General features: G+C 57.3%; 40 protein-coding genes and 1 pseudogene (1 of these 41 only partly in view). 19 read left to right on the top strand and 22 right to left on the bottom strand.

The genetic code is table 11. From position 1 onward, the window contains the following. From HCN58_RS28940 to HCN58_RS28930, 3 genes and pseudogenes are all read left to right on the top strand, one after another. Positions 1 to 689: pseudogene (locus tag HCN58_RS28940) on the top strand (hypothetical protein); the annotation flags it as partial. Positions 690 to 816: 127 nt separating this feature from the next. Then, positions 817 to 1,500 carry an acetyltransferase gene (locus HCN58_RS28935; protein WP_171582753.1) on the top strand — a complete coding sequence of 228 codons (684 nt, stop codon included), beginning with the start codon at positions 817 to 819 and terminating at the stop codon, positions 1,498 to 1,500. Between the two features lie 8 nt (positions 1,501 to 1,508). After that, positions 1,509 to 2,426 carry a glycoside hydrolase family protein gene (locus HCN58_RS28930; protein WP_171582752.1) on the top strand — a complete coding sequence of 306 codons (918 nt, stop codon included), beginning with the start codon at positions 1,509 to 1,511 and terminating at the stop codon, positions 2,424 to 2,426. Here HCN58_RS28930 and HCN58_RS28925 read toward each other — a convergent pair. The 6 genes from HCN58_RS28925 to HCN58_RS28900 form a co-directional block, all read right to left on the bottom strand. Then, positions 2,423 to 3,091 (bottom strand): class I SAM-dependent methyltransferase, encoded by a 669-nt coding sequence (locus HCN58_RS28925; RefSeq protein WP_171582751.1) that lies wholly within the window; start codon positions 3,089 to 3,091, stop codon positions 2,423 to 2,425. The two genes, HCN58_RS28930 and HCN58_RS28925, sit on opposite strands and share 4 nt — an antisense overlap. Beyond that, positions 3,088 to 4,089, bottom strand: coding sequence for a glycosyltransferase family 2 protein (locus HCN58_RS28920; protein ID WP_210266188.1), 1,002 nt, complete (start codon positions 4,087 to 4,089; stop codon positions 3,088 to 3,090). Before HCN58_RS28920 ends, HCN58_RS28925 begins: the two co-directional genes overlap by 4 nt. A 412-nt stretch (positions 4,090 to 4,501) precedes the next feature. Further along, positions 4,502 to 5,239, bottom strand: a complete 738-nt coding sequence (locus HCN58_RS28915) for a WbqC family protein (protein ID WP_171582750.1) — start codon at positions 5,237 to 5,239, stop codon at positions 4,502 to 4,504. Positions 5,240 to 5,261: 22 nt separating this feature from the next. Further along, positions 5,262 to 5,654 carry an autotransporter domain-containing protein gene (locus HCN58_RS28910; RefSeq protein ID WP_171582749.1) on the bottom strand — a complete coding sequence of 131 codons (393 nt, stop codon included), beginning with the start codon at positions 5,652 to 5,654 and terminating at the stop codon, positions 5,262 to 5,264. Next, positions 5,617 to 6,066 (bottom strand): autotransporter domain-containing protein, encoded by a 450-nt coding sequence (locus tag HCN58_RS28905; RefSeq protein WP_171582748.1) that lies wholly within the window; start codon positions 6,064 to 6,066, stop codon positions 5,617 to 5,619. The genes HCN58_RS28910 and HCN58_RS28905 overlap by 38 nt, the downstream gene beginning before the upstream one ends. Before the next feature lie 658 nt (positions 6,067 to 6,724). Beyond that, complete coding sequence (locus HCN58_RS28900) at positions 6,725 to 6,991, bottom strand: hypothetical protein (protein ID WP_210266187.1); 267 nt, start codon at positions 6,989 to 6,991, stop codon at positions 6,725 to 6,727. 1,193 nt (positions 6,992 to 8,184) lie between these two features. On the opposite strand from HCN58_RS28900, the gene HCN58_RS28895 reads away from it, so the two are divergent. Next, positions 8,185 to 10,005, top strand: a complete 1,821-nt coding sequence (locus HCN58_RS28895) for a hypothetical protein (protein WP_171582746.1) — start codon at positions 8,185 to 8,187, stop codon at positions 10,003 to 10,005. 233 nt (positions 10,006 to 10,238) lie between these two features. Here HCN58_RS28895 and rffA read toward each other — a convergent pair whose 3' ends face one another. From rffA to rfbB, 3 genes are read right to left on the bottom strand one after another with little or no spacing between them, the layout of a single operon-like run. Further along, the gene (rffA, locus tag HCN58_RS28890) at positions 10,239 to 11,402 is read right to left on the bottom strand and encodes a dTDP-4-amino-4,6-dideoxygalactose transaminase (RefSeq protein WP_171582745.1); all 1,164 of its coding nucleotides are present in this window, start codon (positions 11,400 to 11,402) and stop codon (positions 10,239 to 10,241) included. Positions 11,403 to 11,416: 14 nt separating this feature from the next. Further along, a complete protein-coding gene (gene rfbA, locus HCN58_RS28885; protein WP_171582744.1) occupies positions 11,417 to 12,310 on the bottom strand; it encodes a glucose-1-phosphate thymidylyltransferase RfbA in 894 nt (297 codons plus the stop codon). Next, complete coding sequence (gene rfbB / locus HCN58_RS28880) at positions 12,310 to 13,380, bottom strand: dTDP-glucose 4,6-dehydratase (RefSeq protein WP_171582743.1); 1,071 nt, start codon at positions 13,378 to 13,380, stop codon at positions 12,310 to 12,312. The genes rfbA and rfbB overlap by 1 nt, the downstream gene beginning before the upstream one ends. Before the next feature lie 390 nt (positions 13,381 to 13,770). Here rfbB and HCN58_RS28875 point away from each other — a divergent pair, with 390 nt between their 5' ends. Continuing rightward, entirely contained in the window at positions 13,771 to 15,066 is a 1,296-nt protein-coding gene (locus HCN58_RS28875) for a hypothetical protein (protein WP_171582742.1), read from the top strand. Positions 15,067 to 15,432: 366 nt separating this feature from the next. Further along, the gene (locus tag HCN58_RS28870) at positions 15,433 to 15,909 is read left to right on the top strand and encodes an NAD-dependent epimerase/dehydratase family protein (RefSeq protein WP_171582774.1); all 477 of its coding nucleotides are present in this window, start codon (positions 15,433 to 15,435) and stop codon (positions 15,907 to 15,909) included. On the opposite strand, the gene HCN58_RS28865 is transcribed toward HCN58_RS28870, so the two are convergent. Together HCN58_RS28865 and HCN58_RS28860 are read right to left on the bottom strand one after the other, a co-directional pair. Beyond that, positions 15,874 to 17,217 carry an O-antigen ligase family protein gene (locus tag HCN58_RS28865; protein ID WP_171582741.1) on the bottom strand — a complete coding sequence of 448 codons (1,344 nt, stop codon included), beginning with the start codon at positions 17,215 to 17,217 and terminating at the stop codon, positions 15,874 to 15,876. The genes HCN58_RS28870 and HCN58_RS28865 overlap by 36 nt on opposite strands. Beyond that, positions 17,214 to 18,617 carry a hypothetical protein gene (locus HCN58_RS28860; RefSeq protein ID WP_171582740.1) on the bottom strand — a complete coding sequence of 468 codons (1,404 nt, stop codon included), beginning with the start codon at positions 18,615 to 18,617 and terminating at the stop codon, positions 17,214 to 17,216. Before HCN58_RS28860 ends, HCN58_RS28865 begins: the two co-directional genes overlap by 4 nt. A gap of 686 nt (positions 18,618 to 19,303) precedes the next feature. On the opposite strand from HCN58_RS28860, the gene HCN58_RS28855 reads away from it, so the two are divergent. Both HCN58_RS28855 and HCN58_RS28850 read left to right on the top strand, forming a co-directional pair. After that, a complete protein-coding gene (locus HCN58_RS28855) occupies positions 19,304 to 20,365 on the top strand; it encodes a Gfo/Idh/MocA family protein (RefSeq protein WP_171582739.1) in 1,062 nt (353 codons plus the stop codon). Beyond that, positions 20,362 to 20,829 carry an acyltransferase gene (locus tag HCN58_RS28850; RefSeq protein WP_171582738.1) on the top strand — a complete coding sequence of 156 codons (468 nt, stop codon included), beginning with the start codon at positions 20,362 to 20,364 and terminating at the stop codon, positions 20,827 to 20,829. The genes HCN58_RS28855 and HCN58_RS28850 overlap by 4 nt, the downstream gene beginning before the upstream one ends. Here the strand turns inward: HCN58_RS28850 and HCN58_RS37220 are convergent. Beyond that, a complete protein-coding gene (locus HCN58_RS37220) occupies positions 20,787 to 20,999 on the bottom strand; it encodes a hypothetical protein (RefSeq protein WP_311966892.1) in 213 nt (70 codons plus the stop codon). The genes HCN58_RS28850 and HCN58_RS37220 overlap by 43 nt on opposite strands. Here HCN58_RS37220 and HCN58_RS28845 point away from each other — a divergent pair. The 8 genes from HCN58_RS28845 to HCN58_RS37215 are packed head-to-tail and all read left to right on the top strand — an operon-like array spanning position 20,895 to position 30,013. Then, complete coding sequence (locus HCN58_RS28845; RefSeq protein WP_311966891.1) at positions 20,895 to 21,938, top strand: DegT/DnrJ/EryC1/StrS family aminotransferase; 1,044 nt, start codon at positions 20,895 to 20,897, stop codon at positions 21,936 to 21,938. The two genes, HCN58_RS37220 and HCN58_RS28845, sit on opposite strands and share 105 nt — an antisense overlap. A gap of 39 nt (positions 21,939 to 21,977) precedes the next feature. Next, the gene (locus HCN58_RS28840; protein ID WP_171582736.1) at positions 21,978 to 23,531 is read left to right on the top strand and encodes a lipopolysaccharide biosynthesis protein; all 1,554 of its coding nucleotides are present in this window, start codon (positions 21,978 to 21,980) and stop codon (positions 23,529 to 23,531) included. 2 nt (positions 23,532 to 23,533) lie between these two features. Continuing rightward, the gene (gene asnB / locus HCN58_RS28835) at positions 23,534 to 25,369 is read left to right on the top strand and encodes an asparagine synthase (glutamine-hydrolyzing) (RefSeq protein WP_171582735.1); all 1,836 of its coding nucleotides are present in this window, start codon (positions 23,534 to 23,536) and stop codon (positions 25,367 to 25,369) included. Between the two features lies 1 nt (position 25,370). After that, positions 25,371 to 25,961: an acyltransferase gene (locus tag HCN58_RS28830; protein WP_171582734.1), complete on the top strand. Its 591-nt coding sequence runs from the start codon at positions 25,371 to 25,373 to the stop codon at positions 25,959 to 25,961. Between the two features lie 4 nt (positions 25,962 to 25,965). Further along, positions 25,966 to 27,033 carry a glycosyltransferase family protein gene (locus HCN58_RS28825; protein WP_171582733.1) on the top strand — a complete coding sequence of 356 codons (1,068 nt, stop codon included), beginning with the start codon at positions 25,966 to 25,968 and terminating at the stop codon, positions 27,031 to 27,033. Between the two features lie 24 nt (positions 27,034 to 27,057). After that, positions 27,058 to 27,912 (top strand): class I SAM-dependent methyltransferase, encoded by an 855-nt coding sequence (locus HCN58_RS28820; protein ID WP_171582732.1) that lies wholly within the window; start codon positions 27,058 to 27,060, stop codon positions 27,910 to 27,912. Beyond that, a complete protein-coding gene (locus tag HCN58_RS28815; protein WP_171582731.1) occupies positions 27,909 to 28,838 on the top strand; it encodes an NAD-dependent epimerase/dehydratase family protein in 930 nt (309 codons plus the stop codon). The genes HCN58_RS28820 and HCN58_RS28815 overlap by 4 nt, the downstream gene beginning before the upstream one ends. After that, positions 28,835 to 30,013, top strand: coding sequence for a glycosyltransferase family 4 protein (locus HCN58_RS37215; RefSeq protein WP_171582730.1), 1,179 nt, complete (start codon positions 28,835 to 28,837; stop codon positions 30,011 to 30,013). Before HCN58_RS28815 ends, HCN58_RS37215 begins: the two co-directional genes overlap by 4 nt. A 32-nt stretch (positions 30,014 to 30,045) precedes the next feature. Here HCN58_RS37215 and HCN58_RS28805 read toward each other — a convergent pair whose 3' ends face one another. From HCN58_RS28805 to HCN58_RS28775, 7 genes are all read right to left on the bottom strand, one after another. Beyond that, positions 30,046 to 30,981, bottom strand: a complete 936-nt coding sequence (locus HCN58_RS28805) for an NAD-dependent epimerase/dehydratase family protein (protein ID WP_171582729.1) — start codon at positions 30,979 to 30,981, stop codon at positions 30,046 to 30,048. A 210-nt stretch (positions 30,982 to 31,191) separates the two neighbouring features. Further along, entirely contained in the window at positions 31,192 to 32,151 is a 960-nt protein-coding gene (gene fcl, locus HCN58_RS28800; protein WP_283814633.1) for a GDP-L-fucose synthase, read from the bottom strand. Continuing rightward, on the bottom strand, positions 32,132 to 33,217 hold the full coding sequence (gmd, locus tag HCN58_RS28795; RefSeq protein WP_171582728.1) for a GDP-mannose 4,6-dehydratase: 1,086 nt from the start codon (positions 33,215 to 33,217) through the stop codon (positions 32,132 to 32,134). Before gmd ends, fcl begins: the two co-directional genes overlap by 20 nt. A gap of 128 nt (positions 33,218 to 33,345) precedes the next feature. Continuing rightward, on the bottom strand, positions 33,346 to 33,879 hold the full coding sequence (locus HCN58_RS28790; protein WP_171582727.1) for a D-glycero-alpha-D-manno-heptose-1,7-bisphosphate 7-phosphatase: 534 nt from the start codon (positions 33,877 to 33,879) through the stop codon (positions 33,346 to 33,348). Positions 33,880 to 35,239: 1,360 nt separating this feature from the next. After that, positions 35,240 to 35,716 (bottom strand): hypothetical protein, encoded by a 477-nt coding sequence (locus HCN58_RS28785; RefSeq protein ID WP_235983954.1) that lies wholly within the window; start codon positions 35,714 to 35,716, stop codon positions 35,240 to 35,242. A 76-nt stretch (positions 35,717 to 35,792) separates the two neighbouring features. Continuing rightward, positions 35,793 to 36,917 carry an ERF family protein gene (locus HCN58_RS28780; protein WP_171582725.1) on the bottom strand — a complete coding sequence of 375 codons (1,125 nt, stop codon included), beginning with the start codon at positions 36,915 to 36,917 and terminating at the stop codon, positions 35,793 to 35,795. After that, the gene (locus tag HCN58_RS28775; RefSeq protein WP_171582724.1) at positions 36,901 to 37,731 is read right to left on the bottom strand and encodes a YqaJ viral recombinase family protein; all 831 of its coding nucleotides are present in this window, start codon (positions 37,729 to 37,731) and stop codon (positions 36,901 to 36,903) included. Before HCN58_RS28775 ends, HCN58_RS28780 begins: the two co-directional genes overlap by 17 nt. A 51-nt stretch (positions 37,732 to 37,782) precedes the next feature. Between HCN58_RS28775 and HCN58_RS36200 the strand changes: the two genes are divergently transcribed. Continuing rightward, complete coding sequence (locus HCN58_RS36200) at positions 37,783 to 38,058, top strand: helix-turn-helix domain-containing protein (RefSeq protein ID WP_235983980.1); 276 nt, start codon at positions 37,783 to 37,785, stop codon at positions 38,056 to 38,058. A 147-nt stretch (positions 38,059 to 38,205) separates the two neighbouring features. On the opposite strand, the gene HCN58_RS28770 is transcribed toward HCN58_RS36200, so the two are convergent. Continuing rightward, positions 38,206 to 39,669: a hypothetical protein gene (locus HCN58_RS28770; RefSeq protein WP_171582723.1), complete on the bottom strand. Its 1,464-nt coding sequence runs from the start codon at positions 39,667 to 39,669 to the stop codon at positions 38,206 to 38,208. Next, positions 39,669 to 40,193 (bottom strand): hypothetical protein, encoded by a 525-nt coding sequence (locus HCN58_RS28765; RefSeq protein ID WP_171582722.1) that lies wholly within the window; start codon positions 40,191 to 40,193, stop codon positions 39,669 to 39,671. The genes HCN58_RS28770 and HCN58_RS28765 overlap by 1 nt, the downstream gene beginning before the upstream one ends. Before the next feature lie 209 nt (positions 40,194 to 40,402). Here HCN58_RS28765 and HCN58_RS28760 point away from each other — a divergent pair, with 209 nt between their 5' ends. Then, the gene (locus HCN58_RS28760) at positions 40,403 to 40,594 is read left to right on the top strand and encodes a recombinase family protein (RefSeq protein WP_171582721.1); all 192 of its coding nucleotides are present in this window, start codon (positions 40,403 to 40,405) and stop codon (positions 40,592 to 40,594) included. 184 nt (positions 40,595 to 40,778) lie between these two features. Here HCN58_RS28760 and HCN58_RS28755 read toward each other — a convergent pair whose 3' ends face one another. After that, the gene (locus tag HCN58_RS28755; RefSeq protein WP_171582720.1) at positions 40,779 to 41,111 is read right to left on the bottom strand and encodes a hypothetical protein; all 333 of its coding nucleotides are present in this window, start codon (positions 41,109 to 41,111) and stop codon (positions 40,779 to 40,781) included. 422 nt (positions 41,112 to 41,533) lie between these two features. Between HCN58_RS28755 and HCN58_RS28750 the strand changes: the two genes are divergently transcribed. Next, on the top strand, positions 41,534 to 41,774 hold the 5' portion of the coding sequence (locus HCN58_RS28750; protein ID WP_171582719.1) for a hypothetical protein. The gene runs 581 nt beyond the window's last position; only the first 241 of its 822 coding nucleotides appear in the window; it begins with the start codon at positions 41,534 to 41,536; its stop codon lies beyond the right edge, outside the window.

Below are 41,774 nucleotides of genomic sequence, written 5' to 3'. Positions count from 1 at the left end.
ACGGGGTGATCGGCGTTCCTAACGTCGTGATTGAGACATCGGGATCCACAAGTCTCGTCCAGACCGGCAATGTGTATCAGCTCAATCCGGTTGGCGGTGGAACCGGTCCAACGGCGAAATATCTGGGGTCGAGCATTACGGTTGGTCAATTCGGCGGCTGGGCCCCGATCGGTGCGGAGGCGACGGCGAGCGGGTATCAGGTCGCCTGGAAGCTTGCAGGAGCTGATCAATACACGGTCTGGAGCACCGACACCAACGGCAATGACACGGTGAAATTGCTCGATTCCGTTTCGGGCGGTAGTGCCGCCCTGCAATCGATCGAGACGAGCTTTGCTCAAGACCTCAATGGTGACGGGGTGATCGGCGTTCCTCCGAGCCAATCAGTTGCTAACATCCCGCTGACGTCAAATATTGCTCCGCCATCGGTACGCATTGACATTGGCAATGATTCATTCATGTTTAGCGTCGGCATTTTACCGACGGCTGCCAACAATGTTGAGGTTGAATTTGGCAGTAAGCCTTCGACAGGTGACTTGTCCGCGCCTCTGTTGCAAGAGCAGACCTTTGCGTCTGGAATGCCGCAGCAAGCCGAAAATCACGCGCAGGATGTCCTCGGTGGTCACGATCAGCCGGTATCGATGCTTTCGCACGTGGTGGATTGGCATCTGCCAGCTCACCTATTACTTTAGCGCCGCCGTGACCGCCTTGGCTATTAGGGCCTCAGCGTTGTGCGGCTGACCAAACGGGCATGGAAGACACGACGAGTTACCGAGTCGCGTGGGCCGTCACGAAAGGCCGCATAGAAGCAATGTTATCATGACGCACAATCGAGTGAAGGCAGAACGAATTGTCGTTTTCGGTACTGGCGAAATCGCGGAACTCGCGGACTTTTACTTCACGCATGACTCTCCGTACGACGTTGCAGGCTTTACCGTTGATGCCGCCTTTTTGAAAAAAGCGGAATTTAATGGTCGCCCGGTCGTGCCGTTTGAAGAGGTGGAGGAGAAATTTCCGCCGACGGATTACGGGTTTTTCGTTGCCGTGAGCTATGCGAAGATCAACGCGGTGCGCGCGCAAAAGGTAGCTGCTGCACAAGCGAAGGGTTATCGGCTGAAATCATACTTGAGCAGCCGAGCAACCGTATTTCCCGGCTTTGCGCTAAGGGAGAATTGCCTCATCCTCGAACATAACACGATCCAGCCTTATGCCCGCATCGGCGCCAACGTCACGCTCTGGAGTGGCAATCATATCGGCCACCACTCAACTATCGAGGATGACGTTTTTTTGGCTTCGCATGTCGTGGTATCCGGAGGCGTGCGAATCGGGCAGGGAAGTTTCGTCGGCGTGAATGTTACGATTCGCGATCACGTCACGATTGGCAAGAAGTGCGTACTTGGCGCGGGCGCACTGGTATTGGAGGATCAGCCGGATCTTTCGGTGGTAGCACCACGCGGCTCCGAGCGTTCGCCGGTGCCCAGTACGCGCCTCAGAAATTTGTAAGGCCGGGAATGTCGTGGCGGCGCGTCGGGCGTGTGTTTGTTCCGAATGGAACGCAGCCGTGGGCGCATAGTCACGCCGCGCTACCCACACCTGTCCGCCTTGCTGATGACATCTTCCGCTTCTTCTACAGTTCGCGCGATGCGCAGAAGCGGTCCCATGTCGGATGGGTTGACGTGGAAGTGTCAGAGAGCCCACGGATCCGCGACGTGGCGCGCGAGCCGGTATTGGCACCGGGAGAGGACGGCGCCTTCGACGATAGCGGTATCGGTGTTGGCTGCGTCGTTGAAGCAGAGGGCCGTCTTTCCCTCTATTACATGGGCTGGAATCTGGGTCTTCGCTCCCCTTGGCGCAACGCGATTGGATTGGCGCGGTCGCGAACTTCTCAAGAGCCCTTCATACGTTTCTCGTCGGGACCGATTCTGGATCGCTCGCCGGAAGACCCATATACGCTTTCATATCCCTGGGTGGTGCAGTTCGGTTCCCGAGACTGGTGGATGTGGTACGGTTCTAATCTCACGCCGGCGGTTGGCAATTCGGATATGCAGCACGCGATCAAACTGGCACGATCGGTCGACGGCGTCCATTGGACGCGCGACGGTAAGACCGTGCTGGGGTTCGTTACAGAAACCGAATACGCACTCGCGCGTCCAAGCGTAGTGCGGATCGGCGATAGACTTCTGATGTGCTTTGCCTGTCGCGGCGAGCATTACCGTCTGGGCGCGGCTTTGAGTGATGATGGCGTGAACTGGATTCGAATAGATCGCGCAATGGGACTTGGGCCATCAAGCGGAGGCTGGGATAGCGAGATGACTTGTTACCCAGCGCTATTCTGGCACCGAGACCGCTTATGGCTCGCTTATAATGGCAACGGCTTTGGTATGACGGGATTTGGCCTCGCGGTTTGGCACGGGCCGGTGAAAGGCTAAGTTCCAGGTGGCCGCCCCGGCTCATTTGGTGTTGGGTGTCGGACAATCATCGTGAACTCGTAGAGCCCGTAGTCCTGCAGAATGGCAACCGATCTGCCATAGCGCGAAAGGCAGTGCGCGAGCATCTCGGTGGGGTCAGCATAGAAAAGGTTTGGCCGTCGTCGATCCGGATCGCTCGACATGCTCAGGACGTTGAATGCAAAGCCCTGCCTTCCTGACTGCGCAATTAAGTCGATGGTCCTATAAACGTAGTCTCGCCAGGGATCGTCCGAAATTTCGCCCTTGACGTTGAATATGCCGCTCGCGATCGCGAAATCGGCGACTTCCGCAGGCTCTGCGCCGATCCGCCAATGGTGGTGGTCACTTTCGCCATGGAGTCGCCGTGCTTGCTCAATCATTGCAGGTGCAATGTCGTAACCGCAAAATTGCCCTTGATGGCCACTGGAACGGAGAAAACGGAAGAAGTCTCCAAAGCCGCAGCCAAGGTCGATAACCGAAGCGTGAGTTCTTCCGTCGAGCAATCGAAGGAATTGTTGATGCCTCGTCTGGTGCGACTCGGCGCCATTCCAGTCGACACCTTGCGGCGTCGGTCCGTGCGCCTCTAGCTTCGCGGCATAATATGCCGCTATCTCTGTCAACATGGTTGGTTGACTTGCTTCTTTCATTCCTGAATGCCGGCATCCGAGTGGTAGGCGCCACGTTCCGTCACACTCTTGGCGGCGGGTTTCGTCCGATGGATACGCCGTATGACCGTATACGGCCGTCGTTTCGTTTCAGACATGATACCGGCGATATAGATGCCGAGTATCCCCAAGATCAGCGTTATCAGGCCACCCAGAAACCAGATCGATATGATTTGCGAGGTAAAGCCGCTGACGCCGACGCCGGAGGTGAAATACCTGGCAAGGTAGTAAAGGATGACACCGATTGACAATCCGAAAATCAGAAGACCGGCATACAGCACGATATAAAGCAGGCGCGTCGACGTGGTGGTGACGTGCTTCACTGCAAATTCAATTCTTCGCCAAATCGAATAAGTTGATGCTGACAGCGAAAGCTTATTCACGACCATTGCCTGTTGGCAAAATCCCGAAATCTGCCAGAGGTGAGCGATCAAGAATTCTCGATCGCGGTGGCGGACCAGCGCTCTAACATATTCTCGGGTCATCAGGCGAGAAGTGATCAAATTGTGCGGCAGCGGTTCATCGCTCAGGGCAGCCACGAGTGTAAAGAAAAGCGAGCCGGTCAGTCGCTCGATAATGCCTCCGCGGCGCGCCTCCTGCACGCCGAAAACCACGTCTACGCCACCCTGCCTAAAGCGATCATAGAACAATAAAAGATCTTCGGGTTGCTCTTCGAGATCGCTGTCAATCAAAAATATAAGGTCGCCGGTGGCGTGGGCGAGGCCCGTCATCATTGCCTTATGGTGCCCAAAATTGCGAGCCAGATCGACGACTACCACACGAGGATCGCTCCGATGCAACTGGATGGCCAGATCGAGGCTATCGTCAGGTGAGCCATCATTGACGATCACCATTTCAATTTCTTCGGCAATCGTTTCCGCGGACCTCATGGCTCGCCGATGAAATTCCTCGATGGTGGCAGCCGATCGATATAGGGTCGTCACAATAGAGAGTTTCACGGCAGGTTCACTACGCAGCATAGTAATGACATCCGATGTGTAAGCAGAACTCAATCTCGGAGAATTAGACTTTTCCAACTTGGATTCGGACAACACGGGACTTGGCCTTGTTTGCGGGAATCGTAAGCGCTTGTCGCACGTCTTACTCTACTAGGACATCGAGGTTGAGTGCTTTGCGCCGGTTAGAGTCAGTACGGCCCGCCAGTTAGCGCGGTTTAACTGTCGAGCGCATGATTATATCGTTTTGAGCAAGACTGGTAAGTCTAAGAATTGTTATGCTACAACCTCTTGCGAGGCGTGCACAGTGCATCCGCGGGCGCGAGTTCCTCATCGGCAATTGGACTGAAATCTCAAATGCCAATCCTACGAAAAGCACGAGGAGCACATTCATCATGGCCGCCTGGATCCGTGCTTGCGCGCATGTATCGTCGCGCTAAGGGTTGTCGAAATGTCCCGTCTCAGCCGTTTCCGCGGCGGGGTCGGTCGTCATAGGGCTGCAATAGGATGCGGCCGCGGGTCCTGTCGAGAACAGGAGATCGATCACGGACACCGCATGCTCAAAGGCGGGTCCTCGCTGCGCGTAGGACTTGTACGGTCCGTAGCTCATCCATTCGACTGCGATCCCGGCCGCAGCAAACGGGGATTCGTCCAAATACTCGCGCGCCGAGGGTCCGGAGAGGTAATTTGTGGCGCCAACCTTCATGCAAATATCGAGCAGCCTTGCGGTTCGTGCACCTTGCGGTGCAAATTCGCTGTCACGCGCCATGGTGGTAGAGATATCGAGCCGCTCCATCAGCGCTTTCAGAAACAGCGTATTGACGTCGGTCAGCCGATCGAGGCGTTCGGCGGCCTCATAGACGGCTTTCAGCGCAGGGGCCTCTTCAGTGAAGAAGGGCGATTTGCGATAGGCCAGCTCGATCGCACGCCAGTGCTTATCAGCCCACGGCGCCGCGAAACCGACTTCATCGATCGGTTGCGCGAAGCGCGATTTGGTGGCAACTGGAATTGTTAGCCAGCTCGGCCCGTTTGGCGTCATGATACGATTTCGATTGTGCCAGTGCCGCTTCACATATTGCGCGCCATCCAGCACGACATAGAGATCAGCGCGGCCGATCAAGTCGAAGAACCCCTTCCAAGGAACATAAGATGATTGAATAATGGCGACGCGCATGGACGGCTCCTCATAGCCAGAATTATTCAACCAGTTCCACCGGTTGCCCTTGTCGGCATAGTTCAAACGTCCCGGCCGGCGAGAAGCCGTTCAGCCACCTCGCTTCAACTTTCGCGAGCGCTGCATCCGAATCGCTACGCGCGCCGTTGACCACGAAGCTTGTGCCAGGCGGGGCTTGGAATAGGACGGGGACTCCGCGGTCCAGATCGTAGTCATGTGCCCCGGCGGCGATGCCGGGCAGCGTCTTGCCCTGCAGTGCGAGTGTCTTATCGGTGCGCAGGCCGAATTCATTGCGGGTCGCGGTTGCGGTCTGGCTAGCGTAGTTCAGGACAAACTGCGGGGCGCTCACGATCGCTCGCTCGCCGTAGCGCTGCAGATTAAAGCTGGCCGCCTGCGCCGCCGCGCAGCGTGTCATGTCCACGTCCCGGCGTCGCAAAGCGGTAACCTCCTTCGAAACGGGCCGCGAACGTCTCGGCCTTGACGCGGACCTGCAACGGGTCGAAGCCTGCCAGCATGCGGTTGCTTATAACATCATAGCCGAGCACCACAGCAAGCCGCATAGTACGCCGGCCGAAAGCGCCGGCTTGGAACAGGTCGGCCGAGCCACTACCGAGCATCTTGGCTAGTGAGTCGTTGGTGCTGTCGCCTGCCAGCACGAAACCGATCGGAGTGTTCGGTCCGACCTTGTACTCCACGCCGCACACCACGCCCCAGACGCGCGCAGCGACGTCGCCGGAAGGTCGTCCGCGCCGTTCACACCGGTCGACACCGAAGAACGGCGAATCGGGCGTCCTCTGAAACGGAACGACTTTTCTTCGGATCGTCATCTCGCTCCAGATGCTCCGTTACTGTAACCACCCGAAGGCACGGTCATTTGGAGATTGCATCGCGCGTTTCGGACTGTCCAAAGCTTTGATTCGTATACGATCGCAGTAACCATCTCTGCGTGAAGGTGCTCGGCACAATTGGTGCCGAGAAGCGTGAGCGATCTATCCCTCGCGGAAATCAGTATGCCCTCTGCCGATTTCAGCCGCGTCACCAATCCTCTGCCTTCTGCCTCCTCCGCTCTGGCTACCGCGAACGGGGCGAACGTGAATACCCCTAAGCCGTATATTTTCAACTCGCGAAGGTCTGGATTTGTGAAGAGAAGAGGAAACGCATGCTCGAAGGGGAAGCTGTCTCCCCACACCACGATTGAATCGGAGGCGCGGTAATAACTCGCCTGGACGTCAGCGAGCATTCTGTCGGAAATGCGGGCTTCCGCGATTATAGTGCTAGCACTTATCAGGCTTGCTCCTGCCAGTACTATCACAACGACTACCCGCTTTAAGTGGGATGCTGCAGAGTCCAGTGCAATCGGCAATAGAACTAGAAAGCACAAGTAAGGGAAAGTAAAATCGTAACAGTCCAGGGCGCCCAACCAAACCCATAGCGACCAGACCGCAAAAAAGAGCAGCCAGGATAGTATCACCCGGCGCCGGAACTTCAGCGCCAGTAGGATGATGGCCACGGCGAGCAGAGGAAACAACTGTGGTTCAGCGAGCGATGAATGGCAGTTCGGACGGATTCGAATTGAGCGGTTACTCCAGAAGAACCGAGTTCTGACAGGATCGAGTGCAGCTGCTCGGGATTCGCGATCTGCCGATCAACAATGAACCAGCCTGAGAGCAGTTCGACATCGTTTTTTGACAAACTGTGCCTGGCCACAATAACGGGCTGCGCGAGGAGCCGGGCTTTGGCATCAAAGTCCATAAAGGGAACGCGCGCCGAGTTCAATTGCCAGAAGTAGCTCCAGTCTGGCCCGGAAGTGGACCAGTTGCTAAAAACCATGCTGCCAGGATGGCACATATCGTTAGCGTCAGGCGCTAGTTGAACCCTGCGTTCTTTCTGGAAGAGTGCCCACGGGAGACACGGAAGAGCGACGCCCATAACGAGAGCAAACTCCCAGCTGCGAACAAGGTAACTAAGAACTGCGAGTGCGCATGATGCGGTGAGGCAAAACTGCTATGGCTTCTTGCATAAACGAGCAACCCGAGCACGGCTGCACAAGCCAACAACCTAGCGTTTGCTGTAAACTGAGAACGGGTCGGAACAGGAGAAGCACAACTAGGAATGCGCTAGTGAGATAACTGGCGCCCAATCGGTACAGAAAGTATACAAACGCCGTTCCGACCAACGTGATCGTCCCCAGTGTCGCGAGAGAATAGCCGAGGACTCCGTGGACCGTTGGCAACGCGCGAACAAAGTAGCCCCAGAGAACATTTGAAAAGAGCAGATTAGGTGTGCCGTACGCTGCCAAACCGTAGCCGTGCGCGACCATCGACACGGCGACATCGTCGTTCGTCTCCCACCGAGGAGTGATGAGATGCACGGCAAAATAATGAATGTGCTAGCTAACGTGAAGCTGATGATGATGGGATGAATTTTTGATTTCAACTTTGCAAACCTCTCCGATGAAATAATGACGTCCGAGTTAGATACCTGATGGCACCCGGCTACGCCCAGGTCACAGAGGGCGTATCTCGATCAGAGCCCGTTCTTGGATCGCATAGCAGGTTGAGGTCGACCGGAAAGCATCCTTCATATTTTTCCTTTTTGCAGCTTCTGCAGGTTGTCCATCAGTGTTTTTTCGATCGGCGTGTCTATTGGGCAACAGTTTGGACCGGTTTATCCTGAGTCTGAGCGGGTGGTTCTTCACTGCTCTCGTAATCCAGCGAAAAGTTGAAGAGGGCGCTGGATGGAGCTAGCTTCGCTCGCGAAGATCAGTCATCAGCTTGTTGTCGAATTCTGAACGGGGAGAAACGACCGCAGCGGCTTAACTCGTTTAGGTGTCCTCGCTGACGCTATAGTCGGTATGGTCGCGATCTCGCCCCGTTACGATCAGAAGGCTTGGTTATTGTGTGAGAATTGGGTGCATTTCCAGTGCGCGCAAGCGAGTCTCGAAGATGTCCGCCCTTGCAGGATGGCTGGAGCGGCTTGCGTTGGGCGCGTGCGTCGTTGCGGCCATGCTGCTACTCGTTTGGGTTCTCTCCCATTGCCGGTCGGGTTTTGATTTCACCGATGAAGGCTTCTATCTGAATTGGATTTCATCGCCGTGGGATTACCGCGACTCGGTTACGCAATTCGGATTCGTCTACCATCCCCTTTACCGGCTCGTCGGCGGTGACATCGCCTTGCTTAGGCGAGGAAACGTCCTGATCATCTTCGTATCAGCCTTCGCCCTTTGCGCGTGCTTGCTTTACTCGATCGCTGCAGAACGCAACTCTGGCAAATCAGGGCAGCGCATTTGGATCGTAGCGTTAGCACTTGTCATCGCAGCCAGCTCATTGACGTTTTTTGACCTGTGGCTGCCCACTCCCAGCTACAATTCATTGACCTTCACGGCACTGATGTTCGCAGCTATTGGGGTGCTGATGACCTCTCGCGAAGCATCGATGATCAGCCTCATCGGATGGGTTTTGGTCGGAACAGCCGGTGCGCTTTCATTTCTGGCGAAACCGACATCGGCCGCACTGCTCGGATGCGCTGCGGTCGTGTATCTCGTTATCGCGCGCAAGCTTTGGATGGTCGGACTGCTGATTTCCATCCTTGCCGCGGCCGCGCTGCTGGGCGTTTCGGCGCTGGCAATTGACGGATCGGTCGGCACGTTCGTCGAGCGTGTTCTGGAAGGTGCCCGAATTGGCAGCCTACTCACGCCCGACCAACCCTTCGCGCGTATGTTTCGCATAGATTCGTTCAATTTCAGCAGAGAGCAGCGAGTCAACTTCGCTTTGCTGCTCGTCGTCGTCTTTATCACAACATCTCTGGCCACTCGTGCAAACGCCGCTGCAAGGATCGCAGCAGCGCTGCTGACCCTGGTTTTCGTGGGGTTGAGCATCTCCGTGAGCGGAGGGGCGCTGGCGCCACACATTTCATACGAACCGTTCCAACCCATGCAGTTCTGGGCAATTTCCTTAGCGCTCGTCCTTTTCGCGATGTTGTCGCCGCGGCGGAGCTACCGAGCTCTGTCGCGCAACAGCCTTGCCCTTGTGGTGTTCTTTATCATGCTGCCTCACGTCTATGCGTTCGGCACCGGCAATAACTATTGGGAGCAGGCTGGGCGTGCAGGGCTCTTCTGGTTGTTAGCCGGCCTTGTCCTCAGCATCGGGCTACTGGCAGGGAATGCAGCATGGCGCAATGTCGTTCCGATCGCCGCAGCAGCGCTGCTTGTTCCGACCGGTGTCCTGTTTGCCGCAATGGAGAATCCTTATCGACAAGCACAACCGCTGCGGCTTCAGCAGACGGCGGTCGAAATCGGGAGCGAAAAATCGACTCTTCTTCTAACCAGGGAGGCGGCGGCCTATATACGACAGCTCAGGAAAATTGCGATGGATAACGGCTTCAAGGCGGGCGATCCGACGCTCGACCTCAGTGGCGTCAGCCCTGGATCAGTCTATGCGATCGGGGCACGTGCGCCGGGTGCCGGATGGCTGCTCGCCGGATACTCAGGAAGCAACGCCTTTTTCAACGCGGCGCTTGACAGGGTAGGGTGCGAGCCAATCGTGGCGTCCTGGATTTTGACGGAGCGGACTTCGGCCAATGCGCTTTCATTCGATCTGCTGCGGCACTACGGAATCGATTTCTCACACGATTATGTCGAAGTTGGATCGCTTCGTTCTGTGCGTAGCTTCTCGCCACGAGAGTTCGAACATCGCCTGCTGAAGCCGGTTCGAACCTTGGACGTTGCTCGCGAGGCTTGCGAACTGGCGAGACGAGCAGCGGGGTAACTGAAATCGTCACCGTTCGATCGCATTGCCTGCCAGAAGCTCATCCGCCCCGAAGAGTAATGCAGGCGAAATTTCAATCGTTGGGAAGATCATGAGTATGGCTCCATCCTCCAAAAATCCTACTGCGCGCGTTTTCTCGCCGCTTTCGTCGAGTTCCCAAGCCACGGGGCTGTGTGTGGTTTGGTATAGAGGATTGTTCTCGCTCCCGCTTCGAGGCTACCGCCACAGTGTCGCTAATTAAGAAGAATGGTACGCACTACATCGCAGACTCGCTGCTGCTGCGCCTCACTCAAACCGAACCACATCGGCAGGCGCACCAATCGTTTCGATAGCGAGGTCGTCAGCGAAAGCTCGCCATGGGCGCGTCCGAACCGCTTGCCAGCCGGCGATGAATGCAGTGGGACGTAGTGAAACACCGCGCCGATTCCATGCTGCTTAAGCCCGTCGAGAACCCGCTGGCGGTCGGCTTCGGAGTTCAGCAGTATGTAGTAGATGTGTCCGTTGTGCTGGCAATCGGGCGGGACGATCGGGCGACGCAGCGCGCCGCGCTGCTCGATTGGGGCTAGCATTTCATGGTACCGGTTCCAGTTCGCGAGCCGTCCCGCGGTGATCCGTTCCGCCTGCTCAAGCTGAGCCCACAGGAAGGCGGCCGTGATTTCGCTCGGCAAAAAGGAAGAGCCGACATCCTGCCAGGTATATTTGTCGACCTCGCCGCGAAAGAATCTACCGCGATCGGTGCCCTTTTCGCGCATGATTTCGGCACGAAGCACCAGCTTAGGATCGTTCACGAGCAGGCTGCCGCCTTCACCCGAAATGACGTTCTTGGTTTCATGAAAGCTGAAACTGCCAAGATTCCCGATCGCGCCCAACGCGCGGCTCTTGTAGCTCGCCATTACGCCCTGCGCGGCGTCCTCAATGACCTTCAGATTGTGCCGCTCCGCGGTTCCTAAAATCGAATCCATCTCACAGGAAACGCCGGCATAGTGCACCGGCACGATCGCGCGGGTTCGCGGTGTGATCGCCTCCTCGATCAGCCGTTCGTCGATGTTGAGCGTGTCCTCCCTGATATCGACGAAGACCGGCACCGCGCCGCGCAGCACAAAAGCGTTCGCGGTCGACACGAACGTATAGGAGGGCAGGATAACTTCATCACCGCTTTTAATATCGAGCAGCAACGCAGCGAGATCCAGCGCGGATGTGCAGGAGTGCGTAAGCAGCGCCTTGGCACAGCCGGTGCGTTCTTCGATCCATCGATGGCAGCGTTTGGTGAACTGGCCGTCGCCAGAAAGATGGTTGCCGCGCTGCGCTTCGGCTGCATAGCCGAGCTCCTTGCCCGTTGCATACGGCTGATTGAATGGGACGAAGTCAGTCGGCACGTCTTCTGAACCAGCATCCATCGATCGTATGGCCACTATCTCTCGGTCAGCGGAGAGGCTTCGAGAAGCGAGCGCAGGTAAAGTTGGTAGTCGGTCTTGGGGTTCGGATCAATCAGAAGCTCAAATGCAGGCTGATCAATGAACTTCATGCGTAAGGCGACTTCCTCGGGACACGCGATTTTCAGCCCTGTACGTTCTTCGATCACTTTAACGAATTGGGACGCTTCATAGAGATCCCGATGCGTTCCGCCGTCGAGCCAGGCAACGCCACGACCGAAAAGTGTTACCCGCAAATCGCCCGTCGCCAGGTAGTGACGATTGACGTCGGTGATTTCGAGTTCACCGCGTGCCGATGGTCGAATCTCGTTCGAAATGGCGACGACACGTTCGTCGTAGAAATAAAGCCCCGGCACTGCGAGGCGGGATCGCATGGCTTTGGGCTTTTCTTCCAGGTCTATTGCGCGTCCCGTAGTGTCGAGCACGACCACGCCAAAGCCGGATGGATCCGCGACCTCATAACCAAATATGGTTGCCCCGGTCTCGTGGATCATCGCTTGCGACAGCAAACGAGGCAGGCCAGCTCCGTAGAAAATATTATCGCCGAGGGCTACCGCAACATTGCAGCCGGCAATATCGGCTGCAGCTATCCGAAAGCATTCCGCGATTCCGCCGGCGCGTTCCTGCGTGCGATACGCGATCGCGATGCCCCAGCGCGTCCCATCACCCAACAATGTGCGGATCTGATTGAGCGCTTCGGGATCCGAAATAATGATGAAATCGCGCAGTCCGCCCAGCATGAGTGTGGTGAGAGGATAGTAAATCATTGGTTTGTCGTAGACGGGGAGCAAATGTTTATTGACGGCCTGCGTGAGCGGGAATAAACGGCTTCCATTGCCGCCCGCCAGGATGATGCCTTTCCACTTCTTCATTATCTATCCTCACCGAGCGGCTTGGGTAATGAGCCCAAACCGAGGCGGTCCTCGGAGCTCACTACATCCATTGTCCAGTTCAGATGATCGAGATACCAATCGACGGTTTTTGACAAGCCGCTTTGAAGGCTCTCCTGTGGTTGCCAGCCAAGGTCGCGCTTGGCTTTAGCCGCGTCGATCGCGTAGCGATAATCGTGGCCCGGCCGGTCAGTAACGAACTGAATGCGTTCGGCGTGGCGTCGACCATCTGAACGCGGTCGGCGTCGGTCAAGAAGGGCACAAATTGCTGTCGCGAGATCTATGTTGCTGATCTCATTGTATCCACCGATGTTGTAACTGCTACCAGCCTTGCCCTTCTCGCAAATAGCCAGAAGCGCAGCTATATGGTCATCTACGTAAAGCCAATCGCGAACGTTTTGGCCCTGGCCATAAATCGGAATCGTCTGGCTCGACAAAGCCTTGCGAATGATCGTTGGAATCAGTTTCTCGCGATTTTGGAACGGGCCGTAGTTGTTCGAGCAATTGGAAATAATGGTAGGAAGACCGTAGGTCGTATACCACGCTCGGGCGAGGTGATCCGCGCCGGCCTTGCTCGCCGAATACGGGGAGTTTGGTCCATAGACCGTCGTCTCCGTGAAAAACCCTTCGGCACCCAGGCTGCCGTAAACCTCGTCTGTCGACACTTGAATGAATCGGAAATTAGCTTGTTGTTCCCGATTCAACTGATTCCAGAAATTCAGCGCGGTATGCAACATTACGAACGTCCCGCGCAGGTTTGTATCAACAAATATACCGGGGTCATCGATAGAGCGATCGACATGACTTTCTGCGGCAAGATGGAAAACCGCTTGGGGCGCGAAGTCTTTGAATGAAGCGGCGACTCCACGTTGATCGAGGATATCCATTTTCCGGAAACGGTAATTCGGCGAACCGGCGACGGCTGCAACCGTCCGAAGATCACCGGCATAAGTCAGTTTGTCGAGATTAAGAACGTGGTGACCGGCACCCACCAAGAATCTCACCGCTGCGGAGCCGATAAAGCCGCAGCCGCCAGTGACCAGAACTCTCATTGATGATATGGGTCTACGATTGGCTGAGACGGGGTTGATTCATGGCAATTACCGGATGGCTTCTTAATCCTGGCAAGTCTCCGAAACGATTGTCAAAGAACGATGGCTCGGATCATCAGCGGAGAACAGATAGTAACCCTATATTCGTTGCAAAACAATCGTCATGTGGTAGCTAAGATCAAGGCTCTGAGCGTACGAACACCTATCTGACTGCTGTGCGCCAGGCTCTCTGGCAACGCCATAACTCAACGACAGGGGCACCGCCCGCGCTAATTGGCGCCAGTCTCGTGCAGCCGAGCTATGAGCGAATGTGGTACGATACCGCCTCGCATCTCGGGTTGTACCCAATCGCGTTGAGATGGATGGGCACCTGCAACCATTGGGCTACGCATGACGGAACCGATGCAGACCGGCGACAAACGCGCCGCGTCGGGCGTGGCATTTAGAGCTGTCGCCCTGCTTGTTTTCTCGGCGCTACTTTTCTTTAGCTTGTTCAAACTTTCCGAATACCAGCCAGAATTTCACATCGGCTTCAGCCGAGATTGGGGGCAGAGGATCTATGTACCGGCACTGCTCACAGCGGCATTCGGCGTTGCCTTCGTGTTTGCCGAATTCAGTTTTGGCTACTTCGTGGGCTTTTACCTGTTCACGATGATGGCCGGGTATTTCTGGCTCAACACCTTTAGCGTGCTGCAATACGATCACAGGTCGGCGCTTATCTCTGCGGCAGCGTCGTTGCTTCTCTTTTTGTTGCCATCGCTCACCATGCGAGGCAGACCCGCTTTCTCGCTTCAGCTTCCGCCGCGGCTGTTCAGGATAGTCCCAGCGCTTGTTCTGGGCCTTGGCGTCGCGGTACTCGCGCTAGCTGCGCTCGATGGCTTTCACCTGGTCGGCCTCGATCTCATGGATCGCTACCGCAACGAGCTTGTACATTCACGGCTGACGAACTACGCGATCGGAAATCTGATCGGAGCACTGATCCCTTTTGCTTTCGCCTGCTGTCTTGAGCGCCGGCGCTGGATGATGATGGTGGCGCTAAGTATGTTAGCGTTGCTTCTTTACCCCGTCACGTGGACCAAAACAGCGGTTTCTGTAGCTCCATTTCTATGGTTTATGATCGCTCTCTCGGGGCGGTTGGAAGCGCGGACTGCCGTCATTCTGTCCATGCTGCTTCCGCTTGCGGCCGGCGTTTATACCGTTGCTGGACTCGATTGGATTGATGTCAGTCGATTGCGACTTACGATCTTCACTTTTTTAAATCTCAGACTGTTCGCCGTACCCGGCATATCGCTGGAGCATTATTACGCCTTCTTCTCGGACCATCCACTCACGTACTTTTGCCAGCTCAGCATTCTAAAGTCATTTGTCAGCTGCCCCTACTCGGATCAGTTGGGCGTGGTGCTTGCGAATGCCTATCACCTCGGCAATATGAACGCGTCCCTGTTCGCAACCGAAGGTGTAGCATCGGTCGGTGTCGCGTGGGCGCCGCTTGCGGCATTGGCCTGCGGCCTTGTCATAGCTTTGGGGAACGTGGCTTCATCCGGATTGCCTGCGCGATTTATCCTGATCTCTGGCGCGATCGTTCCACACACCCTTCTGAACGTCCCTCTATCGACCACGTTGCTCTCGAACGGACTCGGTTTGTTGATGCTCCTCTGGCTCATCACGCCGCGGGAACCGCCCTGAGCGGTGATAAGTAATCTCGTAGAGGCACGGCGGGGGTTGCGCGGCGGTTGCACTATAGGTTCCGTACCATGACGTTAACATTTTAGCAGTTCGCCGTTCAATTGTTGGGTTTCTGCGCTCCCGCTAGGGAGCGCCAACGATTTCAGCACTTGGCTGATTGTTCGAGATCTAGCCCGGCGCTTCCCCAACTTTTCTCCAACGCGCTCTTCGTACCTCTGAGGATCGCGTCGTCGTACGTTAACCAGCCGGTCTGATGGCAAGCGATGAAAAGGACACTCTCTGCCAACTCGCTACGTAGTGGACTTTAATCCGCGGGGTCTCCTGGAGGCGCAGTCGTACAAGTTGCCATTTGCCACGTGAAGAAGCATATTCTGGCTCGGGAAGAGGGAAGAGGCCGCGCGAGAGGAAAAGAAGCGGAATAGGGAGGCGCTTGAAGATAATCCTAATGCCAGCCAGAACGCGACAGCAAATTTAGTGAAGGCCTGCCGCCACCACCCGATCAAACGTCTAATCTTCACGTCATCTATCGGTGCACAGGCAGGCTCTGCGGCCGACCATGTCGTTACCGAAGCCGACGGACCGCGGCCCATCACGGCCTATGATTGCGCAAAGCTTGCGGCCGAAGAGGAAATTCGGCTCTCGGGCGTGCCGTTTACCATTCCGAGGCCAGTCATCGTTTATGGTCTGGGAGCCAAGGCCAACATCGCCTTGATTATGCGCATTGCGGCGTTACCCGTGCCGCTTCCTTTTGGCGCTTTTGAAAATAGACGCTCGCTTCTTGCGATCGATAATCTGATGGCGATTATCTTATGCATGGACGTCGTCACCTATGCTCCACATTGAACTGTGTAGGCTGGCCAATGATGCCGCGAGGCCGAGTACGGAAAAAAACATGAAGCTGCGGGCTAAATCGCCATGCGCGACGCTTACAATGGCGGTGTAGGTGGTCCAACAAAGGACGAGCCTGGCGCTTTCTCCACGGAATGCTGGTTTTACCAATGGCAAAGCAATTACCAGGACCAAGGCAATAAGCGCGGCCCCTCCTAACCATCCAAGCTCGATGATCGCTTGCAGAAACGTATTGTGTACCTCGTGCCACCGAACACAACTCAACTGCATAAATCCTGTGAAGCCAAATCCTAGAATTCCGCTGCGAGGTACTAGATAAAAGGCGTCTCTCAGAAGCGCTCTGCGAATGGCTATCGAATTTGAGGAGTTTACGTCTAGCTCGCAGCTCGGGGCCACCATCTTGTACTCAGTCGCTACAACGGATCTTCGTTCCACGCGTTTTTGTTCTGCTTTTTCATCTGTAGGCCTGCTCCCTTCGGCCGCGTATGTCAGAAGTACGGCCGTTGTGTTTGCTCGCATCAGCAGGCCCACGGCGACCGCGCCCGTGACTGAGATTAAAAGAATGAAAGCGTGCAGCCGCTGTTTTTTCGGCTTGAAAATGGTTACGACCAGAAGAGTGATAGGTATGGTTGCCAGAGTTAGGCGGACCATCGAGGCTGCAAATATGACAATAGGAAAAAACGTGAGCAGCGAAACGATAACTGAGTTACGAATTGTCGTTGGGTACGAGGCGACAGCGATGATGAGGAATCCCATCAGCAACACGAAGTAGGTTGCGACGGCATCGAACCCGAGAACAATCGGCTTCCCGTGAGGATCATCCCACTGAGAAAAAAGAGCGTAAGCTATCACGACCGTGCCGATTGCCAGAATGGGAGCTACTACCCAGATATAGGCGGTTCGTATTAACTCAATGTCGGCAGGCTTCGCGAGACGACCGCATATGTAAGCAGTGAGAGAACCGAGCAGGAGGAGCCATTCTTTAATGGGTGCCGTGTTTCCGTTCATGAGTAGCGAGCCTGCTATTGAGGCTACAAGGACAACAAATAATAGATCTGGAACGGCGAGGATGACGCCGCGCCGATTGCCAAGGCACAACATGCATAGTTCGCATGATAAAAAGAAAAGGCCTGTAAATAACGTACTTCCAGTGATGCCAAGGGCCCCATAAACGAGAGCAAAAAACGCTTGTGCAGCTATGAGAGCGGTGAAAGCGATGCCGAATAAAGTTCCTTTCGTCCCTTGAAAGGTTGTGGGACATTGAATGGCAATTTCAGCAATCGAAACGTTCGACTCTGTCATGCCTTGTCCTCTCGCGGCGTTATGAGCCAAAGAGCAAAGAGAAGTGCGGCGCCATGGGAGAGCATGGCTGTTGATAAAGGAACATTCATTAGTGCCTGAACCAGTATCGAGCCCGAAAGGAACACGAATTTCTGATCTAATTCCGCTGATGCTTTGTTCCCGAGCGAGATCACGAGGCCGCATGCTAGGGTCGCTGCCGGGGCGAGATACGGGCCGACAGAGGCGATGCCTTCGGTGGCAAAGAGTGAAGCGTTGTAGTTGCCCGTCGCATACTGCTCCGCAAACAAGACACCCAGTTGCTGGGGAAGGGAACAGCCGAAAAACTTTCCGACTGGCTGAATCTGACAGAGGTATGTCAGCTGATGGGTTGAGAAAAAGTGGTTGTAGTGGTCGATCGCGCTGGATGGAATTGCGATCATTCTGAAGTTGATAAGCCGAAAGGGAATACTGACCCAAGAAGGGTCGAACACTTTAATTAGAAGGCCGAGGGACACCGGGACTAAGAGAGAGAGTATCACGCAAAGTCTCGCCCCGAAAAACCTGAGAAGTAAGGTGGCGAATAGCAGCCAAGCGGGTGCGAACAACGTGAATTTGTTCAGCGTGACTGGATAGAATGAAACTCCGATAGCAAGCGCTACAACACTCAAGGCGTACAGCCGTCTATTCAGCAACCAGGCATATGAAAACGGCAGCACCGCAGAGATAGCTATTCCGATGGGATAGTTTAGCCAAGATGGATAACCAAACTGAGACCGGATGGCCTCTCCATCGATGAAGCCGATCAAGTGAAAGCCAAAAAGGGACGCATAGCCGACAGTCATGGCGGACAAGACCATCATGCCGATAACGAGGTGATCAATCTGACGTGGTGTCAGCGCAAGGCGAAGAGGAAACGGCTTCGTCACGAACATCGCGGGAATCATGAAGGCGATGAGCGAAAGCGCGGCCGACCATCGTGCAGGTGATTTGTCGTAGTCGAGCGGACTGAAGAAACTCAGCCAGATATACCCAGCGATGATGCTGAGCATGTACCAACTAACCAAGTATCCGAAAGTGAATCTGGCAATTGAGAAGAGTGAAACAGTAGCGCCGAACGCTGCGACAGCAAGCGCCGCGGCGAACGCAAATTGACGATCGTACCCGATGTGGAAAGCCGGACTTACATCCTGCGAGACGACGATAAGCGACAAGCAAAGTATCACCAGATAGAGCAATGACAGGGCTGAAATCTGGAACTCTTCGCGGAAGGAACCTGGATATCCCAGGCTCCGACTCACTCGCAAAATCCAGTAACGCGGCAAAATTCGGCGCCGATTGGGTCGGTGGGTGCCGCCCAAATCAGTAATGAAACCAATAGGCAGATTACGACCGCAAGGTGCTCTGCCGTGATCTTCATCCACATAAGTTCCCGCGTGTAAATGCTTCGCGCGCTTCCCTACCACCACAACCCCTAATCGAGCAACCGATGACCGACTTTAACGCCCTGACTGCGGAATATTACCAATGATCGACCTACACGGCGTTTCTCGGGCCGCTTTTGACATGATCGTCGGGTTCGAGGTTTCGAGCCGGGCGGCCTATGAGAAGACTTATCGGCACCCTGAGCGTCCCGGCGGGCAGTCTGGGAACCGTCTCGATGAAACATTCCCGAATCGAATCACACTCCCGCCAATTTGGGAAGCCCCTTACATGGACGCAAATCGAGAAGAAGTTTCGGCGCACGCCGCTGACAGGACTCGGATTTCAAGTTGGGGAAAATAAAAACTTCGGTCTAGTGGGTCGAGGCTGGAGGAGAGGGCGGGATTTCCGAGATCCGAAATCATCGTCCTGAGCTGCCGATCCGAACCATTGCCGTAACTGCCGGACCCAAATCGACGCGCTAGCTCACCGGAACGGCGATGAGAGCTGCTGGCTCCAAAAGGCCGTTGAATGGACTAGTTTCCGATATCCGTCACAAGAAACTCCCCCTCTTGATTGTTTTACGCTTTTCCTAGTATTCCAAGCATGGACTGTTGCCTGGACTGCGAAACGGCCGGATGAGTTTAACGGGTCTGGGGCAAGCCTTGGGGCTCATAGGATAAATTTCATGATCAGATTTGGCTTGCTCGGTTGCGGACGCATCTCCAAGCGTCATTCAGACCTCCTCGGCGGCAACCATATCGACCGGGCCCGTCTCGTGGCGGTGTGCGATCCCGTCCGCCCGCGTGCCGACGCGGTCGGGTCGAAATTCGGCGTTCCGGCGCACTACGATATCGACGATTTTCTCGCGCGGAAGGATATCGATGCCGTCGCGGTACTGACGCCCAGCGGGTTACATCCCCAGCACGCGATCGCCTGCGCGAGAGCGGGAAAACATGTCGTTGTCGAGAAGCCGATGGCGCTCCGCCTGCAGGACGCGGACGACATGATCCGGGCCTGCGACGAGGCCGGCACCAAGCTGTTTGTGGTTAAGCAGAACCGCTTCAACGTCCCTGTCGTCAAGGCGCGCGAGGCGCTAGACGCCGGTCGGTTCGGAAGGCTTGTTCTGGGAACTGTGCGAGTGCGTTGGTGTCGGGAACAAGCCTATTATGACCAGGATGACTGGCGGGGCACGTGGGCTTTTGACGGCGGCGTGCTGACAAATCAGGCCAGCCATCACATTGATATGCTGGAGTGGTTCTTCGGCGATGTCGTCAGCGTGCATGCGCGCGCGGTCACGGCGCTGGCGAGAATCGAAACGGAGGACACTGCCGTGGCGACGCTGAAATTCCGAAACGGCGCGCTTGGAGTAATCGAGGCAACGACGGCGGCGCGCCCGACAGACCTCGAAGGTTCGCTTTCCATCCTGGGCGAGAGGGGCACCGTTGAGATCGCGGGTTTCGCCGTCAACCAGATCAGGCATTGGCGGTTTGCCGACGAACTTCCTTCGGACAAGGACGTGGTCGAAAAGTTTTCGGTCAATCCGCCCAATGTGTACGGTTTTGGCCACCAGGCCTACTATCAGCACGTGATCGATTGCCTCACCAATCAACGCGCGGCGCTCGTGGATGGATTGGAAGGACGGAAGAGTTTGGAGCTGATCTCCGCGCTGTATGAATCGATCGAAACAAGCCAGGAAGTGGCACTGCGGTTCACGCCACGCCTGAGTCGCCTTGGCATTGCGTCGTGAACGATCCGCAGCGGGTTAAGGTCGGCGTCCGCGACGTCGAATTCGGCGCCGGGGTCAAAATTGTCGAACCCTGCAATCTCTATGAGTGCAAGATCGGCGACAATTGCTTTATCGGGCCGTTTACAGAAATTCAGAAAGGCGTCAGCATCGGCCCTCGCACCCGCGTACAGTCGCATGCGTTTGTCTGTGAATTGGTGACGATGGGGGAAGATTGCTTCATCGGGCATGGTGTTATGTTTATCAACGACACTTTCGCGACCGGTGGTCCCGCTCGCGGTCGCCATGAACTGTGGCGGGAGACTAAGATCGGCAATAGGGTCTCTATCGGCTCAAACGCAACGATCATGCCGGTTCAGATAGCTGATGATGTCGTGATCGGAGCGGGTTCGGTAGTAACCGGGGATATCACTACGGCCGGCACCTACGCGGGTAACCCCGCGCGCCGGCTCGCCTCGCGAAGATAGGAAATAGTTTGATGCCGGTACCGTTTGCGGATTTGCAGCTGCAATACCAGACGATCAAGCGCGATATCGACGGCGCGATCGCGGCGGTCATTCGTGATAACGCCTTCATTCGCGGCAGCTACGTTGACGAGTTCGAACGGCAATTCGCCGATGCCGTCGATGTCAAGCACTGCGTATCCTGCGCCAACGGCACCGATGCGCTCTATCTCGCCATGGCCGCGCTGAAGGTCGAGCCGGGCGATGAGGTTATCACCACGGCTCATTCATGGATCAGCACTTCGGCGATGATCACCCATGCCGGAGCGAGGGTGGTGTTCGCGGATACCGACGGCGCCACGTTCACGATCGATCCGGCCGCGATCGAGGCCGCGATCACACCGCGCACCGTCGGCATCGTTCCGGTGCACCTGTACGGGCAGCCGGCGGATATGGATGCGATCATGGCAATCGCGCGCAGGCACAAGCTCTGGGTGGTGGAGGATTGCGCGCAGGCTCATCTGGCTCGCTATAAAGGCCAGCAGGTCGGGACGTTCGGCGCTGCCGCGACTTATTCGTTCTACCCAGGCAAGAATCTTGGCGCAATGGGCGATGCCGGCGCGATCGTCACTAACGACAGCGCGCTCGCCGAGCACATGACCATGCTCGCGCGTCACGGCGGTCTCATTAAGCATCAACATCGCATCGAGGGCATCAACAGCCGCCTCGATGGCATCCAGGCGGCGATCCTGTCGGCCAAGTTGCCGCATCTGACTGTTTGGACCAAGGCGCGCCAGGATGCCGCGAAGGTTTACGACGCTAATCTCAATCAGATTGAGAATGTCGTTGTGCCCTCTGTCGCTGCGGAGCGCACCCACGTCTATCATCTTTATACAATCAAGCATTCGCGCCGCGATGCACTGGCAGCGCATCTCGGCGCGAATGGTATTCAGACAGCGATCAACTATCCCACGGCATTGCCATTTTTGGCCGCTTATAGCCGGCTCAAGCATCGCCCTGAACAATTCCCCAACGCCCATGGCGATCAAGGCCAGATACTGTCGCTGCCGATGTTTGCCGAGATTACGAGGGATCAACAATTCGAAGTCATCGATCTGATTCGAGCCTTCTAATGCCGAAGTATCCGAAGCAGATTGGGGCCTGACGCTGATATGGCAGAGCCAAATGGCAGTTTTCGTCTGTTGGGAAACTCCGGATGGAATGCTGCGGCTTTCTTGGTCGGTGTGGGATTGAACTTGCTGATCCTGCCGTTCGTCGTGCTTCGTCTGGGCGCGGCCTCATTTGGCGTTGCAGCCCTGGTGACAGCGTGCCTCGCGCCGGCACTGACATTCAGCAACTCTCTGGCACTGTCGACGGCCCGAGAACTTGCCCACCGTTTGGCGCCCGATGCGCGCGACGATGCTCGCCGTTTCTTCGCCACTGCATTGCTCCTGGCGGTGGGCATGGGCGGATTGATCATGATAAGCTTGTGTTTCGGAGGCCCACCGCTTGCCCGCCTCGCATTCAACCTCAGCGGTAAGGCCGCCGACGACCTCGGACTAGCCTTCAGTTTTGGCGCCGTGGGATGGCTATTTCAGTGCATAGCAGCGGTATTTTTGGCCCTGTTTACCGCGCGCCAGGATTATCCACGGATTGCTTTGATCAGCATCATCAGCGCAATTATCGCAACGGCATCGATGGTGGTATTGATTCCGCGCTGGCCACAGGCCTCAACGTATCTTGGGTGTCAGGCGTTAGGCTTTGCCACGAGCCTACTTGCAGTTGTTGCAGTTTCGCGCCGGGTTATCGGTGGATGGCTGGCGCGTCCCGCGTTTCATCAAGGCCCGCTCGGCGATCTCGTCAATTTCGGAGCTTGGCAAATGGCCGCCCAAGGCGGCGGCCTGATTGCGGGACAGGCGGATCGGTACCTGCTAGGTGCGCTGCTTCAGCCCCAGTTTGTCGGCTTCTACACCATCGCCCAGCGGCTCGAAGAAGCTATGTATATTGGCATTTTGAAGATTGGCGAAATCCTGTTCCCGTTCTTTAGCGCGCTGCAAGGAGAATCCAGTGATCGGAAGGCCGATCTACTGTTTCGATCTTCATGGATCCTCAACGTACTTGCCGCGAGTGCGCTGGGGGCGCTAGTTCCCGTTGCCGGTCCGCTGCTTCATATCTGGACTGGCGCGGAAGTGGCCGTCGAAGCTCAGCGTGTGTTGGTGGTGCTTTCGATCGCAGGAATGCTAGGGTGCAGCGCGAACGTATTCGCATTCTATCTTCTAGCCAATGGCCGATCCCGTTCCAACGCGCTAATCTCTTTTGTAACGGCCGCGTTTACGCTTAGCACCAGCGCGGTGGCTTTGCCCCAATTCGGCTGGCAGGCAGCGGGCTGGAGTGCCTGCATCGGCATGATGGCGCAGATCGTCACGACCATCATCTTGTTGCGGCAAAGTTTCAGTATCGCTGGCATGTGGTCGCGGGTGGCTCACTTTGTATTGCTGCCTTTGGGGACCGGTATCGTCACGGCACTCGTGCTGCGACATTCCACGCAGGAGGGGCTGTTCGAACAAGCGCCACACTGGTGGTACGTTGGGGGTCTCTATTGCCTGGCGGCCGGTATTATCTTTGTCGTCGTTGTCACCGTCTCGCGGGTCGGCCCGCATGGCGCGGCTTGCTGGAGGGATTTGCGCGTCATTGCAAGTCGCCTCCTATTTGTAAAGGCGGCCTAACCGTGTGCGGAATTGCAGGTGTCGTGAACCTCCGCGGCAACGCGGTCGAACTAACGGAAATCTCGCGGTTGACGAACCTGGTCGCTCATCGCGGTCCCTTCGGCGAGGGTAGCTGGTTCAGCGCGAACCGGGATCTGGCTTTCGGTCATCGCCGGCTGGCGATCATCGATCCGGGAGAGGGCGGCTATCAGCCGATGGTTTCGGCCGACGGCCGCCATGTGATCGTCTTCAACGGCGAAATCTACAATTTCCTCGAGCTTCGGCGCGAGCTCGAGGCGCAAGGCGCGGTTTTCCGTAGCCAGTCCGACACCGAGGTCATTCTCGCTGCATGGCGAGCGTGGCAGGAAGGCATGCTGACGCGCTTCAACGGAATGTGGGCGCTGGCGATCTTCGACACCCAGACCGAAGAATTGTTTCTGGCGCGCGACCGCTTCGGCATCAAGCCGCTATTGTATGCGTTGACATCCGAGCGCTTCGTCTTTGCATCCGAGCAGCGCGCGTTGGAGCGAAGCGGTCTCATCACCGTTTCGCTGGATGTCGATGTGGCCCGGCGGCTCCTCCTCGATGCGTTCGGGGTCGAGGCAAGCGAGCGGACGCTATGCCGGGAGGTGCGCCGCCTACAAGGCGGACACTGCATGTGGCTACGCAGGGGAAAATTGGAGATCCGGCGCTGGTGGCGAACGGTGGATCATCTGCCGACGATACCGGCCACCGAAGCAGAGCGCGTGGAACGCTTTCGCGAGATTTTCCAGGATGCGGTTGCGCTGCGAATGCGAAGCGACGTTCCGATCGGGACTTGTCTGTCCGGCGGGTTCGATTCGTCAGCCGTGATCTGCACCATGGCCGCGCATGAAACGGCCGGCATGGGTCCGCGGGACAGCACCTCGTGGCGTCACGCCTTCGTCGCGACGTTTCCCGGCGCCTCCAACGATGAGCGGCCGATGGCCGAGCAGGCCGCGGCCTGGGCGGATGTCGTGCCGACATTCCTCGAGATCGGGCGGGCCGACGCGCTGACCGAACTCGACCAGATCCTTGACGACAATGATGACGTCTATATCGGACTTCCAAGCGCGGCCTGGTTGATCTATCGAGAGCTCAGGCGGCACAACGTGACGGTGTCGCTGGACGGTCATGGCGCGGACGAATTGATGGGAGCCTATCTCCAGGAGGGACAATCGGGCGCGTTCCGGCTGCGAAACGCGGCTGCCGCGCTTGGCTCGAACTCGGCGCTGGCGAGGCGAGGCGTCGATCTGCTTCGGGCGCTGATGATCAGGCGGCAGGGGCACTATTTCCTGCGCGGCGGCCTGCGCGATGTCCCGGCGGAGCTTCCGTTGGTCGGCGAGGATGACATGTTGCCGCGTGAATGGAGCGCATTGAACCGTCGTCTCTATCGGATGTTTCACAGCACGGTGCTGCCGACCATCCTGCGAAACTTCGATCGCCTGTCGATGGCGCACGGCATCGAGGTCCGGATGCCGTTCATGGACTGGCGCCTGGTGACATACACCATGGCATTGCCGGAGGCATGTAAGTTTTCCGATGGCTATTCCAAGGTGATTGCGCGGCAGGCGATGGCCAACCTGATGCCGGAATCCATTCGCATGGGGCGCCGGAAGGTGGGCTTCAATTCGCCGATGCCGGAATGGCTGAACGGGCCGCTCGCCGGCTGGACTGCCAGCCTGCTCGATCGGAAGGTGCCGGCTTTCGCCGAGCTGGTCGACGAGGAAGGCTTACGACAGACGGTCAGTCGCCTGACCTCCTCGAAGCAATGGGATTGGGAGACCGCCAGCCGAATCTGGCCGTACCTGAATATGAAATGGATGCTGGCAAGGTCCTGACATGCGGCTCATCCTGATAGGCGTGATCGACGCCATCCTTGGCTGGAAGAGCCGGCTTTCCGGGGCGGTAAATATCGGACGTGGAACCACGATCGCATGGCGTCGCATCAGGCGAGCGGCCGGAAACGAGCTGTCAGTCGGAGAAAATTCAATCGTCCACGCCGATATCAGCTTCGAGGAATCTGGAGGCAAAATTCAGATCGGAAATCGCACATACATCGGACGAAGCCATCTGGTCTGCTATCGAAGTCTCGCCATCGGCGACGATGTCATCATATCGTGGGGTGTTACGATCGTGGATCACGATTCCCACAGCATCGATTGGATGGATCGCCGGAACGATGTTCTCGAATGGGGCGCGGGGCGGAAAGATTGGAAGAAGATCGCGCATGCGCCAGTCGTGGTGAGCGATAGGGCCTGGATCGGATTTAACGTGAGTGTGCTGAAGGGAGTTACGATTGGAGAGGGTGCCGTGATCGGAGCGTGTTCGGTTGTAACCCGCGATATTCCACCATACACCCTGGCAGTCGGGAATCCGGCCAGAGTAATTCGCTCGTTAAGCCCCCCACCAGATGCAAATCCCGCGGGTTGATTGCATGCGTATTTTCCAGAACAACGGCTTGTCACGCGGATTCCGTGTCCATCGTCGCCAGTCGCCCTATCAAACCTTTGCCGCCGGACGCGCACAATTTCTGGATACGAGATTCACTGCGTCCCATATTCTTCTGCCTGTGCTCACCGACAGCCCGGACGCATTTTACACCAATGGAGACGATGAACGCCTGCAGATGCTTTGGGCGAAAGAGAATGGTCTGCGGACAAAGAACCTCGAGCAAATTCTGCTTGCGCAGATCGAGCAGCATCGCACTGAAGTATTCTATAATCTTGATCCGATCCGTTACGGCAGTGAGTTTGTTGCGAAGCTGCCGGGCTGTGTGAAGAAGTCGGTTGGCTGGCGAGCCGCGCCTTCCGGAAGTGCAAACCTGACGAAATACGACCTGATCGTGTGCAACTTTCCGTCGATCCTCGATAGCTGGCGACAAAAGGGCTGCCGGGTGGCGTATTTTTTTCCGGCGCATGATCCTGTGATGGACGCCTATGCCAAAGCCCGAAGTGATGAGCTTGACCTCATCTTCATCGGAGGATTCTCGCGCCACCACGTCAAGCGCAGCCAGGCACTCCGGGCTGCGGCTTTGACACCTAGTGTCCGAGCAAGGTTTTACCTCGAAGATTCACGCCTCACCCGATTGGCAAATTTTCTTCCTCCCGTGCCGGTGCTTCGCTCATACCGTCATCCGGACGAAATTCGCCAGATTCGCGCCGATTCGTTGTATGGCCTGGACGCGTATGCCGCGATCGCCAAAAGCCGGATCGTATTCAACGGTGCGGTCGACATGGCGGGAGATGACCGCGGCAATATGAGGTGCTTTGAGGCGACGGGATGCGGAGCCGTCCTTTTGACGGACGCAGGGCGCTACCCGGAGGGTTTCGTTGATGGCGAAACCATGCTGGAATATTCCTCGCCCGAGCAAATACCGGAGCTGATCAACAGGCTGATGAGAGATGAAACCCTGGCAAGATCCATCGCTGAGGCGGGTTGCGCCATGGTAAAGGAGCGCTATAGCAAACAACTGCAATGGGCGAAATTTCAGGATCTGATCTGAATGGCGCGTTGGGTTAGCTAGTTTATGGTGGAGCAGCCATTCACGACGTGGGAAGATGCCGTGGTTTGGCTGCGCAACCAGCCGGACCAGCGGCAACTTGTGCTCGACGCGTTCTATGACGACCCTCTGATCGATGCGGCCAAGCGTTATTTTGCCAGTGGCGAATGGCAGGCGGTTTCGAAGTTTTTGGAGAATCGGACCGGCAAGGCGCTCGACGTCGGCGCCGGGCGCGGAATTGCGAGCTACGCGCTGGCGCGAAGCGGATTTGCGGTCACTGCGCTCGAGCCTGACCCCAGCGTCGTGGTCGGGACGGCGGCGATCCGCGGGCTCGCGACCGAGGCTGGCTTGCCGATCGAGGTGGTTGAGGAGTTTTCCGAGCGCCTCCCGTTCGCTGACGGCACATTCGATGTCGTGTTCGCGCGCGCCGTGCTGCACCATATGCGCGATCTCGACAGCGCCTGCCGGGAAATGTTCCGCGTGCTTCGTCCGGGTGGAATGCTCATCGCCGCGCGCGAACACGTGATCAGCAGGGAATCAGATCTCGGGGCATTCCTCGATCAGCATCCCCTGCATCACCTCTATGGCGGCGAGCACGCGTATCTTCTCGATCGATATATCGGCGCGTTGAGGAATGCGAGATTTGCAGCGATCGAGGTGCTCTCGCCGCTCAAGAGCCCGATCAATCTGTTTCCCCATACAATCGAGACGCTGCGGGCGGCCGTCGTGGAGAGATTGACGGACAAGATTCCGGTCAGGCCCGTTTGGCGCGCCGCGCTCGCTTCCAGGAGCGTCTTCACCTCGCTGCTTTCGATGGCAGAGCGCTTTGACCACCGGCCCGGCCGGCTCTACTCATTTGTCTGTCACAAGGCACAATCATGATCATCTGGGTTACCGGCGCCAATGGCTTCATCGGTCGGCATCTCGTCAGGGTGTTGGCCGATCGGGGCAATCGCGTTCATGGCATCGGCCATGGCGCGATCGGCGAAGCCGAACGGCACCGCATCGGTCTCGAGCATTGGCTGAACGGCGAGATCGATGCGGCCAATCTCAACGCGCTTGCGGAGCGCGCCGGACTGCCATCGACCATCTTCCACTTGGCCGGGGGATCATCGGTCGGGTTGTCAATCGCGCAGCCGTTTGAGGATTTTTCGCGCACCGTTACGAGCACGGCCAGGCTGCTGGAGTGGCTGCGCGGGGCCGCCAGGGATTGTCGCGTTATCGTCGCGTCGAGCGCGGCCGTCTATGGCGCCGGCCATGCGGGAGCGATTGCAGTGGACGCCGCAACCCTTCCGATGTCGCCCTACGGCCAGCACAAGCTGATAATGGAGCAATTGTGCCGGAGCTACGCCGTCACCTTTGGCTTGCAGAGCACGGTCGCGCGGTTGTTCTCGATCTATGGGCCGAACTTGCGCAAACAATTGCCATGGGACATCTGCTCGCGCCTGCAGGCGGGCGATAGGAGGCTGGTGCTAGGGGGCACAGGCGCAGAGGTGCGTGACTGGACGGATGTTCGTGACGTCGCTCGGCTATTGACCGCGATTGACGGAAAGCCGCAGTCGGAGGCCTTTCAGGTCATCAATGCGGGCTCCGGGCTCGGAACGACCGTGGCGCGGGTTGCCGCGAGAATTGCAGAATGCTGGGGCGGAACCATCTCCGTACAGTTCTCAGGAATCGTTCGTGCCGGAGATCCGACGAGTCTGCTGTCGGACGACGCCATGCCACGTACTCTGCCCTTCGACTGGAAGATCCAGGTTGAACAGGGCCTTGCCGACTATGTTTCCTGGTTCAAGGATCAGATCCGGTGAGCCCCGGTGCGCCACTACGTCTCGCCTTTACCCACATTCCGCGCCGGCTCTGGGCCGGTGGCTACAACTATCAAAGCAATCTATTTGCGGCGCTGAGCAAGTTCCGCTCCGGCGAGTTTGCGCCCGTCCTGTTTGCCGGGACCGGTGACGATGATGCCGATCTTGCGCCGCTTGCCGCGATACCTGATGTGGAGGTGGTGCGATCGGCGGCGTTCGACGGCCGTGTCGGATTGGCTGCCGCGCTGGCATGGGGATTGGACCGGGAGGCGGTGGCGGAATTCCGGACGCACCGCATCGATGCCATCTTCGAGGCTGCCCGCTTCTTTGGCTGGCGACTGCCTTATCCTGCAGTGGCATGGTTTCCCGATTTTCAGCATCGACGATTGCCGCAGCTGTTTCCGGCAACGGCGCGGTGGCGTCGCGAAGCCGGCTTCCGAATGCAGATCGCATCCGGGCGGACCGTCATGCTGAGCAGCGAAAGCTCGCGTCGCGATTTTCGGAAGTTCTATCCCGGAGCGAAGAACGAGGTCTGCGTGGTTCGTTTTGCGACCGGGCCGTCGCCGGCGTTCCTGACCGCAAATCCGGCTGAGGTCGTTGCGCAGTATCAGTTGCCTGAAAAGTATTTCTACCTGCCCAATCAGTTCTACACGCACAAGAATCACCAGGTGGTCGTCGATGCGCTGGCCATCCTGGCGGATCGAGGGTTCGATGCAGTCGTGTGCGCATCGGGCAGCACCGAAGATCGGCGCGAGCGAGGCTACTTCGATGAGGTCATGGCGGGGGTCCGAAGTCGCGGGCTCGAAAAACGCTTCCGTCATCTGGGAATGATTCCGCTTTCGCACGTTTACGCGCTGCTGAGGGGATGCACCGCACTGATAAACCCGTCCCGATCGGAGGGATGGAGCACAACAGTCGAAGAAGCGAAATCGTTCGGGGTGCCGATGATATTGTCCGACCTGGAGGTCCACCGCGAGCAGACCGGTGGTACCGCGAGTTACTTTGGGACAGAGGATCCTGCAGCGCTGGCGGATCACCTTGTGCGGCTTGCGCACGACTCAGCGGCACCATTTGCTCGAAGTCTTGTCCCAGACCAAGATGACCGCGTGGCCGCCTTTGCTACGGACTTTGCAAATGCGGTCCAACGTGCAAGACAGTGCTACGGTACGACGACTTGAGCAAGACTAATCCCGAGGGAAAATCACCGCGACTATGGTACCGCAAGAGCATTGCGAAGACCTTCGTCAAGGCTAAGCGGCGGTCGCCAACCGGTGTTCAGTGCTTTGGACATATCGATCTCCAACGAAGCGGCCACACTGCTGTAGGCGTCAGAACGACCGCTGATCCTGAATAAGGCGTTAAGTGCAAATAAGGGAAAAGGAACGATACGCGATTTCTTGCCCAAAACGTTTTCGATCCGTCGAACAAATTCTGGTGTTGAAATTTGCTCCTCATCAGCCACTAGAAAGATCTCGAACCTACCGTGTTGATAGGTAAGTCGGTGCACTATAAAAGACGCCAGGTTTGCGACGCTGAGAAATGCGCGCCGATTATGAATACAACCGAACGGCAGCGGGATCCCTCTGTTTACTGCAGCAGCCAAAAGTTTAAAATTACCGAGTGCGCCTGCACCATAGATCAGTGGCGGGCGAATGACCGTAAAATTCATGCTTGTATACTTCACCATAGCCTCAAGGCCTGCTTCTGCTGCAGCTTTGGATGTTCCGTAGACTCCGCGGGGCGTCAAGAGGTCATTCTCACGAAAGGGAGGTCGACCGTCGGTGCTGCTCCCATTAACAAGGACTGTGCTCAGGTAAACAAAATGGCTAACTCCTGCTTCGGCTGCACACCGCGCAAGGTGTAACGTACCATCGGTATTGATAGATTGGTAAACGTTTGCAGCATGTTCTTCGCGCGGGTGATGAACTCGCGCTGCCAAATGCACCACCGCATCGACACCGACGAGCGCTTCTGCCCAGTTGGTATGGGGACCGATAGTGCCGATCATTATCGAAGTTGCGTCGGGCGATGGCTTTCGCACGGCTTGCCTAACGATCATGCCGTTACGTTTCAACACGGGGACAAGATTCTGGCCTACGAAGCCATTCGCACCCGTTAGCAAGACAACAAGTCGACCATCTTCCATTCTGTTCTCATCTCTTTCTGAAGCCAGCGTCTCGCCAATAGCGACGCTGATGCTAAATCAGAGAGCATAGCCATTTTCTGGCTAGAACGCCGTGAACCTCATGAGAGCCATCGAAAACACCCGTTCTTACTTGTTGACTTTCCGACAGATGGTGATGCGCCCCAACCTGGAACAGCGGCGTGCTTCGGAGCTTCGCTCGATTGACGACGGCTAACACTCGGCTGGCTCCCGGATTTCACTGAGATAGGCCTGATAGGCGAGCCGGATGCCGTCCTCAAGCTTCGTGCTGGCGCGCCAGCCGAGTTTTGCCAAGCAGCTGACATCGAGCAGCTTGCGCGGCGTGCCGTCCGGGCGCGAGGCATCAAAACCGATCGCGCCGCTGTAGCCGACGGTTGCCGCGACCACGCGGGCGAATTCGGCGATGGTGATATCCTCGCCGGTGCCGATATTGACCAGCTCGCGATCCGAATAAGTCTTCATCAAATGGATGCAGGCGTCCGCAAGGTCGTCGACATAGAGGAATTCGCGCCGCGGCGTGCCGGTGCCCCAGACCACGACTTTGTCGGCGCCGGCAATCTTGGCTTCGTGAAAGCGGCGGATCAGGGCGGCGACGACATGGCTGTATTCAGGATGATAATTGTCGCCGCGGCCGTAGAGATTGGTCGGCATCACATTGATGAAGTCGGCGCCGTATTGGCTGCGATAGGCCTCCACCATCTTGATCCCGGCGATCTTGGCAATCGCATAGGGCTCGTTGGTTGGCTCCAGCGGCCCCGTCAGCATCGAGTCCTCGTGCAGCGGCTGCGGCGCCAGCTTGGGATAGATGCAGGAGGAGCCCAAGAACATCAGCTTCTCGGCGCCATGGACATGCGCCGCATGGATCACGTTGGAAGCGATCGCCAGATTGTCGTAGAGGAATTCGGCGCGCAGGGTGTTGTTGGCGACGATGCCGCCGACCTTGGCGGCCGCCAGAAACACCACCTGGGGCCGGTTGGCGGCAAACCAGCGGTTGACCGCGGCCTGATCGCGCAGATCGACCTCGCTGCGAGTTGCTGTCAGCAATTCGACGTGTTCTGCAGCCAGCCGGCGCACCAGCGCGGCGCCGACCATGCCGCGGTGGCCGGCGACGTAGACCGTCTTGCCCTTCAGCTCAAACGGCAGGCTTGCCATTGGCGACCTCCCGCCGCGCTTCATCGAGATCGTTCGCGACCATTTCCTTGACCATCTGGGCGAACGACGTCTTCGGCCTCCAGCCCAGTTTCTCGCGCGCCTTGCTGGCATCGCCGACCAGAAGATCGACCTCGGTCGGCCGGAAATAGACCGGATCAATGCGGACCATGGTCTTACCGGATTTGGCGTCGACGCCGGTCTCGTCGACGCCCTGGCCGCGCCACTCCACGCGGCGGCCAACTTCGGCGAACGCCAGCTCGACGAATTCGCGCACCGAGCGGGTCTCGCCGGTTGCCAGCACGAAATCGTCGGGCGCATCCGCCTGCAGGATCAGGTGCATGCCTTCGATATAATCGCGCGCATGGCCCCAGTCGCGCTTGGCCTCGAGGTTGCCGAGATAGAGCGCCTCGTCCAGGCCAACCTCGATGCGGGCGACGCTGCGGGTGATCTTGCGGGTGACAAACGTCTCGCCGCGGATCGGGCTCTCGTGGTTGAACAGGATGCCGTTACTAGCAAACATGCCGTAGGCCTCGCGGTAATTGACCGTGATCCAGTAGCCGTACAGCTTGGCGACACCGTAAGGCGAGCGCGGGTAGAACGGCGTGGTCTCCCTTTGCGGCACCTCCTGCACCAGTCCATAGAGTTCGGACGTCGAGGCCTGGTAGAACCGCGTCTCCTTCTCCATGCCGAGGATGCGGATCGCCTCCAGCAGCCGCAGCACGCCGATGGCGTCGGCGTTGGCGGTATATTCCGGGCTTTCGAAGCTGACGCCGACATGGCTCTGGGCGGCGAGGTTGTAGATCTCGGTCGGCCTGATCTGCTGCATCAGCCGGATCAGGTTGGTTGAGTCGGTCATGTCGCCGTAATGCAGCAGGAACGGCACCTTGCGGGAATGCGGATCCTGGTACAGGTGGTCGATCCGCGCCGTGTTGAACGAGGACGACCGCCGCTTGATGCCGTGGACCTCATAGCCGAGGCCAAGCAGATATTCGGCCAAGTAGGCGCCGTCCTGGCCGGTGACGCCGGTGATCAGCGCCACGCGCCGCCTAGAAACTTGTGGATGCAATGATGCCTCCTAAAATCAGCAAAATGGTCTATTGGTCTGTTCCACGGCAGCGCAGTATGCATCGCCTCCCGGAGCGGATCTGAGTTGCGCGTTTATTTGGTATCGGACAGGATTGCAACGCGATCGTCTCACTCGATTGGTCTCGCCTTATTGTGAGGCAATAGCGGCCTTACGAAGTGGGCGAGGTGGCCGCTTATGTACAGATATCCCTTTATGCCCGCGGCCCGGGCTGCTTCTAGATCAGTAGACTTGTCGCCTATGAGAATACTCCGACTGACATCCACGGGGAAACGTTCCAAGAGGTCGTTGATCATCCCTGGAGCAGGCTTGCGCCGATAGCTTGCTCGACGGTATCGCTCTATCGATGCGTCAGGATGAAAAGGGCAGTATTCGAACGCATCTACGTGAGCTCCGAACTTAGCCAAGTCGTCCGCCATGCATTGATGCAACGCTTCAATGTGAGTTTCCTCGTAAAGACCTCTGGCCACCCCCGACTGGTTTGTCACTACGAATGCAAAGCACCCTGCATCATTGACGGCTTTCACCGCTTCGCGTGCGCCTTCTATCCACTTCAGCTTAGCGATCTCGAACACATAACCGTTGTCTTCATTCAGCACTCCGTCGCGATCGAAGAAGACTGCCGGTCTCTTTATTTCGTACATAGGGTTCGAACCATCGCTGGGTTCACAAGCACAAACATCGAAAGTTTAGGCGGTAATAGGACAATAAAGGAGGCTACTCATCGATAGCATCCTGTCGTATCATGGAATTTGGCCGGCGTTCGTTTGCATGGGCGAGGTGTTTGTACCTGACCAAGCGCATTCGGAAACCCTCATTAGTTGTAGAACTTCGTCTTGGCAACCATTTGAGGAAGGAGTAAATTCCAGTTCTTCGCAACCCGTCGGGGCAAGCCATGATTGAGGCAATTTTGTTAATGGTCGGCACATACATCGTTGTTGCCGAGGTTGTTCGACGGTGGCGCGAGGCCGCGGATCGAGCGAAATACAGGAAAAGGCGCGTGTAGGATGGGGACGCCCTGTCCGATGCATGTTTTCAAATTTGATTTCCGCTATGGCCCGATTTGCCTGTGGGCGAACTTCAGGTGATGCGGGTCTCTGAGCCAACGCGTTTCAGATTAAGAACGGCTGACTGCGGACGAGCAAGAGGTGCGCCTTGCATAGCTTTTTGACGGGGTCCTTGGAAAAGCAAGATGAGCCTCCCACCCTTTTCGGGGCATCATTGGTGGATCCTTCGCGCTGTTCGATGCCGTCCATTGACTCCGCGGGTAGGGTAATTTTTCGAAGCCTCTGTTGCTACTCGGTTTCGATCAACCGGCATCCTCCTCCGGCAGAGCATTCTATGCGGGATGCAATTTTGGGGCTAGGTCAGACGGTCATTCTCGGCAACCAAGGGAGGATCTCGCGCAGCATCTAATCCTTCGGATGGGCGGATTGATCTCGGCTCAGTGTTGAGAACGTCGTTGAGCGAACCTTTGTTGGCGACTTTAGGGTAAAGCCATCCACGATGCGCTCTCTGCCACCATGTTACCTCAAGACGATGGAACCTGGCCCTCATCCCGACAGAATTCTGCTTGAGTTCCATTGGAACATTTTCCAGTTGGGTCCTGAGTACTAAAAATGCGCAGCCTCGGTATGTCCGCGATCGTCGTGGCAGTGTTTCTCGCCACACTATCGATAGTTTTTATCGGATCAGCTTACAGCGATGGATGGTCAGGCGGCTCTGCCTGCTCGGTGGCTGAGAGCCTTTGCCGGCGCCCATCTCTGTTGGCCATACCGATCGCCGTGACCATGGCTTGGGGCCTCATGGTGCTGGCGGATGAGTAAGGCCACCTCGATTGGCGGGTGGCTGAAAGCACAGGAGCGCAGTCCGTCCAAATTTCAAATTCGGAGCGTCCTAATTGGGGGCGCACCGGGAATTGGCCCGTTCTGCATCTCTGTTTAGGCCTCGAGCAGCTAACTAGGTACCCTCGTCCTCTATCATTCTGAACGATGGCGCTTTGCGTTATCTCCCGCGTGACGGCGATTTGCTTATCTCACGGAGTAAAGACATGCGGCGGTTTTGAGCGCTATTTAGCAGGGCCTCAAAAGCTAAGAAGACATCGCGTGCCTGCAGATAGACCTGAGTGTTGATTGCATTCGAGTCGTATCCGTAAGTCGCAAGGCGCACGTCAATTTCGCGTGCCGCCGTTGGGTCTATTCGCCAAATCCGGGCGTTTCGTCGGATTTGGCAGCGCGCGGCAGCCTCCATCTCGGGCGGCAGCTCGGCGAGATCGATATGGCGCAGAGTCTGTTCGATAGCTGTCTCGCGGTAGTGTTCCAACAGTTTGTGCCGCAATACTCGGTAGCGCTGGATCTCCCAGGATAATTCCAGCACGTCGATTGCCAGCAGCCACTCGATCACAGTGCGTGGTGCGAGGTCGGCGAATATTGCTTGGCGCATAAGTTCATATTTTTCGAATGATACACCGGGCAGCGGCAAGGATGGGGGCGAGAGGGATTCGAACTCCGCGGGCAAGTTGGATAGTGTAAGGTTTTGAGCTTATTGAAGGGCGCATTCATGTTGCGAGTCCCTTAGGCATTGATATGTGTGCGGCGTTTGCCATTACCGCGGCTCCTCCTTGGCCGCCGGTCTGGCTGGCATCCCACAGTTGTTTGGCAATAGGCATTGGCGCGATCTGCATATTCGCCCACCAGGCCTTTTCGTTGCCGTGCCGATGCAAATCTTGGTGGTGGGTGCGGCAGAGTGGCACCGTGAACTCATCGCTGACCTTGCGTCCTAAGGCGCGCTGTTGGGCAAACTTCAGGTGATGTGGGTCCGACGGGATTTGTTGGCAGATCACGCAAGGCTGTCCTCGTACGAAGGACAGGTGCGCCTTGCTTCGCTTGCGCGTAGGCTCCTTCGGCAGTGCGAGCGTCGCCGCTGCATTTTGCGGGACGCCGGGGACGGACGGTTCCGCCGGTGAGGTCGCTACATTTTCAGAAGGATGCGCGGCTTCGCCAAGCTTCTGCTGATAGGCGATCTCGATCAACCGGGCATCCGCCTCCAGCAGAGCGTTCTTCCGAGGTAGTCCGTCTTTGGCCCAGGCGAGTAGCTCATTCTCCGTGGTTAAGCTGCCGATCTCACCCAGCATCTGGTCCCGCAGCTGGGCGGACTGATCTTGGCCAAGCGTTGCCGGACGGTGCAGAACGGGCTTATTGCGTTTGCCGTCGGCTGCATGCGTCGCATTCGGCCGGGGCTGTGGCAGGCCGGGCAAGGCGTCAGGTGCGTCCAAGTCGTCCTCGCCAGCGATACCCACCAGTGCGAACAGGGCGTAACGCCTGGCATAGGTCAAGGCCGCCCCCATCCGGTGCGGCGCCTCGGTGTCCTTCGCGGCACAGACCGGCCAGTCGGCCGAAATCCATTCGCCGGATGAATGGGCAAGCAGAGTGGTCAGACGAACTTGCCCCGAACTCGGCTCGATCCGGGTGGTTTGGATGGTTGCAATCTCCTGCTGGCTTAAGGCCTTGCGCACAATGTCCAAGCCGCTAGCAAGAGAGGCGTAGCGGAAGGTGCGGTCCTCCTCGCGTGGAAAGGGCGAGCGGATGGTCGCAACCAGGGTTTTTTCCGGGTTGGTCAGCTCAGCCTGCGCTTTGGCAAGGGCCGCCGCAATGGCGCCGATGCGCTCACTGGACTGGTGCATTGGTGTTCTCCATCAGAATCGTGTCAAAGCTGATAGCGCCGGATTTTGAACGCTTGGCTCGGACGCCGTGTCCGACGGCCTCCTTTGCGTCCTCAGGGACGAGCTTCTTCAAGTCCGCTTTTGCGATCTCGTGATTCTGATGCGCCGCGCGTGTTCGCAAGTAGGTAGCGGCGAGCTCTGCCCAAGAGTTCGATGGCGACATGTCCACAACCTTTACGGCTTCGAGCCGTGGCCGTGGCGTTTCAATCCCGAAAAGTGATGGGGACTCGCCCGTCTGCACACACCGCCAGAACTTTTTCTCTGCCGTCAAAAGGAGGTGCTGGTAGAGCGGATCGGCGTGAACGTTAATCTCCACCCATTTGCCGCCCCCAGTAATGATCGAAAGCACTGCTGACTTTGCTGCCGCCACCCACATATTGTGCTGGAGCTGGGCCATGTGCTTCTCGGCCGCAGCTTCCTCCGAAAAATTCCAAGGCAGCATGAACTTGGATTCGAACACGGCCCCGGTCTGTTGCACCAGGCCATCCAGCGTCGCTGCCATCCATTTGTGGATAGGGTGGCAGATCCTCCTTTGCACGTCCGCAACCGCGTGGCCGGTGTTGCGCTGGTACCAGGTACGGTTGAGGTCCTCAGTGATGGTACCGAGCTGCACGATGAGATTCAGGCTTAGGTCCTCAGGTTCGAGTTCGCCCCTTTTCTCGCGCCACAACCGCGTGAGCGCTGTCTGGTCATCGCCCATGATGATCCGAGCGTCTGATCCGCCAATAAAGGATCTACGATCCCACATCTGCTTTGCCGAATTGACCGACTCCATTCTATGCTCCTAAAGTTCAAAATAATGCTCACATGGTGTAAAATTACCCATATGGTAGAAAATGTCAAGCGGCGAAACGAAACTCTTTTTGGCGCGCAGATTCGCGCCGCTCGTGCTCTCCTAAGGTGGAGTGCAGCGGAGTTGGCGGAGGAGTCGGCCGTCGGCGCAAATACGATTCGGCGGGCGGAATCAGAGGACGGCGTGACGTCAATGACGGCCGCAAATCAGCGCGCCATTCGGCAGGCGCTAGAAAACGCCGGAGTTCAATTCATAGACGAAAACGGCGGAGGTCCTGGTGTTCGGCTAAGCAAACCGACACCACGGTAGCGCTGGGCGTCTTTGCCGGACTCAACACAGGACAGTTTGAAACAAGCGCCAGCTGTCTGCGAGCAACTGACCAGCACTTGCAAGAATAACGACTAATCTAAGTGTCAACTAGCGCAGAGTCGTAAACACCGCGTTTTCCGTCAGCGATTAGATGTCGACGAACCGGACGTTGATGCCAAGACCGGTTATCTTCCGCACCACATCGGTCAGCGCGAGTTCGAGGTTGGCGCGGGCCTCGGGCGTCATCCTGCGGGGAGCTTGTCCAGCACCGGCTACGCGGTTATATTCGTCGATGCGGCCCTGACCGGACAAGTGATCCTTGGAAGTTAACTCCAAGACCGTCGCCCCGGCATGGGCCGCGCCGCTTTTCATGCGCTCCAATTGCCCCGGCTCGAGGACGTAAGCGGTCGAGATCTGGTACCGGCCGTTCTTGAGATGAGCGCGGAAGCCGATCATCCGGTCCACGTCAGCGCGTTTCACGATGTCGATATTGCCGCTTCGCTGGGGGATCGCGACGTCTGGGGCGGACAGCACGCTCTCGACATGGTCGCGCACTTGCTCGGGTGAGGAGAACGCCTCGGGGTGCTTCTTCGAAAGCACCGTGTAGTTGGCCCAGAACCGATTATGCGGAAGCTGTAACTGCTGGAGCAACTCGGGCGCATCGACCTCTGCCCCTGTGAGGGATGACGAGCGGCGGACGATTGAAAACCGCGCGATCGACGCCTGCTCGCCCGTCAGCCGGCCGCTCTCGGCTTCCTTGGTCCGCTGGTCGAGGATCTTGATGACCTCTTCGAGGCGATCGCGGAACGATTTCAGGTCGTCGGCCTTGGCGAACGGCTTGCTCCGCTCTTCCCGCAGGCTCGGCAGCCGCCGCTCGGCTTCCTCGATCTTCGATCGCATGCAGCGGCCGGTGAACTCGGATTCGTTCTCGGCCTCCGTTTCCAGCTTGTCGAACAGTGCCCGGGTGGTCTGAGGTACAAAGCCCTTGGTGTCGCGCCCGAACCTCTGCTCGATATCCACCATCGTCACGTCGCCGTCCGACAGCGTCAGCGAAATGGCCTGCTGCTCGGGAAACTCGCCAAAGCTCAACCGATAGCCCAGCATCGTGCCGATGTTCACCGGCTTGTTGCTATCCCGGCTGGTCTGCTGCAGAAGCTCGGTCGCCCTGGCCGCAAGCGTCTTGGCGATGGCGGAGCGCGAGCGCAGCACTTCGCCGCCGATCGTGGCTTCTACCGGTAGGCTATCGCCGATGGCTTCATTCAGGATCGCCTGCGCCATCTCCTTGTTGGTGACGCGCTGGCCGTTGATGTTCAGCGCATACTTGGCGTTCTCGTCGCCTGCCTTCTGGCGCTCGATCTCCGCCTCAACCGCGTTGTTGGCCCCAAGCCGGTTGTTGTAGGTCTTGCCCTCGACGCTGACAGCCCGCCCGCCGGCGTCGCGCCGCATGGTCGCGATCGCGTCCCGGATCTGCGCGGCCTTGGCAAGACCAGCCTCGATGCGTGCCGGATAGTGCTTCTCGGCGTTCTCAAGCTCGAAGATCGAGTCGTCGATGCCGAACATCTTGCGGCGGTGCGCCCGCTCAAGGATTTCCAGCTTGTCGATCTCGGCCATCAGTTTAACCCGCTCCAACAGAAGCGGGTCGCCGGAGGCGAGGGCGCGGCGATCTCGGTCATGCCGACCGAGTCTTCGTCCTCGAACTCCATGGTGAAGGCACCGTCGTACTTCCGGATGCCGTTAATCATCTTGAGCTTGGTGGCGTTCAGATCCCACATCTTGGCGTCAACCGTGCGCTCGGTGACGTAGGCGAGGATCTCGACCTCGAAATTGTCGGAGCCGTACTTGTCCAAGAGCTTGTTGCCCTGCCGATGTGGACGCCTGGCGCGTGCAAGCCGCGCGCGCATCGAGGCATAATACTCGAACGCCATCGCCCGGATCTCGAAGCCTGCGATGGACTTGATCTCCTCATTGGAGAAGCCGTACGCCTTCTGCACGATCTCGCGCAGCCGCGCGTCCTCGCGCTTCAGCACCTCCATTTCCTGATCGGTAAGAATCCGGTCCTCGAGCGCGTGGAACGCCTCGTGGAAGGTGGTATCGAGTACCTGTTGGAGCGGATAGGAGGGGTCGGCGAGCGCCACCGTGACGAGGGCTTCTGCCGGCAGATAGGTGCCGGCCGCCGTTTGCGCGTCCGGTTTGAAAGCGCCCCAACCCTGCGGCGGGGCTTTCAGCGGATAGCCTCAGCCCAGCACCAAATCGGTTCGCCGTTAGCGAGGTGAAGTCGTGCAACCGGAGCTACCAATTCTGTGGAGCGACAGAGCGGCCCGTTCGGGCTGCGTAGTATGTGCGCATGTCCTCCGACCACCAGAAATACTCGAACCAAGCTGAGCTGATTGCGGCGTATGCCGCAAGCCGAGGGCTTACAATCGTCCGCACCCATGCCGATGAAGGCCTTAGCCGTTTTGGAATAGGTTGGAGCGATTGTCTCAAGGAGTTTATCGCTGACGTTCATCGGAACGCGCAGGTTTTGATTGCGTCCTAGTCTATGACGTTAATGTTCCAAGCCGCGGTGGGCCAACTCACGACACTTCGAGGCATTCGTGGCGACCGGTGCTCTGGATTCCCGCATCTCCGGCACTGGGCCGAGCAGTCTTTTCACCCGGGCTTCGAAATTCTGGGGATGGCGGGCGACGAGCTCCGCTGTGAGCGGAAGAGCCACGCTCGGCCTATTTGTTGCCCTGCAGGTGATGACGGGCTTCATCCATCAGATTTATAGCAAGCAGGCACGTCTCCAAAAGGCGCGAGTTGGCTTTCACGAGGCCAGGTAATTCGCCGAGATAATCGCCTACAAGCAGCTCAGCTTCTTCTGCGATGGTCTGGTTGGCTTCAATATTGGCTATTAGCGAGCTCTTATAAATCCGCCGGAGAGCGGAACTTAGTTCAGTTAATTGTTCGGCTTTGTTGCTGCCGCCGGGACCGCGGAGGACCGCGCGCAAGGCCATGCATCCTGTTCTCAGGATCTTGCGCTGCGCATTGAGCAGCTTGACCTCTTGTTTCAAGTTCAACACTTTCGTGCAATCTCAGGCGCTGGTGGCAGCAGAGGCCTTGCAATTCTCCTGCGAGTTGCGGGCTCAAGGCCAGCGCATTCGAGCGAAGGCTTGGGAGAGCGGTGAAGGCATCCTGATTCGCGCGAAATGGCAAGCTGTGGTGCTGCCCGCCGATCGTTTGTCCTCAAGCTTTCCACATAGCATCAGATTAGGTGCATAGAGGCTCTTGGCTAGCATTCTTTAGTTTGTGTACGGTTCTCGGCTGTTAGGGTTGCGGCTACAGCACGCGCCGCCGTGCGCTTCTACAAAGAGAGCGTTCAAAGTGTAGCTATGCCAGTGCATGTCGAAATATGAACGACCGCTCGATCTTTGGACGGAAGGGCTGACCGCGATTGACAGGATCAACACTTGTTACGTGAATAGGTCAAGCAGCCATGTCTGTTAAGTATGAACCCGAACTCGACCACGTCAGTTTCGATTGGAGTAGTGACGCTGCGACCATTGAAGCTGACTTATTGGGACGCCGCGTGCAGATACTCTCGAAGGTCGGTTTTTATCTCGAGTACGGCACTCCTGATGAACCCGGATATATCGGAGATCTCGCGTCGATCCATTTGATACGGGAGATTGCTGGCATTCTCGCCAGGGCTGCTGCCATCGCCGTGGATGGGGGCT

The organism is Bradyrhizobium australiense (genome assembly GCF_013114825.1).
GTDB lineage: Bacteria > Pseudomonadota > Alphaproteobacteria > Rhizobiales > Xanthobacteraceae > Bradyrhizobium > Bradyrhizobium australiense.
Note: the sequence above shows the minus strand (reverse complement) of the source record. Positions and strands in the feature narration are given on the sequence as shown.

Coding starts and splice junctions, on each gene's coding strand:
- HCN58_RS28775 (WP_171582724.1), bottom strand. CDS start 37,731: ATGGAGTCGGTCAATTCGGCAAAGCAGATGTGGGATCGTAGATCCTTT.
- HCN58_RS28780 (WP_171582725.1), bottom strand. CDS start 36,917: ATGCACCAGTCCAGTGAGCGCATCGGCGCCATTGCGGCGGCCCTTGCC.
- HCN58_RS28805 (WP_171582729.1), bottom strand. CDS start 30,981: ATGGAAGATGGTCGACTTGTTGTCTTGCTAACGGGTGCGAATGGCTTC.
- HCN58_RS28900 (WP_210266187.1), bottom strand. CDS start 6,991: ATGGACTTTGATGCCAAAGCCCGGCTCCTCGCGCAGCCCGTTATTGTG.
- HCN58_RS28925 (WP_171582751.1), bottom strand. CDS start 3,091: ATGAAAGAAGCAAGTCAACCAACCATGTTGACAGAGATAGCGGCATAT.
- HCN58_RS28875 (WP_171582742.1), top strand. CDS start 13,771: ATGACGGAACCGATGCAGACCGGCGACAAACGCGCCGCGTCGGGCGTG.
- HCN58_RS28790 (WP_171582727.1), bottom strand. CDS start 33,879: ATGTACGAAATAAAGAGACCGGCAGTCTTCTTCGATCGCGACGGAGTG.
- HCN58_RS28865 (WP_171582741.1), bottom strand. CDS start 17,217: ATGACAGAGTCGAACGTTTCGATTGCTGAAATTGCCATTCAATGTCCC.
- HCN58_RS28815 (WP_171582731.1), top strand. CDS start 27,909: ATGATCATCTGGGTTACCGGCGCCAATGGCTTCATCGGTCGGCATCTC.
- rfbB (WP_171582743.1), bottom strand. CDS start 13,380: ATGAGAGTTCTGGTCACTGGCGGCTGCGGCTTTATCGGCTCCGCAGCG.
- HCN58_RS28915 (WP_171582750.1), bottom strand. CDS start 5,239: ATGCGCGTCGCCATTATTCAATCATCTTATGTTCCTTGGAAGGGGTTC.
- HCN58_RS28895 (WP_171582746.1), top strand. CDS start 8,185: ATGTCCGCCCTTGCAGGATGGCTGGAGCGGCTTGCGTTGGGCGCGTGC.
- HCN58_RS28930 (WP_171582752.1), top strand. CDS start 1,509: ATGTCGTGGCGGCGCGTCGGGCGTGTGTTTGTTCCGAATGGAACGCAG.
- HCN58_RS28910 (WP_171582749.1), bottom strand. CDS start 5,654: ATGACACGCTGCGCGGCGGCGCAGGCGGCCAGCTTTAATCTGCAGCGC.
- HCN58_RS28770 (WP_171582723.1), bottom strand. CDS start 39,669: ATGGCCGAGATCGACAAGCTGGAAATCCTTGAGCGGGCGCACCGCCGC.
- rfbA (WP_171582744.1), bottom strand. CDS start 12,310: ATGAAGAAGTGGAAAGGCATCATCCTGGCGGGCGGCAATGGAAGCCGT.
- HCN58_RS28760 (WP_171582721.1), top strand. CDS start 40,403: ATGTCCTCCGACCACCAGAAATACTCGAACCAAGCTGAGCTGATTGCG.
- HCN58_RS36200 (WP_235983980.1), top strand. CDS start 37,783: ATGGTAGAAAATGTCAAGCGGCGAAACGAAACTCTTTTTGGCGCGCAG.
- fcl (WP_283814633.1), bottom strand. CDS start 32,151: ATGGCAAGCCTGCCGTTTGAGCTGAAGGGCAAGACGGTCTACGTCGCC.
- rffA (WP_171582745.1), bottom strand. CDS start 11,402: ATGGATGCTGGTTCAGAAGACGTGCCGACTGACTTCGTCCCATTCAAT.
- HCN58_RS28820 (WP_171582732.1), top strand. CDS start 27,058: ATGGTGGAGCAGCCATTCACGACGTGGGAAGATGCCGTGGTTTGGCTG.
- HCN58_RS28935 (WP_171582753.1), top strand. CDS start 817: ATGACGCACAATCGAGTGAAGGCAGAACGAATTGTCGTTTTCGGTACT.
- HCN58_RS28825 (WP_171582733.1), top strand. CDS start 25,966: ATGCGTATTTTCCAGAACAACGGCTTGTCACGCGGATTCCGTGTCCAT.
- HCN58_RS28840 (WP_171582736.1), top strand. CDS start 21,978: ATGGCAGAGCCAAATGGCAGTTTTCGTCTGTTGGGAAACTCCGGATGG.
- HCN58_RS28855 (WP_171582739.1), top strand. CDS start 19,304: ATGATCAGATTTGGCTTGCTCGGTTGCGGACGCATCTCCAAGCGTCAT.
- HCN58_RS28905 (WP_171582748.1), bottom strand. CDS start 6,066: ATGACGATCCGAAGAAAAGTCGTTCCGTTTCAGAGGACGCCCGATTCG.
- HCN58_RS28920 (WP_210266188.1), bottom strand. CDS start 4,089: ATGCTGCGTAGTGAACCTGCCGTGAAACTCTCTATTGTGACGACCCTA.
- HCN58_RS28830 (WP_171582734.1), top strand. CDS start 25,371: ATGCGGCTCATCCTGATAGGCGTGATCGACGCCATCCTTGGCTGGAAG.